Raw genomic sequence first — 56,449 nt, forward strand, 5'->3', positions numbered from 1 at the left:
CGGCACCGCGTTCGTGGCCGCGTTCAACGCCGCCTTCGACTCCCTCGCCGTCGGCTCGGAGCTGCGCTGATGGTCAACCGGCCCCGCGTATCGTCGCGGCGAGCAGTTGGGTGAGGACGTCGCGCCGACCGGGCTTCGGCGCGCCGGGCAGCGGGTCGTACCCCGCCCGCTCGATCGCCCGCAGCGCCGCGCGCCCGCCCGCGAGGTAGCCGCTCACCGCCAGCCGGGCCCAGCCGCGCAGCGTCGACACCAGCGGGGCGCCCGCGTCCAGCCACGCGCGGGCCCGGACGCTCTCGAACGCGATCAGGTCGCGCAGCTGCCGGCTCGCCGTACTCCGGCCGAGGTCGCTCGTCGTCACGCCGAACCGGTCCAGATCCGCCTTGGGCAGGTAGATCCGGTCCCGCCGGAAGTCCTCGGCGACGTCCTGGAGATGCTCGACGACCTGGAGCGCCGTGCAGATCCGGTCGGACAGTTCGAGCCGCTCCGGCGTGGCGGCGCCGAACACGTGCAGGACCAGCTCACCGACCGGGTCGGCCGACAGCCGGCAGTAGTCGACGAGCTGGTCGAAGGTCGGGTACCGGGACACCACCTGGTCGATCCGGTTGGCCTCCACGAGGCGCACGAGCGGGTCGACCGGGAGCCGGCAGGCCGCGATGGTGGGCGCGAGCGCGGCGAGGACCGGATGCCGGGCCGGCGCCCCGGCGTGCACCGCGCGCAGCTCCGCTTCGAACCGGTCGAGCGCGGCGATGACGTCCGCGCCGGTGGCCTCCCGGTGCGGCTCGTCGCCGAGGTCGTCGACGTAGCGGGCGTACGCGTACAGGGCGTGCAGGTGCCGGCGGGTGGCCGCCGGCAGGATCCGCAGCGCGACCGGGAAGTTCTCGCCCGCGCGCGCCTGTTCCGGCGTCCGGCCGCCGGCCTGTCCGGCCGGCCGGGGCGGCATCCTCCTCACCCGTTCACCGACCCGTTGACCGGGGCGCGGGCGGCCAGCGGGCGGCCCGGCCAGGGGTGCGGCTCGGCGCTCTGCGGCCGCGCCAGCGCGTCGAGTACGGCGGCGGCGACGCCTTCCGGGTCGAGCCGGTACCGGCTGAGCAGCTCGTCGCGGCTGCCGTGCGGCACGAACCGGGTCGGCAGCCCGAGAGCGCGCACCGGCGTGGGCACCTCCCGGTCGGACAGGAACTGCGCGATCGCCGCGCCGACCCCGCCGCTGCGCACGCCGTCTTCGACCGTCACGACGAGCCGGTGGGCGCGGGCGAGGGTGGCGAGCGCCGGGTTGATCGGGCGTACCCAGCGCGGGTCGAGCACGGTGCACTCCTCGCCCGCGGCGGCCAGCAGGTCGGCGGCGGCCATCGCGGTGCCGGCCAGCGCGCCGACTCCGACCAGCAGCGTCCGCGGCCGGCTGGGCAGGCGGAGCAGGTCGAGGCCGCGGACCCGGCGTACCGGCGGGATGTCGGCGGCCACGTCCGCCTTCGGGAAGCGCACGACGGTCGGGCCGCCGTGCCCGACCGCCTCGCGAAGCTCCTCGCGCAGCGTCGTAGCGTCGCGGGGCGCGGCGATGCGCAGGCCCGGAACGACCCCGAGGACGGCCAGGTCCCACATCCCGTGGTGGCTCGGGCCGTCGGGCCCGGTGATGCCGCTTCGGTCCAGGACGAACGTGACCGGCAGCCGGTGCAGCGCCACGTCGAGCAGCACCTGGTCGAAGGCGCGGTTGAGAAACGTCGCGTAGATCGCCACGACCGGATGCTTGCCGCCGAGCGCCAGGCCGGCGGCGGCGGTGACCGCGTGCTGTTCGGCGATGCCGGTGTCCACCAGCCGCTCGGGGAACGCCTGCCCGAAGGCGGTGAGGCCGGTCGGCGCGGTCATGGCCGCCGACACCGCGATCAGGTCCTCGCGTTCGCCGCCGAGGGCCAGCAGTTCGCTGCCGAAAAGGTCGGTCCAGGTCCGGCCGGGTGACCGGGCCGGGTGGCCGGTCTCCGGGTCGATGACCGGCACGGTGTGCATCCGGTCCACCTCGTCGGCTTCGGCGGGTGGATAGCCCAGCCCCTTGCGGGTCACGCAGTGCACCACGACGGTGCGGCCGCTGTCACGGGCGCGCGCGAGCGCCGCCTCGAGCGCGGGCAGGTCGTGGCCGTCGACCGGGCCGAGGTACCCGAGGCCGAGCGCGCCGAACAGGTCACCGAGCGTCCGGTCGCCGCCGCGCAGCCGCGCGAGGTGCGCGGCCACGCCGCCGGCGGTCGGCCCGTACGAGCGGCCGTTGTCGTTGAGGACGACCACGACACGCCCCGGCGAGACGGCCAGGTTGTTGAGCGCCTCCCAGGTCAGCCCGCCGGTGACCGCGCCGTCGCCGACGACGGCCACCACCGCCCGGTCGCAGCCGTCGAGGGCGTACGCGCGCGCCAGGCCGTCGGCGTACGACAGCGCCGTCGACGCGTGCGAGTTCTCCGTCAGGTCGTGCGGTGACTCCGCGCGGCTCGGGTAGCCGGACAGCCCGCCCGCGCGGCGGAGCGTGCCGAACCGGTCCCGGCGCCCGGTGAGGATCTTGTGCGTGTACGCCTGGTGACCGGTGTCGAAGATGATCCGGTCGTGCGGGGACCGGAACGTCCGGTGGATCGCGATCGTCAGCTCCACCGCGCCGAGGTTCGGGCCGAGGTGCCCGCCGGCGCGGCAGACCGACTCCACCAGGAACGCCCGGATCTCGGCCGCGAGCGCGGTGAGCTGGTCATGGTCGAGGTCCGCGAGGTCGGCCGGTTCGGCGATCAGGTCGAGAATCGGCATCGTCGCCTCCGCATCTCCGATCGCCGTCGTCGCGGTATCTGGTGACGGCTCGCTTCGGTCTTCGCCACGCGCCCGGCGCACCCGCATGGCCGCCGCGCTACCCCGGACCGCGTGGCGTCAAACAGGCCGGTGGCGCGGACGGGTGGTTACGCCGGCAGGAGCGGATAATGACCCGACAATGGATGACCGTGGGCAACGACGCTGGTTCGGTGTCGCCTGGTCGTCGGCGGACCCCCGCTGGTGCGGATCCCGCGCGGCCATGCGGCCGGCGCGCTGGTGGCCGGACGCGCTCGCCGCTGCCGGGTTCGCCGGGCTCACCGTCGCGCTTGTGCACGTACCCGCGCTGTTGCGCCTGGACCTCGCGGTACGCGACTGGGTGGACGCGCACCGGCCGGCGCCGGTCCGCTGGCTGGTTCTCGTCCTGGACCTCCTCGGACAGGGCGGCCCGGTCATGGTCTTCACCCTGCTGGTCGGGTTCGCGCTGGCGTGGCGGCACCGCAGCGTGCGCCCGATCGGCCCGGCCGGACTCGCCCCGATCCTCACCACCGCGTCGATCGTGCCGCTGAAGATCTACACCGAGCGGGGCAGCCCGCACTACGGTCCGGTGGCGCTGTTCAGCGGCCCGGGGTACGTCGAGTACCCGTCCGGTCACGTCAACAACGGGATGGTCTATTACGGCACGCTCGCGCTGCTGCTGGCGCCGTACCTGGCCGCGGGGACGCGGACCGCGCTGCGGTGGGTGCCGCCGGTGCTCGTCGCGATCGGTACGACGTACATTGCCTACCACTGGCTCACCGACTCCGTTGCCGGCTTCCTGCTGGGGTTCGTGCTGATCCGGTTGAGCCTGCGGATCCCGTGGGGGAGCATCCCGGTGCCGGCGACGCTCGACCGTCGGCCGGCCCGCCCGCCCCGGCCGGCCGAGGAGGTCCGGCAGACCGGACGGTTTGGCGCCGACGGGCCCGGGTAGCGCGCAGCGGTGCCGCGCCGGCTGCCGGCGCTCGTCGCGTTGACCGCGGCGCCCGCCGGGGTGGAGGCCCTCGCGCTGCGCGCCGGCGGGTTCGCGCCGGCGCTGGCGCCGCAGGCCAGCGCCCCGGCGCCGGTCGGCGTCTTCCACGACCTGCGGTGGATCGTCGTCTATCACGACTCCTGGCCGGCCTTCGCCGTGGAGGTGGCCGCCGGCATCGTGGTGCGCGCCCTGCTCACCACGGCGATCGTGGCCGCCGCGTGGCCGGCGGACCGGCCGTCGCCGTCGCTGCCCGGCCTGCTGCGGGTCAACCTGTTGTTCACCGTCCTCGCGGTCGTGGCGCTCGCGCCGTGGGCCGCGGTGACCGCGGCGGCGTCGGTGACGTCTTTGTCGTGGCTGCTCGTGGGCGTGGCGCCGCCGCTGGTGCTCCTCACCCTGGTGCTGCAGTGCGGCGGTGTCACCGGCGGGTGGTGGCGGGGGTTGCCGCCGCTGCCGGCGCTGGCCTGGGGCGTGGCCGGGTTCGCGCTGTTCACTGTGGACGCGGTGATCGCAGGCGTCACGCCGGGGTGGTGGACCGTGCCGGTGTCAGCCGTGCTCGGCGCGCTGAACGCCGTCCTGTGGTACGGCCTGGTCGCCGCCGCGGTGGCGGCGCGCCCGCGGTTGGCGCGGGTGCCGGTCGCTCCCGCCGCGATGGTGCTGACGGTCGGCAGCATCGCCGCGATGAGCGTGTTCGCGCCGCTGGGGTCGGCGGCGGCCGCGCGCCCGCCGCCGCCGTTGACCGCGCACGGTCTGCGCGCACCCGACCAGGCGCTGATGTACGTCGCCGGCTACGACTCGGTCTACGACGGCCGGCCGCGGCGGGCCGGGCTGCCGCTGGTGCGGTACTCGTACCGGGGCCTGGACGGCAACGGCCGGCCGTTGCCGTACGACGCCGCGAGCACCCACCAGTCGCTGGCGCTGAGCGCCCGGCGGGTCGCGGCGCAGGTCGCCGCCGTGCACGCGCGGACCGGCCGGCCGGTGGCGCTGATCGCGCAGAGCGAGGGGACCCTGGTGGTCCGCACGTACCTGGAGACCTTCCCGCACCCGGCGGTCGACGCGGCCGTGCAGCTCGACGCGCTGCCGCAACCGTCGCGCGGGTACTACCCGCCGCCGGGAGCCGGGTCGGGCTGGGGTGTGGCGACCGGATGGGAGCTACGGGCGATCATCGCCGTCGTACGGGCGACGAGCGGCGCGCGGCTGAGCCCGGACGAGCCGCTCCTCCGCTCGCTGCTCGACGACGGCCCGCTCTACCGCGACCGGATGCTCTGCCCGGTGCCCGGCGTACGGATGATCGCCTTCGTGTCCACCGACAGCGCGGTCGTCGATCCGCCGGCCGGCCCGTCCGGCATCCCCGTCATACGGGTGACCGGCCTGCACGGCACCCTGTACGGCCGGGCGGACGTGCAGCGCACCGTGGTGGCCTTCCTCGACGGCGCGACGCCGGGCGGCGCGCGCGTGGGCTACTACCCGCTGGCCCAGCGCGCCGCGGCGGCCTGGCAGGCGCCGGCCCTGCGGCCGGAGCTCAACCCGGTCTGGCGGTCCGGCCGCCATGCCGGCGGGCCGGGTCGGACCGGTCAGCCCGGCTGTCGTGGCTGAGCGGACCGGTCAGCCCGGCTGTCGTGGCTGAGCGGACCGGGCGCGGGCCTCGCGGCCGCTGCGGTCGCGCCTTTCCGACCGGCTCCTGCCGGCGAGCACGATCCCGCTGACCATCGCGAGTACGGCGAAGACCTGCACGCCGACGTGCGGCCAGCCGGTGGAGACCTTCTCGTGGAACGCCGTCACGCCGATGGCGACACTGACGAACGGGTCGGTGATGGTGATGGCGGTGAGCGGCACGGCGATGCGGCCGCTCTCGAACGCGTTCTGGTTGAGGGTGATCGCGCAGCCGCCGACCACGGCCAGCGCGTAGAACTGCCAGGTGGTGAACACCGACAGCGGGTCGGTGGCGACCTTCGCCGACACGGTTTTGAGCAGGGAGGCCCCGGTGGCGAAGAGCAGGCCGGTGGCGACGCCGAGGAGGGCGCCCCGGGCGGGACCTTGCACCCGCCAGGCGGCGATGAGGCATCCCGCCAGCGCCGGCACGGTCCACAGCGCGACGCCCAGCCAGCCGGCCAGCGACGGTTGGGGTACGCCGTCCCGCGGCTGCGCGGCCACCAGGAACGCGACCAGGCCGACGCCGCCGAGCGCCACCACGCCGAAGTCCCGGGTGTGTACCCGCCGCCGGTTCAGGACGGCCGCCAGCGGAATGGCCAGGAACAGTCCGCTGATCAGGATCGGCTCGACGAGCGCGAGCGCGCCGAAGTTGAGCGCGAGCGCCTGCAGGCCGGTGCCGCCGGCCTCCGGGACCCACCCCAGCAGCCACCTCGGTCGGTGCGCCAGCCGTACGATCAGGCGCGGGTCGAGCGGCCGGGATGTCTTCTCCTGCTTGACCGCGCTCTGCTCCAGGGCGGACGCGATGGCGAAACAGATGGCCGAGCCGAACGCGGCGGGTACGGCGACGATGTCCACGACACGCTCAGGACCGGCTGGTGACCGGCGGGGGATCGGTCGACGGCCGCGCGCCGCCGTGCCCGGCGGGCCGGGAGTGGATGTAGAGCTGGCGCCGGTCGCCCGGCGCGATGGCGTGGCGCTGTGGCGCCGGTAGCTCGTACCGGACCGCCCGGTGGTGCTCGGCGTAGAGCCGCTGCGGGTCGTACACCCGGGAGAATTTCCACAGCATGCGGGCGAAGTTCGTCTGGCCGCGCAGCAGGTGCCCGGCGACCAGGCCGGCGGTCCTGGCCAGCGCCGCGACACCGAGGTGCTTGCGGTTGATGACCGCCTGGGTACGTACCAGCTCGCGGTAGAACTCGCGCAGTGGAAGCCGGGTGGGAACCACGGCGTGCTGGATGTCGAACAGCCGGTAGTCCAGCGTGGTCAGGCGACGGGACAAGCGGGTGAACGCCTCCGCGAGCTCCGGTCCGCTGTGCGTCTGCAGGTCCACGATCCGTACGGCGTGGCCGGCGTTGCGTACCGCGGCCGCGACCCGCTCCAGCCCGAGCGGCTCCAACCTCAGGAACAGTTCCGAGTACATCAACCCGCTGGGGTGGACCAGCAGAACCCGCATCCGTCGTCTCCTCCCGCGTCGGCGGGCCGCCGGCTACCCGCCGGGCGCGGCTTCACACCGCGCCTGTCCGGTGGCGTGGCGGGTAGGGGTGCCCCCGTGACCGCCGTCGGCCGGTTGGACCGCTACCAGCGCAAGCACACCTGGCTGGGGTTCCCGCTGGCGGTCATCTACAAGTTCTTCGACGACCGCGGCCCCTACCTGGCGGCGTTGGTGACCTACTACGGGTTCGTGTCGCTGTTCCCGCTGCTGCTGCTGTTTCTGAGCGCGCTCGGGTTCTTTCTGCAGTCCCATCCGGACCTGCAGCACCGGCTCGTCCAGTCCGCCCTCAAGGACCTCCCGGTCATCGGGTCGGAACTGCGGAACAACGTGGGCGGCTTCCGGGGCAGCGGCACGCGGCTGGCCTTCAGCGTGCTCGGCACCCTCTACGGCGCGCTGGGCGCGATGCAGGCCGCGCAGGCGGGGTTCAACCGCATCTACGGCGTACCGCGCAACGAGCAGCCCAACCCGCTACTGTCCCGGCTGCGCAGCCTGGGGCTGTTGCTGCTGCTCGGCAGCGCGGTGGTCCTGTCGACGGCGGTCGCGACGCTCGTGTCGACCGCAGGCACGGTGATCCGGCTGGGGCCCGGCGTGCGGATCGTCGGCTACCTCCTGTCGTTCGGGATCAACGCCGGGCTGTTCACCACGGCCATGCAGCTGCTGACGGCGCGGAAGCTGCGGACCCGCCACGTGATCGTCGGCGGGTTGATCGCCGCCGCCGCCTGGCTGGCGTTGCAGACCGTGGGTGCGAGCTACCTCGCCCGCCGGCTCAGCCACGCCAGCGCGCTCTACGGCGCGTTCGGCCTGGTCCTGGCCGCTCTCGCGTGGATCTACCTGCAGGCGTTCGTGCTGATGCTGGCGGCCGAGATCAACATGGTGGCCGACCACCGGTTGTGGCCGCGGGCGCTGCTCACCCCGTTCACCGACGACGTCGACCTGACCGAGGCCGACCGGCGGGTGTACGCGATGTACGTGGCCGCGCAGCGGTTCAAGGGCTTCGAGACGGTGGCCGTGGATCTCTCCCGGCCACCGTCGTAGCCGGGTTGTCCTGCCGCGCGGTCACTTGCCGCGGGGGGAGCGTTCCTCGCCGGGCCGGTCCTGCTCGGCGCGGGTCTCGCCGGGAACCTCCTCCTCGATGTGCTCCTTGCGGACCTCACCGCGGACGGTCTGCTCCTCGACGACCTTCTCCTTGCCCAGGCGTACCCGCTCCACGGGTGTGCTCTCCTTGCTGACGACCGGGCGCTCCTCGTGCAGGATCACCTCCTGCTCGGACTCGGTGAACTCGGGACCGGTCGCCGCCGTCGCCCGCTCGGCCTCGCTGATCGGCTCCCGTTCGACGCGCAGCACCTCGCGCTCCACCGGTACCGTGACCTGCTCCTCTTCGGTGGTCACGTACTTGCGCAGCCGGACCCGACCGGCCTCCACCCGTTCGGTGCCGACCCGCAGGTGCTCCTCTGAACGGGTCATCGCCTCCCCGCCGCGCTCCCGGTCGCGCTCGGTCCGCTCCCGGACGCCGGTGCCGGGGGCCGCCCCGGTGGCGGCGGCCTCGCCCTCGTGCTGCGAGTGCCAGCCCAGGTTGCCGTAGTAGGCGCACAGCTCCTGCTCCTTGTCAGGGCTGAGTTCGCCGGCCTCGGGCTCGATCTTCGGGGCCTCCTTGACCTGGTCCTTCTCGTAGGGCACGTGCAGCGTCTCGCCCGTGATCTCCGCGTCGTCCAGCGGAACGAACGACTCCTTCAGCCCGAACAGCCCGGTCCGTACGGACACCCATTCCGGCTCGCGGGTGTCGACGTCCACGAAGATCTGACCGAAGGACCCGATCTTGTCGTCATTGCGGTCGTACACGTCGTGTCCGGCCACGCGCTGAAGCTCTTCCGTGCGCAACATCGCCTTTGCGTCCTTCCGTGGCGGCTGTGCAGTTTTGCTCACGTTCGGCTACCCATACGGGTTGCGGGCTCACCACATGCGGGCGCCCATTCCTGCCGGGCGCCGCGAGGCGGCGGATCCGCCCGCACGGCCCTATCATCGGTTCATGGCGATGACAGCAGGCGACGACGATTCCGGCCGTGGCACCCACCTGTCGCCGGCCGTGGCGCTGTTCCGCGGCCTGGGCGATCCGGCCCGGCTCGCGATCGTGCACGAACTGGCGCGGGGCGAGCGGCGCATCGTCGACCTCACCAGGGCGCTGGGGCTGGCCCAGTCGACCGTGTCGGCCCACGTGGCGTGCCTGCGCGGGTGCGGCCTGGTCGACGGCCGGCCGGTGGGCCGGCAGATGCTCTACCGGCTGAGCCGCCCCGAGCTGCTGGCCGTGCTGGCAGCGGCCGAGCAGCTGCTGGCCGCCACCGGGAACGCGGTGGCCCTGTGCCCGGCCGGCGGCGACCGTGATCGCCCGGCCGGCGGCGACCGTGATCGCCCGGCGGCGGTGTCCAGGTGAACGGCGACCAGAGCCATCGGCACGGGCACGGCCATGGCCATGGCCACGGCTTGCCGGCCGGCGGGCCGCGCCGACCCCTGGCGATCGTGCTGGCGATCTCGACGGCGATCCTGGCCGTCGAGGTCGTCGGCGCGCTGCTGTCGGGATCGCTGGCGCTGCTCGCCGACGCCGGCCACCTGCTCACCGACGTCGCCGGGCTGGCGCTGGCGCTCGTCGCGGCCGTGCTCGCCGGTCGGCCGGCCACGGACACCCGCACCTGGGGGTACCGGCGGGCGGAGGTGCTCGCCGCCGCGGCCCAGGCCGCCGTCCTGCTTGCCGTCGGCGGCTTCGTGCTCGCCGAAGGGGTCCGCCGCCTGCTCGAGCCACCGGCGGTGGCGTCCGGGCTGATGGTGGTGTTCGGCGCGATCGGCCTGGCCGGCAACGCGGTGTCCATCGCGGTGCTGTCGCGGGTGCGGGGCGGCAACCTCAACATCCGTGCCGCGCTGCTGGAGGTCGTCAACGACGCGCTGGGCGCCGGGGCGGTGCTCGCCGCCGCCGTGGTGATCGCGTACACCGGCTGGACCCGCGCCGACGCGGTCGCCTCCCTGCTGATCGGCGCGATGATCGTGCCCCGCACCTGGCGGCTGCTGCGCGAAACCGTGGACGTGCTGATGGAGGCGACGCCGAAGGGCGTGGACCTGGCCGCCGTACGGGCCCACATCCTCGCGCTCGCGGGCGTACGCGAGGTGCACGACCTGCACGCGTCGTCGGTGGCCAGCGACCTGCCGGTGCTCACCGCACACGTCGTTGTCGACGACGGGTGCTTCCGCGACGGGCAGCTACCGGTCCTGCTCGACCGGCTCCAGCAGTGCCTGGCGGGTCACTTCGACGTCGCGCACAGCACGTTCCAGTTCGAGCCGGCCGGGCACGCCACGCACGAACACCCCACCCACCGCTGACCGCGTCCGGGGGCGACGCGGTGGTGAGGCAGGCTGGAGGGTATGGCGCACCCCGAGCCGCTGCCCGGCTTCCTCGGGCACGTCGCGCCGCTGCTGGACCGCTACGGTTACCTCGCGATCGCCTGGCTGGTGGGGGTGGAGAGCTTCGGCGTACCGGCCCCCGGTCAAACGATCATCATCGCGGCCGCCGTCTACGCCGGCGCCGGGCGCCTCAACATCGTGGCCGTCGCGACGGTCGCGTTCGTCGTCGCCGTCCTCGGTGACAACATCGGATACGCCATCGGCCGCATCGGCGGCCACCGCCTCGTGCACCGGTACGGCCGGTACGTCCGGCTGACGCCTGAGCGGCTGGACCGGGCCGAGCGGTTCTTCGCCCGCCGGGGCGGCCTGATCGTCGTCATCGCGCGCTTCATCGACGGCCTGCGCCAGTTCAACGGCGTCATCGCCGGCATCAACGAGATGGGGTGGAAGCGGTTCCTGGCCTGCAACGCGCTCGGCGCCGCGCTGTGGGTCGGTCTGTGGTCGGCCGTGGGCTACACGGCCGGCGTCCACGCCGCCGCGGTTTACCACACGATCCACCGGTACCACTGGTACGCCATCGGCGCCCTGATCGCGCTGGTCGGCGGCGTCGCGGCGCTGCACGTGATCAAGCGGAGACGACGCCGGCGGCCGGCGCCCGACCCCGGCGACCGCTCCGCCGTCGACGAGCGCTCATGACGCGTGCTCACCGCCCGGACGGAACGGTGTCGTCGCCGTACGCGCCGAGTCTGCCGCCTGCTGCCGGTTGCCGTCCGGGCGGCTCGTGCTGGCCAGCCAGATGCCGCCGGCCATGGCGACGGCGGCGGCCGACTGCACGGCCAGCCGTACCGGGTCGGTCGACAGCGTCTCGTGGAACGCGGTGACCCCGACGACCACGCCGGTCACCGGATCCATGATCGTGATCGCGGTGAGCGGCACGGCGAGCCGGCCGCTCTGGAAGGCGTTCTGGTTGAGCAGGATCGCGCTGAACCCCACGGCGACGAGCCCGTAGAACTGACCCTGGGCGAGCACGCTGAGCGGTTCGTGAGCCAGCTCCGAGGTCAGCGTCTTCAGCAGGGACGCGCCGATGCCGTACAGCAGGCCGGTCGCGATGCCGAGCACCGCGCCCCGGGTGGAGTTGCGGGTCTGCCAGCCCACGGCGAGGCAGACCGCCAGGACGGGGCCCGCCCAGAGCGCGACGCCGAGCCAGCCGGCGACCGACGGCTCGTCCAGCCCCGGTTGCGGCCGGGCGGCCACCAGGAAGGCGGCCAGGCCCGCGCCACCGAGCGCGACGACGCCGAAATCCCGCGTGTGGACCGGCCGCCGGTTGAGGGTGGCCTCCAGCGGAATGGCCAGGAACAGGCCGCTGACGAGCAGCGGCTCGACGAGGGCGAGCGGCCCGAAGTTGAGCGCCACCGCCTGCAGGCCGGTCCCGATCGCCTCCGGAATCCAGGCCGCCAGCCACATCGGTTCGCGCACCAGCCGCAGCAGCAGCCGCGGATCCAGCGGCTTCGCCTGCTTCTGCTGCTTGGCCGCCCGCTGCTCCAGCGCGGAGGCCACCGCGAAAGACGCGGCCGAGCCGAGCGCCGCGAGGAGCGCGACCAGGTTCATGGGCCAGCCAGCCCCCGCATCGCCGCCGTCACCGCTGGCGCGCCGTTGCCGTGGGCGCGCCGGCCGTGGGCGCCGTCGCCGTGGGCGCGGTGGCCGTGGGCGCCGTTGCCGTGGCCGTGGGCGCCGGGGTCGGGCGCGCCGTGGTCGGATCCGCGCCGCGCGCGATCGACGCGATCACGGCCGCCGGGTCGGATTCGAACAGCGCCAGCCCGGCGGACCGCTGACGTCCGGCCCGTACGCCGTCCGCGAGCTCCGCCAGCGCGGCGCCCAGCTCGTCGCGGCGGCGCACCAGCCGCACCACGCCGGCCTCCGCCATCGCGACCGCGTTGGCCTTGCCGTGCCCGGGAATCGGGCGGTACGTGAGCACCGGCAGCCCGCTCGCCATGGCCTCCAGCGCGGTCAGGCCCCCGGCGTTCTCCACGAGCACGTCGACGGCCCGCATGAGCGCCGGCATGTCGGAGACCCAACCGAAGACGTACCCGGTGCGTGCGCGGCGCATCCGGCGGTACAGGGCAGCGTTGCGCCCGCAGACGGTCACCGGTACGGCCTCGCCCGTCGCGGCGATCTCCCGCGCCGCCGCCGCCACCTGACCCACGCCCCACGAGCCGGCGACGAGCAGGGCGAGGCGTTCGCCGGTCGGCAGGCCGAAGTGGTCGCGCGCCCGGCGCCGGTCGGCGGCCGACGGAGGCCGGCACCGGGGTGAGACCACCCGGCCGGCCACCCGGACGTCCCGCGCACCGAGCGCGACCGCCTGGGCGCGGCTGGTCTTGTGGGCCGCGCAGTGGACGTCGACGCCCGGCGAGACCCAGATCGGGTGGACGGCGAAGTCGGTCAGGTACGTCACCACGGGCGTGGTCAGCAGCCCCTCCCGGCGCAGCGGGCCGAGCACCTGGCTGACGATCGGGTAGACCGATACGACCACGCCGGTGTCCGGGGGAAGGGAGCACAGCATGCGGCCGCGTACCGGGCGTAGCAGACCGCGGGTGGCCGGTGCGGCCTCCGAGAACCGGCAGCCGATCGTGAACAGGCCGTCGTACAGCCAGGGCAGCCGGATCAGCAGCCCGTGGTACGTCCCGCGCAGCAGCCGGCCGAGCCCCCACGGCATGACGTCGGCCAGGTCGGCGCAGTCGACGCGGCAGCCCAGGCCGCGTAGCCGGTCGGCCAGCTCCCGGGTCACGCCGTCGTGCCCGGCGCCGGCGCTGGCTGAGATCACGACGACGCGAGGTCCCGGTGCGCCGCCGGTCGGGTCATGCTCGAGTGTCGACACGCAAGCGGCTCTACCACCACGCGCCCGGACTAACCACGCTCGTCCGGTGCGATCAGCCTCTTCCTTGCGCGTCGCTGGCCCGTCGCGCGCGCAGCAGCGTTACCCACCGGGCACCACGGCGGGAGGGAGTCAATCGTCGACATGATTGGGCGGCCGTAATCGGGGAATCGCCGGGCGCATGCGGATCTCGGGGCGCGTCGCGCTCGTCACCGGCGCGTCGTCGGGCATCGGCCGGGCGAGCGCGCTGCGGTTGGCCGACGCCGGAGCACGGCTGCTGCTGCACGGCCGCGACCGGGACCGGCTCGCGGCGCTGGCCGAACGTACGGGCGGCATCCCGCTGGTGGGTGACCTGGCCGGCGCGGGCGAGGCGGACCGGCTGGCCGCCGAGGCGCTCCGGCTCGTCGAGGCGGTCGACATCGTCGTCTGCAACGCCGGCATCGGCTGGGCCGGCCCGTTCGAGGCCATGGGCGCCGGCGACATCGAACGGCTGGTCGCGGTCAACCTTGTCGCGCCGATGCGGCTCACCCGGGCGCTGCTGCCCGGGATGCTGGCGCGGGCCTGCGGGTACCTGATGTACGTCACCTCGATCGCCGGGCGTACGGGCGTGGCGGGTGAGGCGGTGTACGCGGCCACGAAGGCCGGCCTGGACACGTTCGCCGAGAGTCTGCGGCTGGAGGCGCGCGGCACCGGCGTGGGCGTCGGCGTGTTCGTGCCCGGCGTCGTCGCCACCGAGTTCTTCGCGCGGCGGGGCCGGCCGTACGAGCGCGCCCTTCCCCAGCCACTGCCCGCCGACCGGGTCGCCGACCTGCTGGTCGACCAGATCGCCGCCGGCGGGGCCGAGCGGTACGCACCCGGCTGGCTGCGCCTGCCCGTGGCGGTGCGCGCCACCATGCCCGGACTGTACCGGCAGCTCGCCGCCTGGTTCGGCTGAGGAGCCAGCGGTGGGTTATCGACGTTATCGCCGCCTCGTAACGTCGATAACCCAACGCCGGGCCGTCACGTGGCGCTGTCCAGTGCGCCCAGGACCGTCTCGGCGTGCCGGTGGGCCCACTGGCCGAGGGCGTAGATCGGTACGAGCAGGTCCCGGCCGGGTGGGGTCAGCTCGTACTCCACGCGCGGTGGCGCCTCGGCGTACCGGCGGCGCTGCACCAGGCCGTAGCCTTCCATGCGCCGCAGCGTCTGGGTCAGAACCTTGTGGCTGATGCCGCCGATGCGGCCGCGCAGCTCGCCCGGGCGCAAGGGCCCGGCGCGAAGTGTGTAGACCACCACCGGCAGCCAGCCGCTCGCGAACAGGTCCACCGCCAGGCGGGCCGGACAGTCGGCGACGAAGTCACCGTAGGAGGCGAAAGGGTCCTGGTCGTCTGCCATGACCACAGTTTCCCCCGCGCGATACGAACCGCGGAGTGCGTAACGGCCCACCTAACGTGCTGTTCGACGTTGTCGACGACGGGAGGAACGAGATGCGGATCGGAATCCTCGGCGCGGGACAGATGGCCGAAGCTCTCGGTGCGGGCTGGGTCCGAGCCGGCCACGACGTGATGGTCGGGGGACGCTCTCCGGACAGAGTGGACCCACTGGCCGCGGGTATCGGGGCACAGTGCGGAGGGCTCCGCGAGGCGGCGGAGTTCGGCGTGGTGACCCTGCTGGCGGTACCCGCTGCCGGCGTCCCCGAGGCGCTGCGCCACGCCGGTGCGCTCGACGGCGCGTTGGCCGGGCGCCCGCTGATCGACTGTACGAATGCGTTCGCCGCCGGAGCGTTCGACGACCCACCGGGCTCCGTGGTCCTGGCCGTCGACGGATTCGCCGAACGCGTCGCCCAACTGGCCGTCGGCGCACAGGTGGTCAAGGCGTTCAACGTGTGCGCCGCCGAGGTGTGGCGCGCGGGTGGCCCGGCTGACGGCGGGCGGAAGCTCGCCGTGCCGGTGTGCGGCGACGACCCGCACGCCGTGGCCGCGGTTGCCGGTCTGGTGGCCGACCTCGGCTTCCAGCCCCTCGCCGCCGGCGGGCTGGCCCGGGCCCGGTACCTGGAGGCCACCGCGGTGTTCGCCATCGGTCTGTGGTTCGGCGGCCACGACGCGCGGGCGATGCTTCCGCCACTGGCGGCGGCCGTCGGTTGATGCGGGGGTGTCGCCGGCTCACCCGCCGCGCACCGCCCGCAGCGACTGCCGCAGCGACGACATCGTGGCCAGGACGGCCGTGGGCTCGTACCCGCAGTGCGCCATGCAGTTGGCGCAGCGCGGGTCGCGGCCCCGGCCGTACCGCTGCCAGTCGGTGGTCTCCACCAGTTCCCGGTAGGTGCGGGCGTATCCGTCGGCCATCAGGTAGCAGGGCCGCTGCCAGCCGAACAGCGAGTACGACGGGATGGCCCACGCCGTACACGGGAAGTCCACCTTGCCCTCCAGGAAGTCCAGGAACAGCGGCGAGTGGCTCAGCCGCCAGCGCCGGCGGCGCCCGGCGTCGAAGGCTTTGCGGAACAGTTCCCTGGTCTCGGCCACTCCGAGGAAGTGCTCCTGGTCGGGCGCCTTCTCGTACGCGTACGCCGGCGAGATCATCATCTCGTCGACGCCGAGCTCGTCGTTGAGGTAGTCGAGGACCTCGATGACCGTCTTCGGGGTGTCGGTGTTGTAGAAGGTGGTGTTGGTCGTGACGCGGAAGCCGCGCCGCTGCGCCTCGCGCACGGCCGCCACCGCGGCGTCGAACACGCCCTCCTTGCACACCGAGGCGTCGTGGCGCTCGCGCAGCCCATCGATGTGGACGGTGAACGCGAAGTACGGCGACGGCCGGAACTTGTCGATCTTCTTCGGCAGCAGGAGCGCGTTGGTGCAGAGAAACACGTACTTCCGGCGCCGCACCAGCTCCGTGACGAGGGTGTCGATCTGCGGGTGCATGAGCGGTTCCCCGCCGGCGATCGACACCATCGGCGCGCCGCACTCGTCGATCGCCGCGAGCGCCTGGTCGACCGGCATGCGGCGCTTGAGTACGTCGGCCGGGTGCTCGATCTTGCCGCAACCGGCACAGGCGAGGTTGCAGGCGAACAGCGGCTCCAGCTCCACCAGCAGGGGAAATTTTTCGCGTCGGCGCAGCTTCTGGCTGAGCAGGTACTGGCCGATCCGCACGCGCTGTCGCAGCGGAATGCTCATAGCCGCACCTCCTTGGGAAGGGTGAACCGGACGTCTTCGACGGTGTCCGAGCGCTCGTGCACCGCCTGGGGTCCGAGCCCGCGTAACGCCCCGACGACCTCGTCGACGAGGGCGGGTGGTGCCGAGGCGCCGGCCGTCACCCCCACCGTGCGCGCGCCGGCCAGCCATCGCAGGTCGACCCCGGCCGCGTCGTCGACCAGGTACGCCGCGGCGCCGGCCCGTTCGGCGACCTCGACCAGCCGGCGGGAGTTCGACGAGTTCGCCGAGCCGACCACGAGCACGACGTCGGCGTCGGCGGCGACCTCGTGCAGCGCGCGCTGCCGGTTGGTGGTGGCGTAGCAGATGTCGTCGGAGGGCGGCGCGGCCAGGTCGGGGAACCGCGCGCGCAGCACCGCGACGATCTCGGAGACGTCGTCGACGGCGAGCGTCGTCTGGACCAGGTACGACACCCGCCGCGGGTCGTCGACCTCGACCCGGCGGGCGTCGTCGACGCTCTCGACGAGCCGGATCCGGTCGGGCGCCTCGCCGAGGGTGCCGTCGGTCTCCTCATGGCCGGCGTGCCCGATCAGCAGGATGTTGGCGCCGTGCTGCGCGCCCCGGCGGGCCTCGCTGTGCACCTTCGCCACCAGTGGGCAGGTGGCGTCTATGGTGGACAGTCGGCGGGTGGTGGCGGCAGCCCGTACGGCGGGCGCGACGCCGTGCGCGGAGAAGACCGTGACGGCGCCCTCGGGTACCTCGTCGACGTCGTCGACGAACACCGCCCCGCGCGCGGTCAGCTCCGCGACCACGTGCGTGTTGTGCACGATCTGTTTGCGGACGTACACGGGTGGCCCGTGCAGTTCGAGCGCCCGTTCGACGATGGCGATCGCGCGCTCCACCCCGGCGCAGAAGGATCGGGGCGAGGCCAGCAGCACCCGGCGTACCGTCGTGGCCGCGGCCCACTCCGCCAGGGCGCCGGCCACCAGGGGCAGCGCCCGCAGCGCCACCCGTACCTGGCCGAGCGTGCCGGGCCGCAACAGCGGTCCGGTGTCGGCGACGACGCGTACGCACGCGGCGGGCCGCTGCCCCCGGTCGGCCAGCAGCCATGCCGACTCCAGGTCGGCGACGAGCGCGCCGGTGCCGGCGAGACGTTCGCGTCCGGCGCCGGTGACCAGCCGGCCGGTGCTCACCACGGCCCCGGTGCGTACGGTCAGCCCCCGGCGGCGCAGCGCCGCCACGAGCAGGGTCGGCGGTGCGAGCGCCGCCGGGCCGCCGTCGGTATTAGGGTCTGCGCGCAGCTCGGTCGCGACGACGATGTCGCCGGGCCGCAAGGCGGGGTCCAGGCCACCGCCGATGCCCGCCACGGCCAGCGCGTCGGCGGCCGCCACGGTGGGGGAGCGGGCCGCCCGTTCGGCCCGCTGCCGGCCCACACCGACGTGCCAGACCGTACCGGCGGCGGCGGGCAGGCCGCGGCGCAGCCCGGTCGCCTCCGCGCGCATCGGCGCGCACAGCAGCAGCCCCGCGGCCGGGCCGCCACGGTCCGGTGGCCGCCTCATGCCGGCTCGTTTCCGGCGGCTGCCGGGGACACGGGTGCGGGTGCGTCGCCGGCGTCGCGCAGGATCCGGCCCAGCGCGCTGATCGGGAAGACGATCCGGTAGAGGTGGTAGTTGATGTAGAAGTCGCCGGGGAACCCGGTGCCGGTGTGGTACGGCTCGTCCCAGCCGCCGTCGGGGCGCTGCGTGGCGACCAGCCAGTCCAGTGCCCGGCGCGCCGCCGCCGAGCGGTACCGGCCGGCCGCGTGCAGCGCCAGCAGCGCCCAGGCGGTCTGCGAGGCTGTCGACGCGCCGCGACCGCGCCAGGAGGAGTCGACGTAGGAGCGCAGGTCCTCGCCCCAGCCGCCGTCGTCGTTCTGGTGGCGCAGCAGCCACGTGACCGCCCGCTCGATCACCGCGTGCTCCGGTGGCAGCCCCGCCGCGACGAGCGCCGGCACGACGCAGCCGGTGCCGTACACGTGGTTGGCGCCCCAGCGGCCGAACCACGACCCGTCGGGCTCCTGCGCGCGCAGCAGCCAGGCCACGCCGCGCCGGGTGACGCCCGCGTCGGCCAGCCCCTGGGCGCACAGCGACTCCACGATGTGCGCGGTGACGTCGGCGCTGGGCGGGTCGATGACCTCCCCGAAGTCGCAGAACGGGAGGTCGGCCACGACCGCGCGGGTGTTGTCGGCGTCGAAGGCGCCCCACCCGCCGTCGCGCGACTGCATGCCGACCAGCCACCGGGTGGCCCGCCGCAGCGCCGGGTCGCTGTCGCAGCCGGTACGCCGCAGCGCGAGGATCACCTCGGCGGTGTCGTCGGTGTCGGGGTAGCCGTCGTTGTCGAACTCGAACGCCCAGCCGCTGGCCGGGACGTGGGGGCGGCGGACCGCCCAGTCGCCGCGCGTCGTGATCTCCTGACCGAGCAACCAGCGCCCGGCCCGTACGAGCGCGGGATGGTCGGCCGGCAGCCCCGCGTCGGCGAGCGCGGTCACCGCGAGCGCGGTGTCCCACACCGGCGACTGGCAGGCCTCCAGCCGGCGGACCGGACCGTCGCGGGTCTCCTCCGCGACGGTGAAGCGCTCCAGCCCGGCCAGCCCGGCCCGCAGCACCGGGTGGTCGAGCGGGTACTCCAGCAGGTTCAGGGCGATCAGCGAGTACACCCACGGCGGCTGGATCCCGCCCCAGGAGCCGTCGGCCTCCTGGCGCGCCACGATCCACTCGGCGGCGCGCCGCAGCGCGTGCCGGCGGACGGGCGCGACGGCGATCCGCTCGTAGCCGCGGGCGGTCAGGTCGAGGCGGTGCAGCCAGCCGGCTCGGCTGGTGAGCGGCGGGGCGGCCGGCGGGCGCAGCCCGGTGTGCAGTTCGGGCAGGTCGACGCCGAGCGGCCGGACCGGTCGCAGCGCCCGTACGATCGACAGCGGCACGATCGTCTGCCGGGCCCAGCAGGCGAAGTCGTAGACGTTGAACGGCATCCAGTGGGGCAGCAGGACGAGCTCCGGCGGGATGGCGGGCAGCTCGGTCCACCGCCACTCGCCGAACATGGCCAGCCAGATGCGGGTGAAGACCCGGCTGCGCTCGACGCCACCGCCGGCCCGGACGAAGCGGGCGGCGGCGGCCATGTGCGGGGCGTCGGCCGGGTCGCCGGCCAGCCGCAGGGCGACGTACGCCTCGATGGTGGTCGACAGGTCGCCGGGTCCACCGTGGAAGGTCGCCCAGGTGCCGTCGTCGCGCTGCTGGGAACGGATCCAGCGGGCGGTCCGCTCGGTGCGGCGGGGGTCGCGGATGCCGAGGAACTGGCGCAGCAGCAGGTCCTCGGCATCCATCGTGACGTTGGTGGCCAGCTCGCCCTTCCACCAGCCGGCCGGGTCCTGGCGTTCGAGCAGGTGCGCCGTGGCGCGGTCCAGGCAGGAGCGGACCCGGTCGTACCCGTCGTCGGTGCCGGGGATCCGTGGGAGGAGCTCCGTCATCAGTGATCACGTCCTGTCACGAAGTACGACAGATCGACAAGTTCGGACCGTACGGCGGCGGGCAGGTCCAGGCCGGACAGCTCGTCAAGGGCCCGGCCGAGCTGGCGGTCGGCCTCCTTGCCGGTCCAGTCCCGCGAGCCGGCCTCGTCCAGCAGCCGGGCGGCCAGCTCCAGGTCCGACTCCCGCAGCTGCCGGATCGGGGCGTACAGCATCCGGAACGCGTCGCCGGCCGCCGTGCCGGAGGTGAGCGCGTGCACGATCGGCACCGACTTCTTGCGCGCCCGCAGGTCGGAAAGGATCGGCTTGCCGGTGCGCCCCGGGTCGCCCCAGATCCCCAGCAGGTCGTCGACGAGCTGGAACGCGACGCCGAGGTGGCTGCCGAAGCGGGACAGCCCGGCGGTCAGCGCGGGCGGCGCGCCGCACAGCAGAGCCCCGAGCGCGCACGCGCACGACAGCAGCGCGCCGGTCTTGTCGGCCGACATCGCGAGGCACTCGTCCAGTCCGACGTCGTCGCGGCGTTCGAAGTCCAGGTCGGCGGCCTGCCCGGCGACGAGCCGGCGCACGTCCGCGCCGAGCCGCGCGACCGCCCGGACGGCGCCCGGCTGGTCCGCTTCGGCGAGCGACTCGTGGGCGAGGCTGAGCAGGGCGTCACCGGCCAGGATCGCGGCGGCGGGCCCGAAGACCGCCCAGGCGGTGGGGCGGTGGCGGCGTACCCCGTCGTGGTCCATCACGTCGTCGTGCAGCAACGAGAAGTTGTGCGCCAGCTCCACGGCGACGGCGGCCGGTACGCCGGGCCCGGGCGGCTCGCCGGCGGCCCGGGCCGACAGCAGGGCGAGCGCCGGCCGCAGTCCCTTGCCGACGGCGGTGGCCGGCGCGCCGTCGGCGTCGCAGTAACCCAGGTGGTAGGCGGCGACGAGCCGGTTGTGGGGGTCAAGGCGGTCGAGCAGCTTCTTGATCCGTGGCTCGACCAGGGTGGTGACCTGGTCGAAGCAGGCAACGGGCGCCGTCGTCATGGTGTGGCCTCCAGGTCTCGGGTCGGGGACGCGAGGTGGGCCAGCACGACGTCAGCGGCGTGTTCGCCGCTGCGTACCGCTCCTTCCATCGTGTCCGGCCATCCGGTGTCGGTCCATGCGCCGGCCAGCGCCAGGCCGGGGAGCCGCGTCCGCGCGGCCGGCCGAAACGTCCGGCAGCCCGGCGACTGGCGGAAGGTCGCGCGGGGTTCGCGCGTGACGAAGGCTTCCCGCAGCGACGCCCGCCGGGCCGCCGGGAACAGCCCGGCGACGGCCTCGGTGTACGCGGCGATGAGCTGCCCGGTCGGTACGCCGATGACGTCGTCGGCAGCCGACACCGAGATCACCAGGTACTGGTCGCCACGGACGCCCTCGGGCGTACGGTCGAAGACCCACTGCACGGGCGAGTTGACGGCCGCGGCGAACGCCAGCCGGGTCACCGGCGCGCCGTACCGCAGGTGCACGTTGACGATCGGGGACCTGCCGAGCCGGTGCCACTCGCCGTGACCGGCGGCCGCCTCGGCGGGTACCAGGTGGGCGGCGGCCTCGTGGGGCACCGCGAGGACGACGGCGTCGGCGGACAGGTCGGCGCGGCCGGCGTCGGTGGTCGCGCTCCGCGCCGTGCTGATCCGGAAGCCGGCGCCGTCCGGCCGGACCGCGTCGACCCTGCTGCCGGTGACGACCCGTACGCCCAGCCGCGCCAGCAGCCGGTGGGCGGGGTCGCCGTGCAGCTGCGACAGCGCGACCGACGGCCGGCCGATGTCGCCCGAGTCGGCGGCGTCGAGCAGCCCGGTGCGGAACACCCGGGCCGCGAGGGCCAGGGAGGCGTCGTCCGCGGGCGTGTTCAGCGCCGCGATCGTGATCAGGTCCCACAGGCGGCGTACCGCGCCGGGCCCCTGGCCGTGCTCGGCGAGCCAGCTGCCGAAGCTGCGGCGGTCGGTGCGCGGGTCGTCGGGGTCCACCGCGCGCAGCGCGCCGGCCGCCGCGACCGCGGCGAGCCGCTCCCGTCGGCTGAGGAAGCGGTAGCCGACCAGCGCGGGGAGCAGGTGGGCCGGCGCGGGCAGGCCGCGCGCGCGGGACAGCAGGTGTGGCCGCTGGCCGGGGGACAGCACCGGGACGGCGAAGCGCGGCTGGATCCGGGTCAGCTCGCCGGTGCCCAGGCGGTCGAGCAGCGCGCGGTAGCGGGCGTAGCAGCGCAGGAACACGTGCTGCCCGGTGTCGACGACCAGGTCGCCGTGGCGGAACGAGTACGTGGCCCCGCCCAGCTCACGGCGGCGCTCCAGGAGCGTGACCCGCGCTCCGGCGTCGGCGAGCCGGACCGCGGCGGCGATGCCGGCGAGGCCACCGCCGACGACGCATACGTCCATCGTGGATGGAAGGGGCGCGCCCGTCACGCCGACCGCCGTACGAGCGCGCGGGCGGCGACCCACGCCTTCTCGCGCGTCGGTAGGGACAGCCGGGCCCGGGTGACCGCCATCGGGTCGCGGGCGATGCGGGCCAGCAGCCGGTGGTAGATGCCGGCCATCGCGGCGGTGCACGCGGCGCTTCGGGCGTCCAGCATCGGCAGCAGCCGCAGGCCCGTGTCGTACCAGCGCTCGGCGCGGTCGGCTTCGAAGCGTACGAGGGCGGTGAACGCCTCCGGCGGGTCGGCGAACCCGTGCTCGTCGAGCTCCAGCGAGCAGCCGAACCGGTCGAGGTCCTCTTTGGGCAGGTACAGCCGGCCGTTGCCGCGATCCTCCCGCAGGTCGCGCAGGATGTTGGTGAGCTGGAGCGCGATACCGAGCGAGTCGGCCAGCCCGGCCGCCCGTACCGGGTCGTCGGTGCCGAAGACGCCCAGGGACAGGCGACCGATCGACCCGGCGACGCACCGGCAGTACCAGAGCAGGTCGTCGAAGGTGGCGTACGCGGTGCCGCGCACGTCGGCGGCGCAGCCGTCGATCAGTTCGTCGAACGCGGACAGCGGGATCGGCAGCCGGTGGGCGGCGTCCGCGAGCGCCAGCAGTACGGGATCGTCGCCGGCGCCGTCGCCCAGCCGGTGCAGGGCCTCGCGGGTCCGCCCCAGCCGGTCCAGCTTGTCGTCGGTGGGCAGGTCACCGTCGCCGATGTCGTCGATGCGCCGGGCCGTCGCGTAGACCGCCGACAACGCCCGCCGTTTGGTGGGTGGCAGCAGCCGGATGCCGTAGGAGAAGTTGCGCGCCTCCCGGCGGGTGATCTCCTCGCACCGCTGGTACGCGGCGTCCACGATGGTGACCGGATTCAATCCGCGCTCCTTACGGTAGCGGCCAGCCGGTGGGGTCGGGGCGCGGCGCGCGGTACGTGCGGCACCCCGGGAACGTCCACTGAGGCGCGCACCTCGGTGGGTGCGCGCCTGCGGGAAGGCGCGGTGAGAGTCCGGGACATCACTCTTCTCGTACGAGCGTTCAGCGCGGGACGTGACGTGGTGGCGCAGCGTCGGTCCACGACGTGACGGCGCTGGGTCCGGCCGTCCTTGCCGACATGGTGCGCGCGCTACCCACGATCCCGCGTTCGTAACAGCGACGGATGCCGATCAGATGGATGGGCGGTGCTCCCGCGTCACCGGTTCGCGCTCGCGCGCCGACGCCCGCCGGACCCGTCGGGCCATGGCGGCCAGCGCGGCGCGGGTGGGGTAGGACTCCTGCGAGCCGTAGCCGCCGACGGCGCAGGACGAGGCCGCGACGGCGATCATCGCGGCGGCCGGTGGCGGCAGGCCGTGCAGCACCGCGACGCCGAGCGCGCCGGTGAAGGCGTCGCCGGCGCCCGTGGCGTCGACGACCGGGATGTCGTCGGGAGCGGTCACGACGCGGGTGCCGGTCGCATCGGCCACCACGCAGCCCCCGTGGGACATCCGCACGTACGCCGCGCCGACCCCGCGCTCGCGTAGCCGGGCGGCCGCGACGGCCGCGTCGTCGGCGGATCGCACGGCCACGCCGGTGAGCTGGCCGGCCTCGTCGGCGTTGGGGGTGACGTGGTCGACCAGCGGCAGCAGGTCGTCGGTCAGCCGGTCGGCCGGGGAGGGGTCGAGGACGGTCGGCACCCCCGCCTGCCGGGCGGCGGCCAGCGCCGGCCGGATCCACCCGGCCGCGACCTCGAGGTCGGCGACGAGCACCCGGGGGGCGCCGGTCTCCCGTACCGCGGCCACCAGCCGCGCGGCGCCCGGTTCGGCGGGCGCGTCGTTCGCCCCGGGTACGAGCACGATGATCTTGTCGCCGTCCGGCGGGACCACGATCGTCGACAGCGCGGTCGGGCCGGCGGCGACCTGGACGCCGGTGACGTCGACGCTGGCGGCGCGCGGGCCGGCCAGCGCCTGCCCGGCCAGGTCGTCGTCGCCGACGCAGCCGAACAGTCGGGCGTGGACCCCCAGCCGCGCGGCGAGCACCGCGACGTTGGCCGCCTTGCCACCGGAGGTACGCAGCAGGTCGGTGCCGAGGTGGGTACGGCCCGGCCGGGGCGGCTGCGGCACCCGCATCTCGAAGTCGGCGTTGATGCTGCCGACGGCGAGCACGGTACCGTCGTCGCGAGCAGCGGCTGCCATGGTCGGCTGTTACCCGCCGCCGGTCCCGGTACGCGTACGCTGCCCGCCGTCGTGGTCCTGGCCTCGCTGCTGGCCCCATGACGGGGTCACCGCCGGTTGGCTGCTGGGCGGTGCCTGTGTGCTGGGCGGTGCCTGGGTGCTCGGCGACGGCTGCGATCCGGACGGGGTAGGGGAGGACGGTTCCGGCCCGGCGCTGGCCGACGGTTCGACGCCCGGTGCCGGGCGCGAGCTGGCTGGGAGCGAGCTGGCCGGGCGCGGGCTGGCCGGGCGCGAGCTGGCCGGGAGCGTGAGCGTGGCCGACGGGGCGGGCCCGGGTACGCCGCTGCCGGCCGGTCCGCCGGTCGCCTTTTGTGGGGCTGCGTCGGCCGCTCCGACGGTACGCACGAGAAGACTCTCCTGCTGGCAACCGACCCCCGCCAGGGCGAACCCGGTGGGCGCGTGGCCGCCGTCGACGTAGGTGCCGGCCAGGGAGACCCTCGCCGCCGCTCCGGCCGCAAGGGTCCTGTCGCCCTGCAGCGTCACCGCGGTGCCGGCATGAGTCCAGCGGACGCCCGCCGCAGTGGTCAACCGTTGCCCGGCCGGCAGGGCGAAGGTCAGAGACCATCCCTCCAACGCGTCGTCGCCGGTGTTGGTCACGGTCAGCACGGCGGTGAAGGATCCGTCGCCGTGCTCGCGTGCGGCGTACCGGGTAGCGCAGCCGGAGGTGCCGTCGCCACGGGCGCTGGCACCGCTGCCGACGACAGCACCCAGTGACCAGCCGGTCGAAAAATGTACCGCGACCACTGCCGCGAGCGCCGCGGTGACGGCCGTCGCCGCGGCGGCCGACATCCGGATTCCCGGCGGTCGCGACGCCCGCCATGGCTGGCGCGGCTCCTCCGGAGAACCCGCCACGCGCCTGCCAGGACCCGCGAGGGCTCGGACGTCAAGCCGACCGGCTTCGGTGACCGCACGGAGGCGGCCGGTGGCGGACGGACCGGCCGGCGCGGCTCGCCGCGGGGTGATGCCGCCGACCGGGGCCGGACATTCCGGCTCCGGTTCGGTGCTGATCGTCCCGCCGAGCACCTTCGCGACGTGGCGGGCGGTCGGGCGATCGTCGGGTGCGTCGTCGAGGCAGCGGCGGCACAGCTCGGTGATCGCATCCGGCAGCCCGTCGATCGGCGGCAGCGGAGCCGGTATCAGGCGGTCGAGGCGGGCCAGGGCGATGTCGGTCGGCGAGCCTTCCGGCCACGGCGGGTGCCCGGTGAGGCACTCGTACAGCAGCAGGCCGAGGGCGTAGACGTCGCTGGCCGGGACGACCGGGTCGCCGCGTAGCTGTTCGGGCGCCATGTAGAGCGGCGTGCCCAGCATGATGCCACCGGTGTCGGTCTGCGCCTGGCCGATCGCCGCCGCGATGCCGAAGTCGACCACCCTGACCCCGGTCGCGGTCAGCATGACGTTGCCCGGCTTGACGTCGCGGTGCACCATGCCCCGCTCATGCGCCGCCGCCAGGCCCTCGGCGACCTGTGCGCAGACGGTCGCGGCGGTGCTCCAGCGCAGCGCGCCGTCCCGGCGCAGACGCTCCTGCAGGGTCTCGCCGTCGACGAACTCCATCACGATGTACGGGTTGCCGTTACGGAGCCCGCGGCGCGACTGGCCGAAGTCGTAGACGGCGGCCACATGCGGGTGGGTCAGCCGGGCGGCCGCGAGCGCCTCCGCCCGCGCCCGGGCGCAGGCCCGGGGGTCGGCGGCCAGGTCGGCGGCCAGCATCTTCACCGCGACGGCCCGCTCGAGGACCTGGTCGTAGCCTCGCCACACCTCGGCCATCCCGCCGGTGCCGATCCGCTCGTCCAGCCGGTAGCGGCCGTCCAGAGTCGGCAAACCTGTCACCCCCGATGCGACGATTTCCATGACCTGACTCGGACCGTGGCTGACCACCTGGCGCTCGCTTGTGATGTACCGGCGGTGGCGGCGACGCTACGGACAACCCGCGGCGATCCAGTCCATCGCCTGTTCGCTCCCGGCGAAGATCGGAAAGACCGGCTGCAGCCGCATGGTCTGCAGGACCGCGATGATGAACTGCGACGGGGCGGCCAGGCAGAGATGCCCGCCTTTCGACCTGGCCGTCTGGTGGGCGCGCACGAGAATTCCGAGCGCGGTCGAGTCGATCAACCGTACGTTCGCCAGGTCGATCACCACGTGCCGATGGCCCGCGCAGGTTTGTGTCACCACCGCGCGTAACCGGGCGGCGGTCAGGAGATCGAGGTCGCCACTCAGTTCGACGATGGCCGCGTCGCCCAGCGCTTTCACCGACGCAGACCAGGGAAGCGGTGGGACCTGTGCCGTCGCCGCTGCGTCGTCGGGCGTCGACGACTCGACCGCGGTGCACTGCGGGCAGCGATGGGGCCCGATCGCCAGGGGCGAACCGGTCCACCCGTGCCTGCTCACCAGCGTCCACACCACGTCCCAATGACGCAACCTGCTGCTGATCGCGGGAAGCCGGTGGCCGCAGCTGTCGCAGACGAGGTCGATGCCTTCGCGGTCGCGAGTCGGCAACGCGGTCATGACGCCGCCTGCGCGGGGCCCGCGACGCCGCCGGCCGGCGACTGGCGTACGGCGTTCGGCGGTACGAGCTCGACGAGGGCGCGGGCGCGTCGGTCGGCGGGGCGCATGGGGCGGTGATTCTCCTGTCCAACGAGGTACGGGCAGCGCCGGGCGGACCGGCCGGACGTCTCGCCGTCGATGACCGGACGCGGCCCGGCACCCTGGTCGGGCGGGCATGTCCGGCGGACGGCGTGACGCGTACCTGCCTGCTGCTGTTGATAGCCATGGAGAGCGGTGGACCGCGTCGGCTGCTGGACGCTCACGGGGCTACGTGATCGCCCGGAGCCGGTCTTGTCGCCACCGCGGCCGGCTGCTCCGGTCGGTCGAGGCCGGGTTCGCTCGGCAGCGTGGTTGTGAGCTGCAGAACGTGGTCCAGGCGGGCGATCTCCAGGATTCGGCGCACGCGCGGTGAAGGGTTGCGCAGGGCGAGTAGACCCCCCGACGGCCAGGTTCGGCGGTGCGCGTCGAGCAGCACGTCGATCGCGGCGGCATCGATGAACGGGCAGTCGGTGAGGTCGATGACCAGGCGACGGGGCCGCCGCGCGATCGCGCGGTCGACGACCGCGGCGAACGCACGCACCGCCGACGCCTCGAGCGGCCCGTTGACGGTCAGCTCGATGGTTGCCGACTCCGCGGACTCCACCGTCGGATCACCTGGCGACATGTGCTTCGCGCACCTCCCCCTTCGCTCGCTCCGATCCGGCTCCCAATGTCGACCAGCCGTATAGCGGCGGATCCGCGAAATCATGACGAATTCATGACAGGCCCGCCGTGACGGTCACTCGGATGTGCCCCGGGATGAGGCCCGGAAGACGGGGCCGCGATGATGGCGCCATGGCGGCCGTTCTTGTGATCGAAGATGACGACCGGATTCGACTGTCCCTGGCGCTCGCGCTCGAGGACGAGGGGTACGCGGTACGCGAAGCGCCGACCGCGGAGGAGGGGCTGATCGCGCAGCGCCGGGAACCGGCGGACACGGTCCTGGTGGACCTCATGCTGCCCGGCATCGACGGCTTCGAGTGCATCCGGGAGCTGCGCCGGGACGGCGACGTCCCGATCATCGCGATCAGCGCCCGCAGTGACACGCACGATATCGTCGCGGCGCTCGAGGCCGGCGCCGACGATTACGTGGTCAAGCCGGTCGAGGTCAAGGAGCTGTCGGCCCGGATGCGGGCGGTGCGCCGGCGGACCCGCACGGCTGCCTCGCCCGTGTCCGCGCTCGTCTTCGGGGAGTTGGAGATCCGGCCGGAGGCAGGTGAGGTGCTGAGGCACGGGGAGCCGGTAGCGGTGACGCGGACCGAGTTCCGGCTGCTGTGCGAGCTGGCCGACCACGCCGGTCGGGTGCTGTCTCGCCAGCAGTTGCTCGAGCGGGTGTGGGAGTACAGCATCGGCGACGAGCGCCTCGTCGACGTGCACGTGGGTCGGCTGCGGCAGAAGATCGAGGACAATCCGGCCGCACCGCGGCACCTGGTCACGGTGCGTGGCCTGGGCTACAAGTTGCAGCGATGAGACGACCCAGCCTTCGTACCCGGCTCATGGCGGGGTTCGCCGCCAGCGCGCTGCTGCTGTCGACCTCGGTCGCGCTGCTGTCGTACGAGCTGACCCGCCGTTCGCTGCTGGCCGAGCGGGAACGCACCGCGATCCGCGTCACCTACTTCGACGCCACCGTCGTGCAGTCGGGCTTGGCCAGCGAACGCCCCGACATCGTCGACGTCCTGCGGTCCCTCGACACCGGGGCGATCCGGCGCCCGGTCCTGCGCCGGGACGGAACGTGGTACGCCCGCAACGCCGACGCGGGCGTGACCTCGGCGGTGCCGGAGAGCCTGCGCCAGCTGGCCGAGCAGGGTCGCCCGGGCGTGCAGCGGGTACGCGTCGACGGGCACTCCGCCCTGGCCGTGGCGGTGCCGCTGGGCGGTTCCACGGTGTTCTACGAGGTGCACTCCCTGCAGGAGCTGGAGAAGACGTTCCGGACGCTGGCGCTGGTGCTGGCCCTGGTGGGCGGGGCCACCGCCGTCGCCGGAGCGGGCGCGGGCTGGTACGTCACCCGGTACGTGCTGCGGCCGCTGACCTCGGTGGCCACCGCGGCGCAGGAGATCGCGGGCGGCGACCTGACCGCCCGGCTCGACCCTGCCACCGAACCGGAGCTGGCGCGACTGGCGTCATCGTTCAACGGGATGGTCGACCAACTGTCCCGGCGCCTCGAGCGGGACCGCAGGTTCGCCGCCGACGTCAGCCACGAGCTGCGCTCGCCGCTGCAGACGCTGGCCGCCGCGGCCAGCGTGCTCGCCAAGCGGCGGGCCCAGCTCGATATGCGCAGCGCCACCGCGGTGGCGCTGGTCACCGACGAGGTGGCCCGGTTCCAGGCGCTGGTCACCGATCTGCTCGAACTCGCCCGAGGTGACCAGCCGCCCGAGCGCACGGCGGTCGACCTCGCCGATCTCGCCCGCCAGGTGTGCCGATCGCGCGGCCTGCCGGCTGACGTCGTCCGCGTTGACGGCGCGGCCGACCCGACGTGGCGGGTGGACCGGCGGCGGTTCGAGCAGGTGCTGGCCAACCTGATCGACAACGCCGACCGGCACGGCGGCGGCGCGGTCGCCGTCCGGGTCGGCCACGCCGCCGGCGTGCGCTACCTCGAGGTCGACGATGAGGGCCCTGGCGTCAGCGCGGAGGACCGGGAAGCGATCTTTTACCGGTTCTTCCGTGGGCGCCCGGCCAACGCGCGCGGCGACAGCGACGGGACCGGCCTCGGGCTGGCGCTCGTCGCCGAGCACGTCACCGCGCACGGTGGCCACGTCCTGGTCACTGACCGGCCTGGCGGAGGCGCCCGGTTCCGCGTCGAGCTTCCGGAGCGTGCGTCGTGAGCCGCCTGGCACGCACCGTGCTGGTCGCGACGCTCGCCGCCGCGGCGCTGGCCGGCTGCGGCGTTCCGGCGGAGCGGTCCGCGCGTGAGATCTCGCCTCCGCCCGGCCCGTATCAGGCGGTGGTGTCGAGCGCGCCGGCCGCCGCGCCGGGCGCCGTGTCGGAGAAGCTGTACCTGGTCAAGGGCGACAAGCTGGTCGCCGTCTCGCGTCAGGTACGTGTCCAGCCGTCCGTCGACGCCCAGGTGCGCGACCTGCTCGCCGGACCCACCGACAGCGAACGTGACGCCGGCATGACCAGCGCGCTCGCCGGCGCGAACGTCATCTCCGGGATTCACCTCGCCAGCGGCGCGGCGGTCGTCGAGATCGGCCCCGCGCTGCAGGGCGCCGGCCGCAACGACGAAGTCCTGGCGTTCGCCCAGGTCGTGTGCACGCTTGCCAGCCGCCCGGACGTCAACGGGGTCGCGTTCACCCGGGACGGGCACCGTATCGGCATCCCCCGTGCGGACGGCTCGCTGACCCAGGGTCCGCTCGCCGTGTCCGACTACGTGAGCCTGATCGCGGGCGGGTGACCCCGGTCCCGGTCCCGGTCGGGTCGGACCGGAGCGGGTGCGGGCCGGGTCAGCGGTGCGCCGCCCCGAGGGCGGTGAGGAACGTGTCGGCCCAGCGGTCGACGTCGTGCGCGCGAAGGTGGCGGCGCATGGCGCGCATCCTGCGGGCGCGCTCGGCGGGGCCGGCGTGCACCGCGTGGACGATCGTCTCCTTGAGCGCGTCGACGTCGTAGGGGTTGACCAGGTACGCCTGGGGCAGTTCGTCGGCCGCGCCGGCGAATTCGCTGAGCACGAGTGCGCCGTCGTCGGCCAGCCGGGTGGCTACGTACTCCTTGGCGACGAGGTTCATGCCGTCGCGCAGCGGTGTCACCACCATGACGTCGGCGGCCAGGTAGAGCGCGACGAGTTCGCGCCGGGGAAGGGACTGGTAGAGGTAGTGCACGGCCGGCTGGCCGACCCGGCCGTGGTCGCCGTTGATGCGCCCGACGATGCCGTTGACGCGGTCACGTAGGTCCCGGTAGTGCGCGATGCGTTCGCGGGTGGGGGTGGCGACCTGGACCAGCACCGATCCGGGGCTGCTCAGCTGGCCGCCTTCCAGCAGCTCGCCGAGGGCGAGGAGCCGGTGCTCGATGCCTTTGGTGTAGTCGAGCCGGTCCACGCCGAGCAGGACGGTGTCGGGATCGCCCAGCTCCGCGCGGATCTCCTTGGCCCGGGTCTGCACCGTCGGGTCATCGGCGAGCGCCTCGAACTCGGCCACTCCAATGGAGATGGGGAACGCTCCGACCGTGACGGTCCGGCCGTCGTACCCGACGCGGTTTCCGGCCGGCTGCAGCCCGAGGAGCCGGCGGGCCAGCCGCAGGAAGTTGCGGGCGCCGCCGGGGCGCTGGAAGCCGACCAGGTCGGCGCCGAGCAGCCCCTGCATGATCTCGGTGCGCAGCGGCATCCGCATGAACAGCTCGATCGGCGGGAACGGGATGTGCAGGAAGAAGCCGATGCGCAGGTCCGGTCGAAGCGCGCGGAGCATCCCCGGTACGAGTTGCAACTGGTAGTCGTGGACCCAAACGACCGCGCCGGGCGCCGCGAGATCGGCGGCGGCGCGGGCGAAGCGTTCGTTGACCTCCCGGTACGCCGCCCGCCAGTCCCGGCGGAACACCGACTGCTCGACCGCGTCGTGGTACAGCGGCCAGATCGTGGCGTTGGACTGGCCCTCGTAGTAGCCGGCGACCTCGTCGGCGTCGAGCGGTACGGGGTGCAGGCGCATCCCGTCCACCGTGAGCGGGTCGGGTGCGCTGCCGACGTCACCGGGCCAGCCGATCCAGGCGCCGCGCCGCTCGGCGACGACCGGCTGCAGCGCCGTCACCAGACCCCCGGGACTGGGCCGCCATCCACAGCTGCCGTCGGCATCGGTCACCCGGTCCACCGGCAGCCGGTTGGCCACCACGACCAGGTCGTACTGTTCGCCCATCCGCACTCACCCCCGCTCGTGGCGGCGGTCGGGCCGCGCGGTCTGCTCCGTACACACCTGCCGATCGGGCATGCCACCTCCGGTAACGGTCGTGTCGTCGCGCTGTTCTCCGGCCTATTCGGGCACGGCCACCGCAGCAACGCGTTCGGCGGCGGTGGGCGCGACCAGGGCCGGTTGGGGCGCGACCAGGGCCGGTTGGGGCGCGACCGCAGGCGTACGGTGCAGGGCGCCTGCCAGCTCGGCGTTCTCCAGGATCCGGCGCACCTGCGGCGATGGGCACCGAAGGGTGAGCAGACCACCCGTACGCGTGATTCGACGATGCGTGTCGACGAGCAACCAGACCGCGGAGGCGTCCGCGAAGGTGCAGTCGGTGAGGTCGATCACCAGGTGGTGCGCCCGCTGTTCGACCACGCAGTCCAGCGACACGGCCAGACCCCGTACCGCCACCGCGTCCAGCTCACCGTTCACGGTGACTTCGACCGTCGGTCCGTCACCGGATCGCGTTGTCGGCCCCCGCATCGTTATGCCCATCGGTCCCCCTTCCGGCTCTGCGCCTCTGGCCGAACACCAATCTCGATCAGGCATGTGGCAGCGGACCCTCGAAAATATGACGAATCAGTGACAGATCGTCACCGGCCTCCCGGTGGTCGGTCCGGCTCATCCGCGGGACGCGGTCGCGTCGGCGCTGCCGGCGGCGGTCCGCAGCACGTCGCGGTGGGTCAGCCAGCCGTCGACCAGGTCGCCGTCGCCGCGCTGCACCGGCAGGCCGGCGCCGCCGTGGCGGACCAGCTCGCCGAGCGCCTCTTCCAGCCCCTGACCGGAGTGCAGGATCGGCACCGTGCGGGCCAGGTCGGCGGCGGATATGGGGGCCGCGCCGCGCAGGGCCGCTTCGACGTCGACCGCCCGGACCACGCCGCGCAGCTGGCCGGCGCCATCGACGACGGGCAGGGCGGCGTACTCCGTGGCGGCGAACCGCTGGGCGAGTTGTTGCAGGTCCGCGTCGGGTGCGAGGGGCTCCGGCAGTGCGACGGCGGCCGCCGCGACCGTCAGCTCGTCGAGGCGGGCGGCCGCGCGCGGGCGTTCGATGTCGATGCCGCGGCGCAGCAGCTTGCGGGTGTAGATGGTGTCGCGGGAGATCAGCCGGGACGCGCCGGCCGCGAGGGCGATGGCGACCATCAGCGGCAGGATGATCGTGTACTCACCGGTCAGCTCGAACATCGTCACGACGGCGGTGATGGGGGCCCGGGCCGAGCCGGCGAAGACGGCGCCCATCCCGACGAGCGCGTACGCGCCGGCCGGGGCGGTGGCGTGGGGCAGCAGGTGGTGGACGGCCGTGCCGAAGGCGGCTCCGGTCATGGCGCCGATGAACAGGGACGGGCCGAACACCCCGCCGGAGCCGCCGATGCCCATGGTGAGGCTGGTGGCGAGCATCTTGGCGACCAGCAGCACGAGTAGGAACCACAGCGCGTACCGGCCGGCCACCGCCCGGCCGAGCACGGGGTAGCCGACTCCGTACATCTCCGGGACGGCGAGCAGCAGACCGCCGAGCAGCACGCCGCCGACGGCGGGGCGCAGCCACTCCGGGCCGCGCCACACCCGGTCGCAGACGTCTTCGATGACGTACAGGACGCGGCTGAACCCGACGCCGACGCCGGCCGCGAGCAGGCCCAGCAGGGCGTAGAGGCCGTACTCGCCGGGGGAGGCGACGCGGAACGGCGGCAGGACCAGGAACGGGTGGTCGCCGAGCAGCGCGCGGCCGATCACGCTCGCGGTGACCGACGACAGCACGACCGCGCCGAACGACTCGACCGCGAAGTTGGCCAGGATGAGTTCGAGGGCGAAGAAGACCCCGGCGATCGGCGTGTTGAAGGTGGCGGAGATCGCGCCAGCCGCCCCGCAGGCCACCAGCAGTCGCAGCCGCTCCTCCGGCAGCCGGACCAGTTGGCCGAGGGTGGAGCCGAGCGCGGAGCCGACCTGCACGATCGGCCCTTCCCGGCCGACTGAGCCGCCGCCGCCGATGCAGATGGCGCTGGCCAGCGACTTGACCGCGGCGACCCGGGGCCGGATGCGGCCGCCGCGCTCGGCCACCGCGTACATCACCTCGGGCACCCCGTGGCCGCGGGCCTCCCGCGCGAACAAGTGGATCAGCGGCCCGTACAGCAGGCCGGCCACGACCGGCGCGGCGACGACGAACCAGCGGCCGAGGCCGGGCAGGTGCGGGTTGGCGGTGCCGGGGGCGGCGGCGTAGTCGGCGTGGCCGGAGAACAGCCGGGTGGCGGAGACCACCAGCCACCGGAAGGCGACCGCGCCCAGGCCGGCGCCGGCACCCACAGCCACGGCGAGGACGAGCATCCCGGCCGAAGTGCCGCGTACCTGGTCCCACCAGCGCGTGGCCAGGCCGGTCGGCCGGATCGCGGACGGGGTCGACGGCGCCGTTGCGGGGTCGCGTCGCGGTCGCGGCGGGTGCGTCCGGCGGGCGCCGAGCGCGCGCCAGCGGGTCATCGGGGGGTGTGGTCGGGTGGCGGTACGGCTGCCGGTGCCGGCGGTGGACGACGGTTGCCGCTTCGCCCTGTTGATCTCGACCACTCCTTCGGTGCGCTGTCCGTCGATGTACAGGCGTGCGCCCGCGCCGGCGGGCAGCCGTACTGCACCGGACAATCATTGCATAATGCCTATGACTGGCTGGCGGCGGGAAAGGCGCGATCACCATTGATTGCGCTACCGGAAACAGTTGCCATCTGCAAATCAACGTTTGAAGCTCGCCGACGGGGTAACCCGGGGCGCATGTCTGCCATCGCATCGGAAGTGTTGATCAGCCGGCTCGCCGACTGGGGCGTGGACACGGTCTTCGGGATCCCCGGTGACGGCATCAACGGCATCATGGAGGGCCTGCGCCGCAACGCCGACCGGGTGAAGTTCGTCCTGGTCCACCACGAGGAGGCGGCCGCGTTCATGGCGACCGCGTACGCCAAGGCCACCGGCCGGATCGGGGTGTGCCTGGCCACCAGCGGCCCGGGCGGCATCCATCTGGCCAACGGCCTGTACGACGCGAAGCTCGACCACGCGCCGGTGCTCGCGATCACCGGCATGCAGGAGACGAGCGTCCTCGGCACCGGCTACCAGCAGGAGGTCCACCTCGACCGGCTCTACGAGGACGTATCGGTCTACGACCAGATGGTCGTCAACCCCGCCCAGCTCCCGGCGCTGGTCGACATCGCCATCCGCACCGCGTACGCCCGCCGCGGCGTGGCGCACCTGACGGTGCCCAACGACATCCAGGTCGCCGAGGCCGGCGAGCAGCCCTACCAGCTCGTCGCGCCGGCCAAGCCGCCGGCGACCGCGCCGGTCTACCTGCCGCCGCCGGTACGCCCCCGCGACTCCGACGTTCGGGTCGCCGCGGACGTGCTCAACGCCGGCGGCCGTACCGCGATCCTGGCCGGGATCGGCGCGCGCGGCGCGGGCCGGCTGGTCGAGCAGCTCGCCGTGGCCCTCGACGCCCCGATCATCAAGACGCTGTCCGGCAAGATGGTCGTCGGTGACGACTCGCCGTACACCACCGGCGGGATCGGCCTGCTCGGCACCGGGCCCAGCGAGGAGCTGGTCGAGGAGATCGACACGCTGGTCATGCTGGGTACGAACTTCCCGTACACCAAGCACCTGCCCGAGCCGGGCAAGGTCAAGGTCGTCCAGGTGGAGATCGAGCCGACCCGCGCCGGGCTGCGCCTGCCCACCGAGGTGCCGCTCATCGGTGACGTCGGCGCCACCCTCGAAGCCCTGTTACCGCTCGTCACGCCGCGCGCCGAACGCCCGTTGCTGGAGCGCTACCAGGCGAAGATGCGCGACTGGCGGGAGAAGATGGCCGCGCTGGAGAACCCGGAGCGCGATCCGATCGCCCCGCAGTACCTCGCCTCGCTGCTGGACCGGCTCGCCACCGACGACGCGATCCTCACCTGCGACTCCGGCACCATCGCCACCTGGGCGGCCCGGCACTGGCACATCCGTGGCGGCCGGGAGTTCTACCTGTCGGGCAACCTCGCGACGATGGCGCCGGCGCTGCCGTACGCGATCGCCGTCCAGCACGCGTACCCCGACCGTCAGGTCATCGCCTACCCCGGTGACGGCGGGTTCGCGATGCTGATGGCCGAGTTCCACACCGCGGCCCGGTACCACCTGCCGATCAAGGTGGTGATCAACAACAACAACTCGCTGGGCCAGATCCTGTGGGAGCAGATGGTGCTCGGCTACCCCGAGCACGGGGTGCGCTTCGGCAACCCGCATCCGGACTACGCCGCGTGGGCGCGCGGCTGTGGCGGTTTCGGCGTGCACGTGACCAAGGCCGGCGACCTGGAGACGGCGCTGCGGGAGGCGTTCGCCCGCCCCGGACCGGCGCTGGTCGACGTGGCGGTGGACCCGAACGAGCCGCCGATGCCGGGCAAGGTGAAGTACGAGCAGGCCAAGCACTTCGCCGAGGCGTTCCTGCGCGGCCAGCCGCACAAGGCGTCGATCGCCACCACCCTCTTCAAAGACAAGATCGCGCAGCTGAAGGAGTCCTGAGATGGGAGTCGTCGCGCTGCCCGTTCCGACCGCCCGACGCGTGGGCCAGGGGTCCCTCGTCGACGCCGCCGGCCTCGCCGCCGACCTGCGCAAGCGGATCCGTGGCGGGGTGCGCTTCGACGACGGGACCCGGGCGCTGTACGCCACCGACGCGTCGAACTACCGCCAGGTGCCCATCGGCGTGGTCGTGCCGCGCACCCTCGACGACGTGGTCGCCTGTGTGGAGACCTGCCGGGAGTACGGCGCCCCGGTGCTCTCCCGCGGCGGCGGCACCAGCCTCGCGGGGGAGTGCTGCAACGTCGCCGTCGTCATGGACTTCTCCAAGCACGTCAACGAGGTGGAGTCGATCGACGAGGAGGCCCGGACGGCGATCGTGCAGCCGGGGCTGGTCCTCGACGAGCTGAACCGGGTCACCCGCCCGCACGGCCGGCTGGTGTTCGGGCCGAAGCCGGCCACCCACAGCCACTGCACGATCGGCGGCATGATTGGTAACAACTCGTGCGGGTCGACCGCGCAGTGGTCGGGCACCACCGCCGCCAACATCGAGCGGCTGGAGATTCTCACGTACGACGGGACGCGGATGTGGGTGGGCCCGACCTCGGACGACGAGTACGCCCGGATCCTGCGCGGCGGGGGACGGCGCGCCGACATCTACCGGCGGCTGCGGGAGCTGCGCGACCGGTACGCCGACGAGATCCGCCGCCGTTTCCCGGACATCCCCCGGCGCATCTCCGGCTACAACCTGGTCGAGCTGCTCGACGAGAAGGGCTTCAACGTGGCCCGGGCGCTCGTCGGGACCGAGGCGACGTGCGTGACCGTGCTGCGCGCGGAGGTCCGGCTGCTGCCCGCGCCGGCCGCGCGGGCGCTGCTGCTGCTCGGCTTCCCCGACATCGCCTCGGCCGCCGACAAGGTGCCCGAGCTCAACAAGCACGACCCCTTCGTCCTCGAGGGCATGGACGCCAAGCTCATCCGCTACGAGAAGATGGAGGGGATGCACCCGGAGGCGCTCAAGCACTTCGTAGGGCGGGGCGCCTGGCTGATGGCCGAGTTCGGCGGTGACAGCCTGGACGAGGCGCTCGAGCGGGCCCGGGAGGTCGCCGACAAGCTCGGCCACGACGACGCGCACGTCATCACCGACGGCAAGCAGCGCGACCAGATCTGGGGCGTGCGCGAGTCCGGTCTCGGCGCGACCGCCCGCACCCCGGGCGGCGGCCCGGACACCTGGCCGGGCTGGGAGGACTCCGCCGTCGCTCCGGACCGCCTCGGCGACTATCTGCGCGACTTCAGCGATCTCCTCAACGAGTTCGGCTACGGCGCCGCCAGCCTCTACGGGCACTTCGGCCAGGGCTGCCTGCACACCTCGATCCCGTTCGACCTCGTCACCGCCGAGGGTGTACGGGACTTCCGCCGCTTCGTCGAGCGCGCCGCCCACCTGTGCGTGTCCTACGACGGGTCGCTGTCCGGCGAGCACGGCGACGGCCAGGCGCGCGGCGAACTGCTCGACATCATGTACGGCGACGAGATCGTGCGCGCGTTCGAGGAGTTCAAGGCGATCTTCGACCCGGACAACCGGATGAACCCGGGCAAGGTCGTCCACGCCAACCCGCTCGACGGCCAGCTGCGGCTCGGTGCGAACTACGCGCCCGCCGAGCCCGCCACGTACTTCGGCTACGCCGCCGACGACGGCTCGTTCTCGCGGGCCGCGCTGCGCTGCGCCGGGGTCGGGGAGTGCCGCCGCCACCACCCCGACAACGCGGTGATGTGCCCCAGCTACCAGGTGACCGGCGACGAGGAGCACTCCACGCGCGGCCGGGCGCGGCTGCTGTTCGAGATGCTGCGCGGCGAGACGATCACCGACGGCTGGCGCAGCGAGGCGGTGGCCGACGCGCTCGACCTGTGCCTGGCCTGCAAAGGGTGCAAGCGGGACTGCCCGATGGAGGTGGACATGGCCACCTACAAGGCAGAGTTCCTGTCCCACCACTACGCCGGCCGGCTGCGCCCGCGTGACCACTACACGCTCGGCTGGCTGCCGCTCGCGGCTGCCGTCGCCTCGTACGTGCCCGGGATGGCCGACGCGGTGACCCACGCGCCGGTGCTGGGCCGGCTGGCCAAGCGCCTGGCCGGCGTCGACCCGCTGCGGGACTTCCCCCGCTTCGCCCGCGCCCGGTTCGTGCCGTGGTTCACCGGGCGCAGGCCGGGCGGTACCGGCGAACGGGGGACGGTGCTGCTGTGGCCGGACACGTTCACCAACCGGTTCGATCCGGGCATCGCGGCGGCGGCCGTCGGGGTGCTGGAGGCCGCCGGGTTCCGCGTGGTCGTGCCCAACGCCCCGGTCTGCTGCGGCCTGACGTGGATCTCCACCGGGCAGCTCGGCATCGCCAAGCGGGTGCTGGGACGTACCCTCGAGGTCCTCGCGCCGTACCTGCGCGACGGCGTGCCGGTCGTCGGCCTGGAGCCCAGCTGCACGGCGGTGCTCCGCTCCGACGCGCGCGACCTCCTCGGCTACAGCGCCGACCTCGAGCGGCTGACCAAGCAGACGAGGACCCTCGCCGAGCTGCTCGTCGAACGGGCGCCCGACTTCGCGCCGACGCTGGCGGGCGGCGATGGCAGCGGCGACGCGCGGCCGAAGGCGATCGTGCAGACCCACTGCCACCAGCACGCCGTCCTGGGCTTCGACACCGAGACCGAGCTGATGAAGCGCATCGGCCTCGACGCGGAGGTGCTCGACTCCGGCTGCTGCGGGCTCGCCGGCAACTTCGGCGTCACCCCGAACCACCGGGAGGTCTCCCTCGCCTGCGCCGAGCAGGCCCTGTTGCCGGCGGTGCGCAGCGCGGACCCGGACACCCTGGTCCTCGCCGACGGGTTCTCCTGCCGCACCCAGATCGACGACGCCCGTACCGGGCGGCACGCGGTCCACCTCGCCGAGGTGGTCAACGCCGCGCTGCGCGGGGTGGCGCCGGGCGCGTACCCGGAGCGGGACGTGGCGCTGCGACCGGGGGTCCGCCATGCGCGGTGCTGACGCGCCCGTCAAGTCGGTCACCGCGGCGGCCTACCGGATCCCCACGGACCAGCCGGAGGCCGACGGCACGGCGCGCTGGGATTCCACGACCATGGTGCTCGTACGGGCGGAGGCCGACGGGCACACGGGCACCGGCTGGACGTACGGCGCCGCGGCCGGCGCCGGGCTGGTCGGCGAGGTGCTCGCCGACGTGGTCACGGGCCGGTGCGCGCTCGACGTCCCGGGCTGTTACGACGCCATGGTCCGCCGGGCGCGCAACATCGGCCGCCCAGGTGTGGCCGCGACGGCCATCTCCGCGGTCGACGCGGCGCTGTGGGATCTGAAAGCCCGGCTGTTCGGGGTACGGCTGGCCCGGCTGCTCGGCGTCGTCCACGACGCGGTCCCGGTCTACGGCAGCGGCGGGTTCACCACGTACGACTCGGCCCGGCTGGCCGAACAGCTCGGGCACTGGGTGCACGAGCTGGGCATCCCGCGCGTCAAGATCAAGATCGGTGAGTCGTGGGGCGGCGAGGTCGACCGGGACCTCGCCCGGATGCGTCAGGCCCGCGAGGTCATCGGCCCGGACGCCGACCTGTACGTGGACGCCAACGGCGGGTACACCCGCAAGCAGGCGATCCGGGTCGCCCACGCCGCGGCCGACGCCGCCCCGGCCTGGTTCGAGGAGCCCGTCTCCAGCGACGATCTCGACGGGCTGCGGGAGGTCCGCGACGCCGTCGACGCCGACGTCGCGGCGGGGGAGTACGGCTATGACCTGACCTACTTCCGCCGGATGGCTGCTGCCGGCGCGGTCGACTGCCTCCAGGCGGATGCCACCCGCTGCGGCGGGATCACCGAGTGGCAGCGGGTGGCCGCGGTCGCGGCGGCCCACGGCCTGCAGATCTCGGGACACTGCGCGCCGTTGCTGCACCTGGACGTGGCCGCGACGACGGCGAACCTGCGTCACCTGGAGTGGTTCCACGACCATGTCCGCATAGAGTCGATGCTCTTCGACGGGGCGCCGGTGCCGACCGGGGGCGCGCTGCGGCCGGACCTGTCGGTGCCGGGCAACGGCCTCACGTTCCGGCAGGCCGACGCCGAGCCCTACCGCGTCGCCTGACGCCCCCTCGCCGATCTTGGACACGTAGCGGGGTCACAGGCCCGCCACGTGTCCAAGATCGGCGGAGTCGTCGCCGCGGTCCTGCCAGCCCAGCCACCACTCGTCCTCGGGCAGTTCGCCGGCGGCGAGGGCGAACGACCGCAGGCCCTGCACCAGTACGGCGTTGCCCTGGGCCGGCATGGCCGCCACGATCCGGCTCAGGTCCTCGCGGCGCCGCCGGGTGACCTCCTCGACCAGCGCGCGGCCGGCCGGAGTCAGGGCCAGGCGTACCACCCGGCGGTCACCGGTGGCACGGGTGCGCCGGATGAGCCCCTTGCGGACCAGGCGGTCGCACATCCGGGTACCGGTGGACGGGTTGACCCGAAGTTCGGAGGCGACGTCGGCGGCCCGCTGCGGACCCCGCTCGGCCAGCACGACCAGCGTCCGGAACTGCGGGAGCGTCACCTCGACGTCGAGCCCGGCCAGGGAACGCGCCGCGAGGGCGACGATCGCGCGGCTGGCCGTCAGCAGCGCCTCCACCACCTCGGAAGCGGCCGGCGCCGCCGCGCTGTCCACCGATCTGCTCTGCATTGCGCAATTATTGCAGCGGCTACGAGATCGCGCCCGCCGATCAGGTCGTCGAGGGCCCGACCCGACCCCGCAGCGCCCGCCACAACGGCAGACCGAACCGGCGGCCCCGCCGGACCTGCCGGGCGGCGGCGACCACCTCGTCGGCGACGAGGAACGGCACGATGCCCGAGATCACCGCCGACACCAGGCAGAGGGTACAGAAGGCGTGCACCACCAGCGCCTGGACGGCCAGCAGCGCGACCGCCGTGGCCGCCATGGCCGCCGCGACCACCCCGAGCAGCAGCACCAGCCAGGGCGCGTCACGCCAGCGGCGGCTGCTTCCGGACAGCTCCAGGACGACCTCGGCGAGGTAGGCGGCGGCGCCCAGGGCGGCGTCGTGCACCGGCAGCGCCCGCGACAGCGCGGAGGTCAGGACCTGCCGGCTGCCGTCGCCGAAGAGCGGGTCCCAGACGACATCGATCAGGTGGTACTGGTACATGGCCAGATACGTCGAGACGATCGCGCCGCTCACCCCGAGCAGTACCACCGGCGCGCGCCTGGTCCACGCCGAGGGGCCGTGGACGGTCCGCCACCACCACAGCCGCAGGTCCGTCACCGGCGTCCTCCTCTCCCATGTGGACCACCAGACATTGGCGTTTCCCGCTGGTGCGAGGGGTAAACCACAGGTCGACGTTTGAATGCGTCGCTGCGGGGTTAACCGGTGGCTACGTTGATCGACCCGGGTGGGAGGAAGGGTGCGTACCGAGGCGAAGGTCTTCGGCGTCATCGCCGCGTTCCTGGCGGTCGTCGCCGCCGGGTACGGGTGGTGGACCTGGTACACCTCCGGCCGGGTGGAGGCGGGCGGCACCACCACCCTGGGGCTGTCGGCCGCGCTGTGCGCGATGTGCGGGCTGTACTTCGCGTTCGTGTCCCGCCGCATCCCGCTGCGTCCGGAGGACCGCGGTGACGCCGACGTCGTCGAGGGCGCGGGCCGGCTGGGCTTCTTCGCGCCCGCCAGCTACTGGCCGTTCGGCATCGGCGTCGCGGCCGGCGCGGGAGCCCTCGGCATCGCGTACGGCCAGTGGTGGCTGCTGGTGGTCGGGCTGGTCGCGCTCCTGGGCGCGGCGGCCGGGCTGGTCTTCGAGTACTACGCCGGTGCGCCGCGTGCGAACTGAGCACGGCGCGTCGATGGGAGGTGGCATGGCGGGTGACCGCACCGGGCTCCTGCCGCGGGCGGGGGCCGCCCTCGACGGCCGGCTCCACGCCGCCGGGCTGGTCCGCCGGACGATGAACAAGGTCTTCCCGGACCACTGGTCGTTCATGCTCGGCGAGATCGCCCTGTACTCGTTCGTCATGCTGCTGCTGACCGGGACGTTCCTGACGCTGTACTTCGATCCGTCCGACACCGCGGTGCGTTACCACGGCCCCTACGTGCCGCTGCGGGACCTGCCGATGTCGGCGGCGTACGCGTCGACCCTGCGCATCTCCTTCGAGGTGCGCGGCGGCCTGCTGATCCGGCAGATGCACCACTGGGCGGCGGACCTGTTCCTGGCCGCGATCGTCGTCCACATGCTACGGATCTTCCTGACCGGCGCGTTCCGTAGGCCGCGCGAGCTCAACTGGGTGATCGGCCTGCTGCTGTTCTGGCTCGGCTTCGTGGAGGGCTTCTGCGGCTACTCCCTGCCCGACGACGGCCTGTCCGGCACCGGCCTGCGCATCGCGGAGGCGATCCTGCTGTCCATCCCGGTGGTCGGCAGTTGGCTCGCCACCACGCTGTTCGGCGGCGAGTTCCCCGGCCACCTCGTCCTCGGCCGGCTCTACATCGCGCACGTGCTGCTCATTCCGGGGCTGCTGGCCGCGCTGGTCGCCGCACACCTCGCCCTGATCGTGAAGCAGAAGCACACCCAGTGGCCCCGGCCGGGCCACACCGAGCGCAACGTGGTCGGCGAGCGCATGGTGCCCGGCTTCGCCGCCCGCTCGACCGGCCTGGCGCTGTCGGTGTTCGGCCTGATCGCGCTGCTCGGCGGGGTCTTCCAGATCAACCCGATCTGGGCCTTCGGCCCGTACGAGGCGGCCGTCGTGTCAGCGGGCAGCCAGCCCGACTGGTACGTCATGTTCCTCGACGGGGGCCTGCGGCTGTTCCCGCCGTGGGAGATCCGCACCGCCCACCACACCGTACCCGCGCCGTTCTGGCCCGGCGTGGTCCTGCCGGGCGTGCTCACCCTGCTGGCGTTGGCGTACCCGTTCGTGTCGGAGTGGCGCCAGCACGACCGGGCCCACCACAACCTGTTGCAGCGACCCCGGGACGTGCCCGACCGCACCGCCCTGGCGGCGATGGCCGTCACGTTCTACCTGGTGCTGACCGTCTCGGCGGCCAACGACATCATCGCCGAGACGTTCCACATCAGCCTCAACGCGATGGTCTGGGCCGGCCGGATCGGGCTGCTGCTGGCGCCGCCGCTGGCGTACTACCTGACCCGCCGGCTGTGCCTGTCGCTGCAGCAGCACGACCGCGAGGTGCTCGGGCACGGCATCGAGACCGGGGAGCTGGTACGCGGCCCCGACGGCGGCTACCAGGAGATCCACCAGCCGCTCGGCAGCCGCGACGGGCGGCCGCTGCCGTACGCCGGCTGGGCGGTACCCAAGCGCCCGAAGCGCATCGGGCTGCTGGCGCCGGCGGTCAAGGGCTTCTTCGTACCCGTCGAGACGCCGCGAACGCCGCTGCCCGGGCAGCGGACGGCGGCCGACCGCCGCCCGACCGCCGTGACGGCCGCGAGGCCGGGGGAGGAGCACGATGAGCAGTGACGTGGAGGCGGCGGCCCGCAGCGAGGTGGTCGCCGTCGACCCGGTCTGGGTGCCCGACCTACCCGGACCGGTTCGCAGCAGCCGGCCGGGAACCCGGGTCGGCCGGCTGCTGCGGACCACCGACGCCAAGCAGATCGGGCTGATGTACCTGGTCACCTCGTTCGGCTTCTTCGCCGTCGGTGGCGTGCTGGCCTTGCTGATGCGGGCCGAACTGGCCCGACCCGGCCTGCAGTTGCTGACCACCGAGCAGTACAACCAGCTGTTCACCATGCACGGCACGATCATGCTGCTGCTGTTCGCCACGCCGCTGGTGTTCGGCTTCGCCAACTACCTCGTGCCGCTGCAGATCGGCGCCCCGGACGTCGCCTTCCCCCGGCTCAACGCCCTGTCGTACTGGCTGTACCTGATCGGCGGCCTGATCGTCGTCTCCGGCTTCCTCACCCCGGACGGCGCGGCCGACTTCGGCTGGTTCGCGTACGCGCCGCTCAACAACGTCGCGAACTCGCCCGGCCCCGGCGGTGACCTGTGGGCGATGGGCCTGATCGTGTCGGGCATCGGCACCACGCTCGGCGCGATCAACATGGTCACGACCGTGCTGATGCTGCGCGCGCCGGGCATGACCATGTTCCGGATGCCGATCTTCACCTGGAACATCCTCATCACCGCGCTGCTGGTGATGATGGCGTTCCCGCCGCTGACCGCGGCGCTGTTCGCCCTGGAGGCCGACCGCAAGCTGGGCGCCCACGTGTTCGACCCCGGCGTCGGCGGTCCGATCCTGTGGCAGCACATGTTCTGGTTCTTCGGCCACCCCGAGGTGTACATCGTGGCACTGCCGTTCTTCGGCATCGTCACCGAGATCCTTCCGGTGTTCAGCCGCAAGCCGGTCTTCGGGTACAAGGGCCTCGTCGGCGCCACCATCGCCATCGCGTCGCTGTCCATGACGGTGTGGGCGCACCACATGTTCGCGACCGGCCAGGTGCTGCTGCCGTTCTTCTCCCTGCTGTCGTACCTGATCGCCGTGCCGACCGGAATCAAGTTCTTCAACTGGATCGGCACCATGTGGAAGGGGCAGCTCACCTTCGAGTCGCCCATGGTCTGGTCGCTCGGCTTCCTGGTCACCTTCCTGCTCGGCGGGCTCACCGGGGTGCTGCTGGCGTCCCCGCCGGTCGACTTCCACCTCACCGACACGTACTTCGTCGTGGCCCACATGCACTACGTGCTGTTCGGCACGATCGTGTTCGCCGCGTTCGGCGGACTCTACTTCTGGTTCCCGAAGATGACCGGGCGGTTGCTCGACGAGCGCCTGGCCAAGGTCCACTTCTGGCTGACGTTCATCGGCTTCCACACCACGTTCCTGGTGCAGCACTGGCTGGGCGCGATGGGCATGCCCCGCCGGTACGCTGACTACCTGCCCGGTGACGGCTTCACCGGGCTCAACACGATCTCGTCGGTCGGCGCGTTCATCCTCGGCGTGTCGATGCTGCCGCTGATCTACAATGTCTGGCGGTCCTACCGCTTCGGTGCGAAGGTGGCCGGCAACGACCCGTGGGGCCACGGGGGCTCGCTGGAGTGGGCCACCACCTGCCCGCCACCCCGGCACAACTTCACCCGCCTGCCCCGGATCCGCTCCAACCGGCCGGCCTGGGACGCCGTTCACGGCCGGTCCTGATGCCAGTTTCGTCCCATGTGACGCGGGTAACACTCTGTTGCCGAAGGCCCACGGATCGCGGCAGATGTCGTCCGTGCCGACCGTGGCCGGGGGGATGGTGACGATCATGATCGGGGACCGTGTGATCTCCGTTGCCGGTAGCGTCGTCGACGGGGTACTGCATCCGCTGGACGGCCTGCACAAGCTCGAGGACAACCTGGAGGCGCAGATCTGGGCGTGGCTGCTGCCCACGCTGCCCCGGCCCGGCTTGTCACGCTATGGCATCGACCAGACCCCAGCGGCCGGTCACTCCCCGGACGGCGAGGCGCCCGACGTGGCCGGGCAGGTGCGCGTCGACCGCGAACCCGTCGACTCGGGGTGACAGCCCCAGGACCGTACGCAAGAGAAGGAGCGGAGCGCCCGACGCCCACGCCTGCGGGGAGCAGGCGGTGGGGTAGCGCACGGGCACCCTCGTGACGCTCCGGTCGGCGCCCACGAAGACCTCCGGCAGGCGATGGTCGAAGTGCCGGGCCGCCTCCAGCAGCGCCACCGCGATCCGGTTCGCCTCGGCCCGCCGGCCGTACCGGGCCAGACCGGCCGCGATCAGCGCGTTGTCGTGCGGCCAGACGGTGCCGTTGTGGTACTCCACCGGGTTGAAGGCGGGCTGGCCCGCGGCGAGGGTACGCACCCCCCAGCCGGCGAACATGCGCTCACCGAGGAGGTGGCCGACGACCGCGTCGACCCGGTCGTCCGGGACGATCCCGCTCCACAGCAGGTGGCCGATGTTGGACGTCAGCGTCGGCACCAGCCGCTTGTCGCCGTCGAGGGCGAGCGCGTAGAAGCCCTGGTCGGGTAGCCAGTACACGTCGTTGAACCGTTCGTGGAGCCCGGCGGCGTCGCGGTCGAGCCGGTCGGCGAGCGTGTCGTCGCCCCAGCACTCACGGGCCAGCCGGGACATCCGGCGGCGGGCGTCGTAGGCGTAGCCCTGGAGTTCACAGGTGGCCCGCGGCGACGAGGCGAGCCGCCCGTCCGGGTACAGGATCGAGTTCCACGAGTCCTTCCAGCAGTGGTTGGCCAGGCCGGTGTCGGGATTGCGGGTGCGGTACTCGATGAACCCGTCGCCGTCGGAGTCGCCGTACACCTCCATCCAGCGCAGCGCCGCCCGGGCGGCGCCCTCCAGCTCGTGGACCAGCGCCGCGTCGCCGGTCCAGCGTTCGTACTCGTCCAGCAGGATCAGAAACAGCGGGGTGGCGTCGGCGGTGCCGTAGTACGGCGACTGCGGCTGCTGGTGGAAGTGCGCCAGCTCGCCGTGGCGCAGCTCGTGCAGGATCTTGCCCGGCTCGGCGTCGCGGAAGTCGTCGACGGCGGTGGCCTGGCGCGCGGCGAGCGCCCGCAAGGTGGTGCGGGCCAGCTCCGGCAGGTACGGCAGCGCCTGGTAGCTGGTGACGAGGCTGTCGCGGCCGAACAGCGCCATGTACCAGGGCAGGCCGGCGGCCGGTACCGACGAGCACGGGGTGACGTCCGGGTAGAACCGCAGCGCGGCAAGGTCGACGAGGCTGCGGTGGTACGCGTGCGCCAGGTCGGCCCAGTCGGTGTCCAGCCGCGGCGCGGCGGCCAGCCATTCGTCCAGGCTCTGGTCGATGTTGGGGTGCCGCTCGCGCTTGACCGCGGGCGCGTGATCGTTGGACGACAGCGAGACCTCGATCTCGGTCTGCCAGCGCTGCCCCGGCTCCAGCCGGATCTGGAAGGTCAGGACCTGGTCGGCGAGGAAGGCGCCCTCCGAGCGGATGACGGTGCCGCGGCGGAAGTCGCCGTGCGCGTACTCCATCGTCACCCGGTCGCGTTCGACGGAGGTCTTGTGCGTGCCCGTCTTGGGCAGCTTGTTCTTCACCTCGAACAGGTCGGCGAAGTCGGCGGCGAACAGCACGTCGAGCAGGAGCGCGAGCTCCTGGGCGGTGTGGTTGGTGACGGTCAGCCGCTCGGTGAGCCCGTTGCCGATGCGGCGCTGCCGCAGCACGGTCACGGGTGGACCGTCGAACGCGGACGCGGTGGGCTCGGTCAGGTAGAACACCGCCGTGTCGTACTCGGTGAGGTCGCCGGCCAGGGCGTGCGGCCGCCGGCCGTTGAGGCGCAGCTCCCAGCGGGAGAGGTGGCGGATGTCCCGGTAGAACAGGCCGTCGAGCGGTTGCCCGCCGGCTCCGACGTCGCCGCTGTCGTCGCTGACCATGAACGTGCTGCCGTCGAGGATGCTCACCTGCCGTGACGTCACGGGGCACCACGCTCCACGTCGCCGTCGTCGTGGCTGTTCCTTTCGTGGCCTGGCCAGCCCAGCCACCACCGGGGCTCCGGCGCCTCGCCGGCGGCCACGGCGAACGCGTGCAGCGCCCGCGCCACCTCCGGCGGCCATTCCTCGGCCGTCGCCGCGACGATGCGGGCGAGCTGGGCGCGCCGCTGCCGGGTCACCTCGTTCACCAGCGTCCGTCCGGCGGGCGTCAGCGTCAGGTGGACCGACCGGCGGTCGGAGCCGGAACGGTACCGCCGGATGAGGCCCTTGCGGGTGAGCCGGTCGCACATCCGGGTGCCGGTGGACGGGCTGACCGCGAGCTCCGCCGCGACGTCGACCAGCCGCTGCGGGCCGCGCGCCGCCAACACCACGAGGGTTCGGAACTGCGGCAGCGTGACCTCGGGTTTGATCTCGGCGAGCGAGCGCGCGGCCAGCCCCACCAGGACCCGGCTGGCGGCCAGGAGGGCCTCCACGATCGAGTCCATGGGCTCCACCGCTACCGCCGCCGACGCGTACATCGACCTAACGCCTCCACGGGCCATCGACCGGGAGCGGGCGAGCGGCCCGGCTACCGGTGTCGTCACACGCTCCGCTGCTTCCGCTGCATGTCGTGCTTCCGCCGCATCTCGCAGACGGTGACGCGTTACCCCCGGCCGGCCCGGCTAACCGGCCGGTCCGAAATTAATGCACAGTGCAAAGTTTAGATGGAGCGTGCGGGGGCAGCCCATCCAACGAACACCGATGCCGTCGCGAGGAGAGCACCGGAAGGCGACGCCTTGCGCAGCGACGACGGGATGGGGTTGTTGACGATGGACGTGGCCGGGACGCTCGCCGTGCGGGTCGACGCCGACGAGCGCAACGGGCTCGACGCGGAGCTGCACGACATCTTCCAGCGGATGGCCGACGTTCCCGAGGGCACCGCCGAACGGGACCGTCTGCGCACCCAGGCGATCGAGCGGGCGCTGCCGGTGGTCAACCGCCTGGCGCGCCGGTTCCGGGGCCGGGGGGAGCAGCTCGAAGACCTGGTACAGGCGGGCGCCCTCGCCCTCGTCAAAGCCGTCGACAGCTACGACCCGGGCCGGCGGGTGCCGTTCACCGGCTACCTGGTGCCGTGCGTCGTGGGTGCGCTCAAGCGGCACTTCAGGGACAAGGGCTGGGACATCCGGGTGCCGCGGCAGCTTCAGGAGCGGCACCTGAGGCTCGAGAACGCCACCGGCGCGCTGGCCCAGCGGCTCGGGCGGGCGCCCACCCCTGCGGAGCTGGCCGTGGAGGTCGGTATGAGCGCCGACGAGGTGGTGGCCGGGCTCGTGGCGCGGCAGGCCTACGACAGCTCCTCGCTCAACGAGCCGGCCGGCGTGGACAGCGGCGACGAGCGGCAGGATCTGCTCGGCGGGCCGGACCCCGACCTGGAGGAGGCAGCCGACCGGGTCAGCGTGGGGCCGCTGCTGCGGCAGCTGCCCGAGCGCGAGCGAATCATCGTCACCCGGCGGTACTTCGGCAACCAGACGCAGGCGCAGATCGCCGCCGAGCTCGGCATCTCGCAGATGCACGTGTCCCGGATCCTCGACCGGATCCTGAGGTGGCTGCGGCGGGCCCTGCTCGACGACGGTCGGCCCGGCTACCCGGGCGCGGAGGTCGACCGCCCGCTCGGCGTCTCCGTGTACGTGACCGGCTCCGCGGTACTGGTGACCGTGCGCGGCGCCGTCGACGCCCGCGCCGCCACGTACCTGCGGACCGCGCTGGTCGACGCCACCATGGCGCACCGGCCGCGGTACGTCATCGTGGACCTGCACGGCGTGCCGGACATGGCGATAGCCGGCGTCGCGGCGTTCCTGGCCGCCAGGTCGGCCTGCGGCCACGTCGGCGCCCGGCTGCGGCTGACCCGCGTCACCGCCCCGGTCGCGGGGACCCTCGGGCGGGCCGGCCTGGGATGGCTGGTCAACGGTGGACGGCCGTACCCGGCAGAGCCGGCACACCCCGAACATCCGGTCGCACCGACGCAGCCCTCGCCCGCAGCCGCTGCCGCTGCCGCGCCGCCCGCAGTCTCTGCCGCGCCGCCCGCAGCCGCTGCCGCGCCGCCCACGTGTCCCGCCGCGCCACAGGCAACGCCAACCCGGCCCCTTCGCGTACCGGCCCGGCCCGTCCGCGCCCGGCCCATCCGGGTGCGCGCCCGGGTCGCCCGCCCGCGCCGCCCCGCCGCGTGCCCGGTGGTGCGCAGGGCCGGCGCACCACCGGCTGAGGTCCGGGCGGCGCGACCGCCGCCGGCGGCCCTGGTTGTCCATGAACGACAAGTCAAGCGGCCAACGACGAGTCAAGCGGCCCGCACCGTGTCAGGTGGAGCCGACCGGGTAAGCCGCAACCAACGCCACGCACACCAGAAAGAAGCAAGGAGGTGGACGCAGTGGCTGAGAGTTCCCGTTTCACTGACATCGCCGCTCATCCTGACGTAGCGGAGATGCGGGAACGCTACGAAAGGATCACCGAGAGCGGGCAGGCCGTCGTCATCGACGGACTGGTTCTGCTGGCCGGGGCCTGGTTGGCCATTTCCCCGTGGGTCGTGCACTTCAACGCGGTCGCACGGGATGTGGCGGTCAACAACCTGATTCTCGGCGGGCTCGTGGCGATCATCGGGCTCGGCCTGACCATGACCCCGGCGCGCATGTACCGGCTGAGCTGGGCGGCCGCCGCGATAGGTGTGTGGACGATCGCGGCCCCGTGGGTCATCCGGCTGGGCTCGCCGGGCTTCGGTGTCTGGATCAACAATCTGGTCACCGGCGTCATCACGACCCTGCTGGGGGTCGGCGCTGCTGCCATGCTGGTGGCGAAGGGCTCACCTCGCCGTGGCGCCGCGCCCGCACGGTGACGGTTGATCGCACCAACCCGCACCGAAGGAGACGGCCGGCCGACCCGCCGGCCGTCTCGTTCGTGTCACGCCGCCATCGGCTCGGCGGTGACCATGTTGACCAGGTCCGCGAGGGCTTCGACGATGCGGTCGATGCCGGCGGTCGGCGGGCCGCCGGGCTCCGTCATGTACGTGTCGCGGCGGATCTCGACCATCAGCGCGGTCACCGCCGGCTGGGTCCCGTAGTGGCGCAAGGGCACGTAGCAGCCGGCGAAGGGCGTGTTCACCGCGATGCTCCCGCAGCGGGAGAACGCGTTCTCGGCGGCGGCGAGGAGCCTCGGCGGGGTGTGGGCCGGGTCCGTGCCCAGGCAGATCGCCGGCCGCTGGCCGTCGCCGTGCAGTTCGTACGGCAGCGCGACGGCGGGGTAGGAGTGGACGTCGATGATGACGGCGCGGCCGGTCGCCGCGAGGCGGTCGTCGACGAGATCGGTCATGGCGGACGCGTACGGCTCGTAGTGGGTGGACAGCAGGGTCTCGGCGTGGGCCGGGTCGTCGACGCGCAGGCGGCCGCCGTGCGACGTCCGGGTGTACACCGCGCCCATACCGACGGCCCGCATCTCCTCGCGCTCGTCCGGGAACCGTTCCGGGTCGACGACCAGGCGCGACGCCAGGTTCGTGAACGTCCACGGGGCCGGGTCGCAGCTGGCGGCGACCCGGTCGGCGATGAGGCCGGTGTGCGCGTCGGTCATATGGTCCAGCTCGGTCGTCAGCGCGGCGTCGTCGAGCAGGATGTGCGGGCGGGCGGCCGGGGTGATGTGCCGGGAGCTGTGCGGTACGTGCAGGATCACCGGGGAGTCGGGCGCTCCCGGCGCGATCTGGTACACGGCGTCGATTCCGTGGGGGTACAAAGTCTTCCCTTCGCTGTCCTATCAGACCTTGGCCCAGTCGCCGCAGTCCTCCGTCGTGAAGTACTGGCCGCCCTGCAGGGTGACCGTAGGCCGGCCGCCGTTGACAAGGTCGTTGGCCACGATGTTGCGGCCGTTGGCGTCCGAGGTGATCTTCCAGTAGCACTGGCCGGCGACCGGGTCCTTCGCCCGGTACGTGCCGGGCTGGACGTCGACGCCGACGGCCCACGTACCCTCGTGGATGGTGTTCTGGGCCTGCACCTTCTCCGCCTGCGTCACGGCGTCCTCGCGCTGCTTGACCGCGTCCTCGCGGGCCTTGACCTGGTCCTCGCGCTGCTTCACCGCGTCCTCGCGGGCCTGCATCTGGTCGGCGCGCGCCTGGTAGCCGTCGCGCTCCTGGCTCACAGCTTGCAGCCGCCCGGTGAGGTCGCGGACGGCGGCCCGGCTCTTCGCCTCGGCTCGGCGGTGGACCTCGCTGGTGTGCTGGTAGTACAAGGCCAGGCTCCAGCCGGCGACGAGCGTGACGGTGACCACGGCCGCCACCCAGGCGCGCGGCCGGCGCAGCGTGCTCGTCAGCCGCCTCGTCCTGCTGTCAGCGGGCGCAGATTCCGGCGTTTCCTCGACGGGTTCGGTCGGCAGTGGCTCGGCGGCGGATGGCTCTGTGCTCATGGGACCTCCATCTCGGGTAGTCGATGGTCCGGGGTAGACCGGAGGAGCCATCAGGGATCAACGATCGGTACGGGCCGAGCGGATCGCGTCCGCGAGGTTTGTCAACGTCGTGAGTAGCGCCGTCACGTCGGTGTGCAGCCGGCGTAGCTCGCCGGCGCCGGGTGCCGTGTCGTAGCAGTGGTGATGGGCGGCGCTCGACAGCGCGGCCCACACGAAGCCGATCCGGCGGGCCGTCGCGCGGTCGTAGCGCCGCAGCAGCAACTGCTTGGTACGCGCGGCGCCGCAGGCGGTGATCGGCGGAGAAACCTGGTGCCAGAAGGCATCGATCCCGCCTTCGAGGGCCAGGCGGATCAGGCAGGCGCAGGCCTTCGGCCACCACGCGGCGGCCACCGCGCTCGCGCCGAGCGCGCCGGCGCCGCGCAGCATCTGGTCGGCCGTGGCGAGGCAGCGGTCGGGGGCGGGAGCCGTCATGACAGCGCCCCCGTCAGCCCGCGGATGTCGGTGACGAGTCGCGGCAGGTCACCGGAGTACCCGCCGTGTACGCCGTGGCGGCAGGCCTGGTAGGCGTCCGCCGCGGCGCGGCCGTACCGCCGGTTCAGCTGGCCGAGCACGTCACCGCCCCGCCCGGCGTCGTCGAACAGCGCCAACGCGAGCGTCGTGGCCAACCGCCTGCGGGCCCGCTCGATCGCGTCTTCCACGTCGGCGTGCCGGTCACCGCGGGCGAGGCGTACCCGCCAGATGACGCGGTGACAGGCCGCCTCCAGGGCCGAGCGGCACAGCTCCGCGACGACGGGCGCGCGTACGTCGTCGGGAACCTCCGCCGACCGGGCCACCGCCATGGCATCGTCGAGGTAGCGGCCCACCGGGTCGAGACTCGGACGCAGGGTGACCACCGACTGTTCGGCGCGTACCACCTCCAGCACGTCAGCGTCGATCTCCAAGCGGCGTACGGCGTCCGGGAGCCGGGTGTCGTGGGTGAACACGACGACCTGACGCTCGTCGGCGAGTCCGGCGAGCACCCGGGCGAGTCCGTCCACCTTGGAGGGATCCATGCTCTGCACCGGGTCGTCGATGACGACGAACCGGAACGGGCTCTCGTCGGCGCAGCTGCGCGGCAGGAACGTCGCCAGGCCCAGGGCGTGCATCTCACCCTGGCTCATCACGCCGAGCGCGGTGCCGTTGTCGACGCCGTCCACGCTCACCGGGAACACGACCCGGCGCCTGTTGTTCGTCCCGGCCAGCGTCATCGCACCGAGCCGGATGTTGCTCTCCTGGCGCAGCTCCTGCCAGATCCTTTGCGAGTGCGCGGCGAACGGGGCGACCCGGTCGTCGCGGAGCTCCTCGCCGGCCCGCCGCAGCCAGGCACGGGCGCTCTTCAGGGTGTTCAGTGACCGCTCCTGGTCGGGTACCCGCCGCGCGGCGTCGACCCAGGCGCGGATGTCCGTCGCGACCTGGCGCCAGCCGCTGTCGCGCTGCCGCAGCCAGTCGGTCGCGGCCGTGTGTACGGCGTCGACCGCGGCTTCGACCGCCGGGTACCGGGTGTGCAGGTGTGCGGCCAGCTCGTTGGCGGTACGAGGCGCGGCGCGCAGCTCCGCCACGGCGGCCCGCAGCCCATCCAGGGGTACGCCCGGCGCGTCGCCGTCCGGGACGGTGACGCCGTCGACGAGAGCGCGGGCCCGGCGCGTCAGGTCGGCCAGCCGGGATACCGCCCGCTGGGCGGACAGCGTGGTGACGCGCAGGTCGGCGAGCGAGGCCTCGGCGGTCGGCCGCCAGGCCGCGTCGAGGGTACCGGCGCCGCAGACCGGGCACGGGCCGTCGCCGCCGTCCGCGTGGTGGTCGAGGGCCAGTCGCAGCAGTTCGGCGGTCCGTACCAGCGCCCGTGAACGGGAGCCGTCGTGGCGCTGTGCCTCGGCCGAGGCCGCGCCCAGCTCGTCGGCGAGCCGGGTGACCTCGTCCCGGCCGGGAATCGCCAGGCCGGCCAGCCGCCGGCACAGCGCGACCGTCTCGTCTGGTCCGCCGTCGAACGGTTCGGCCAGGATCGCGTCGAGCCGGTCCAGGTCGGGCTGGTTCGCGGTCAGCACGTCGGCGGCCCGGCGGGCCCGGTCGTCGTCGACCCCGGCGACCCGGTCGCGCAGAGGCCCGCGCCGCGCGCGTACCTCTTTGACCGATGTCTCGAACGGCTTCATCGCGTCGAGCAGCCGCCGGTCGGCGGTGGCCAGCGCGTCGAGGCCGAGGATCGCGTTGATCGCGTCGAACAGCTCGCTCGGCGTGCCGGAGACCAGCTTGCCCAGGTCGGCGGCGGTCAGGAACGGCCGGTACAGCGTCAGCGGCTCGGCCAGGCCGAGGCCGGCGAGGTCGGTGGCGTGCCCGTCGGCGCCGGTGACGGCCACCTCGGCGGTGGCGAGGTCGGCGTCGGCCGGCCAGGACCGCTCCACGCGTACCGGGGTCGCCTGCCCGTCGACACGCAGGTCCACGGCGATGCGGCAGGGGTGCGGCGAGTGGAGGTTGCGCCAGCCCGTACGCCAGACGCTGTTCTTGTCGGCCCAGCGGGCGCTGTCGCCGGTGAGGGCGAGTTCGACGGCTTCGGCGAAGCTGGACTTGCCGGAGCCGTTGCGGCCGACGACGAGCGTCAGGCCGGGCCCGGGGCGGATGGACAGGGTCCGTTCGGGGCCGACGCCCCGGAAGCCGGCCGCCGTGACCGACGACAGGTAGATGTGCTCGCGGGGCGCGTCAGGGTTCGTACGCTCGTCCGTCGGGCGCCGCCGGCCGAGGGCGGCAGTCAGGTTGTCGCTTCCGCAGAGGGCGGCGAGCACGGTATCGGCGACGCCGGTCGGTACGGCGTCGGCGGCCAGCCGCTCGAAGAGCAGGTCCAGCAGGGGGTCTTCGCGGTTCACTGGTGCCTCCGGTTCACGCTGCCGCGCTGACGCCGTGCCAGTCGCGGAGGAAGGCGTCGACAAGGTCGGCAGCCCGGCCGTGGAGGTCGAACTGCTCGCTCAGCCGGCGACGGGCCATGTGCGAGAGCGCGTCCGCGGCCTCGTTGAGGAGGTGACCGGCGTGCCCCTTGACGTGTGTGAAGGTCACGCCGGGCAGGGTGGGCAGCAGCTCGGCGAGCCGGACGAGCGTCGGCTGGGCGGTACGGGTACGTGGACGGAGGTCGTACCCGGCCGGCATGGCCGTCGTGTCGCCGGCCTGCCAGCGGTACAGGTAGGACAGCGCGTTGCGGCTGTCGACCAGCACCGTCAGGCGCTCGGGCGCGGTGACGAAGCCCGACAGCAGGTACTCCACGGCCCGCAGTTCATTGATGAGCACCCGGGAGGGGCCGGTCGGGTCCAACCTGTCGGTGACGCGGCCCCGCAGGCCGAAATGGCCGTCGCTGACCACGTACGCGATGCCGCCGACCCGGCCCTTCCAGCTCGCGTCGGTCGCCGCGACCAGGTCGGCGGCGGTACGCGACCAGCGGGCTACGGTGCCGCGCCCGCGGGCTGAGTCCGGGCTCATGCCTGCGCGGCACCCACCGACGGCAAGGTGGTCGTGCGCGGCGGCCATCGTCTCCGCCGCCTCGATCTGCTGCGTCGCCGAGGCGTACTCGTCGTAGCGCGCGGCGATCAGGGCGAGGTTGACCGCGTCGCTGATCTGCCGGCAGCGGGTGCAGCGGTTGAGCGTCAGGTGGGGGCGCAGCGCCTCGGCGCGCGTGCGGAGCGCCTCGGGCAGCAGGGGCAGGGCGGTGGTGAACTCGTCGAGACGCACGACATCTCCTGTGCAGGGGGACGGTTGGTCCGGGGCGGACGGTGCGTCCGCCCCGGCACGGTCGGGACGTCAGGTGAGCTGGACGGTGACGCCGCCGGAGAACGGCGAATCGTGCAGCTCGAGCGTGGCGAGGTTGGCGCTGGCCGGGATGTCGAAGACGACCACGCCGGTCACCTGGTTGCCGGGGTTGATCTGGTTGAACAGCGTGTCGGCGTGCTCGTTGGCGTAGACGGCGGCCTCCGAGTCGGCGGAGTACTGCGTCTTGTCGGCGCCGAACGCCTTCTGGCTGCTGTCGCTGAAGGACTGAGCCTGCGTGCCGATGTTCTTGACCTGCACGGTCACCAGGCAGAACTGGCCCTGGGCCTTCTTGTTGAGCAGGTCGCTCCCGACCTGAGGCACGCCGCACTTGACCTGCTGAACGGTGAACTCGAACTTGCCGTCGCGGGCGGGCTCGCCGACCTTCGCGGTCTTGGCGGCCGTCTTTCCGCCGTTGTTGCCCGAGTTGCCTGACCCTCCC

The 56,449-nt window shown here is 73.4% G+C and carries 51 protein-coding genes and 1 pseudogene (2 of these 52 cut by a window edge); 20 read left to right on the forward strand and 32 right to left on the reverse strand.

Annotated elements, in window-relative coordinates; all coding sequences use genetic code 11:
• Positions 1-70, forward strand: the final stretch of a protein-coding gene (locus HC031_RS15900; RefSeq protein ID WP_167926098.1) for a wax ester/triacylglycerol synthase domain-containing protein. 1,295 nt of this gene lie to the left of the window's left edge; the window shows 70 of its 1,365 coding nt (coding positions 1,296-1,365); its start codon lies beyond the left edge, outside the window; the stop codon is at positions 68-70.
• Between the two features lie 3 nt (positions 71-73).
• Here HC031_RS15900 and hpnC read toward each other — a convergent pair whose 3' ends face one another.
• Positions 74-940 (reverse strand): squalene synthase HpnC, encoded by an 867-nt coding sequence (gene hpnC, locus HC031_RS15905; protein WP_167926099.1) that lies wholly within the window; start codon positions 938-940, stop codon positions 74-76.
• Between the two features lie 5 nt (positions 941-945).
• A complete protein-coding gene (locus HC031_RS15910; protein ID WP_167926100.1) occupies positions 946-2,772 on the reverse strand; it encodes a 1-deoxy-D-xylulose-5-phosphate synthase in 1,827 nt (608 codons plus the stop codon).
• A gap of 178 nt (positions 2,773-2,950) precedes the next feature.
• Between HC031_RS15910 and HC031_RS15915 the strand changes: the two genes are divergently transcribed.
• Both HC031_RS15915 and HC031_RS15920 read left to right on the forward strand, forming a co-directional pair.
• On the forward strand, positions 2,951-3,739 hold the full coding sequence (locus HC031_RS15915) for a phosphatase PAP2 family protein (RefSeq protein WP_167926101.1): 789 nt from the start codon (positions 2,951-2,953) through the stop codon (positions 3,737-3,739).
• Between the two features lie 9 nt (positions 3,740-3,748).
• On the forward strand, positions 3,749-5,371 hold the full coding sequence (locus HC031_RS15920) for a hypothetical protein (RefSeq protein ID WP_167926102.1): 1,623 nt from the start codon (positions 3,749-3,751) through the stop codon (positions 5,369-5,371).
• 9 nt (positions 5,372-5,380) lie between these two features.
• On the opposite strand, the gene HC031_RS15925 is transcribed toward HC031_RS15920, so the two are convergent.
• A complete protein-coding gene (locus HC031_RS15925; RefSeq protein WP_167926103.1) occupies positions 5,381-6,283 on the reverse strand; it encodes a DMT family transporter in 903 nt (300 codons plus the stop codon).
• Between the two features lie 7 nt (positions 6,284-6,290).
• Positions 6,291-6,878 (reverse strand): hypothetical protein, encoded by a 588-nt coding sequence (locus HC031_RS15930; protein ID WP_205862807.1) that lies wholly within the window; start codon positions 6,876-6,878, stop codon positions 6,291-6,293.
• Between the two features lie 96 nt (positions 6,879-6,974).
• Between HC031_RS15930 and HC031_RS15935 the strand changes: the two genes are divergently transcribed.
• A complete protein-coding gene (locus HC031_RS15935; RefSeq protein WP_167926104.1) occupies positions 6,975-7,952 on the forward strand; it encodes a YhjD/YihY/BrkB family envelope integrity protein in 978 nt (325 codons plus the stop codon).
• A 21-nt stretch (positions 7,953-7,973) separates the two neighbouring features.
• Here HC031_RS15935 and HC031_RS15940 read toward each other — a convergent pair whose 3' ends face one another.
• A complete protein-coding gene (locus HC031_RS15940; RefSeq protein WP_167926105.1) occupies positions 7,974-8,798 on the reverse strand; it encodes a YsnF/AvaK domain-containing protein in 825 nt (274 codons plus the stop codon).
• Between the two features lie 145 nt (positions 8,799-8,943).
• On the opposite strand from HC031_RS15940, the gene HC031_RS15945 reads away from it, so the two are divergent.
• Genes HC031_RS15945 through HC031_RS15955 form a run of 3 tightly spaced genes read left to right on the forward strand, consistent with a single transcriptional unit; the run spans position 8,944 to position 11,000 of the window.
• Positions 8,944-9,345 (forward strand): ArsR/SmtB family transcription factor, encoded by a 402-nt coding sequence (locus tag HC031_RS15945; protein ID WP_205862808.1) that lies wholly within the window; start codon positions 8,944-8,946, stop codon positions 9,343-9,345.
• Positions 9,342-10,283 (forward strand): cation diffusion facilitator family transporter, encoded by a 942-nt coding sequence (locus HC031_RS15950; RefSeq protein ID WP_167926106.1) that lies wholly within the window; start codon positions 9,342-9,344, stop codon positions 10,281-10,283. The genes HC031_RS15945 and HC031_RS15950 overlap by 4 nt, the downstream gene beginning before the upstream one ends.
• A gap of 42 nt (positions 10,284-10,325) precedes the next feature.
• Positions 10,326-11,000: a DedA family protein gene (locus tag HC031_RS15955; protein WP_167926107.1), complete on the forward strand. Its 675-nt coding sequence runs from the start codon at positions 10,326-10,328 to the stop codon at positions 10,998-11,000.
• Here the strand turns inward: HC031_RS15955 and HC031_RS15960 are convergent.
• Positions 10,995-11,912, reverse strand: a complete 918-nt coding sequence (locus HC031_RS15960; RefSeq protein WP_167926108.1) for a DMT family transporter — start codon at positions 11,910-11,912, stop codon at positions 10,995-10,997. The two genes, HC031_RS15955 and HC031_RS15960, sit on opposite strands and share 6 nt — an antisense overlap.
• A 28-nt stretch (positions 11,913-11,940) precedes the next feature.
• Complete coding sequence (locus HC031_RS15965) at positions 11,941-13,179, reverse strand: MGDG synthase family glycosyltransferase (protein WP_167926109.1); 1,239 nt, start codon at positions 13,177-13,179, stop codon at positions 11,941-11,943.
• A gap of 178 nt (positions 13,180-13,357) precedes the next feature.
• Here HC031_RS15965 and HC031_RS15970 point away from each other — a divergent pair, with 178 nt between their 5' ends.
• On the forward strand, positions 13,358-14,110 hold the full coding sequence (locus tag HC031_RS15970) for an SDR family NAD(P)-dependent oxidoreductase (protein ID WP_167926110.1): 753 nt from the start codon (positions 13,358-13,360) through the stop codon (positions 14,108-14,110).
• Between the two features lie 65 nt (positions 14,111-14,175).
• Here the strand turns inward: HC031_RS15970 and HC031_RS15975 are convergent, their stop codons facing one another.
• Positions 14,176-14,547: a winged helix-turn-helix transcriptional regulator gene (locus tag HC031_RS15975; RefSeq protein WP_167926111.1), complete on the reverse strand. Its 372-nt coding sequence runs from the start codon at positions 14,545-14,547 to the stop codon at positions 14,176-14,178.
• A 92-nt stretch (positions 14,548-14,639) separates the two neighbouring features.
• Here HC031_RS15975 and HC031_RS15980 point away from each other — a divergent pair, with 92 nt between their 5' ends.
• Positions 14,640-15,296 carry an NADPH-dependent F420 reductase gene (locus HC031_RS15980; RefSeq protein ID WP_167926112.1) on the forward strand — a complete coding sequence of 219 codons (657 nt, stop codon included), beginning with the start codon at positions 14,640-14,642 and terminating at the stop codon, positions 15,294-15,296.
• Between the two features lie 18 nt (positions 15,297-15,314).
• Here HC031_RS15980 and hpnH read toward each other — a convergent pair whose 3' ends face one another.
• From hpnH to HC031_RS16030, 11 genes and pseudogenes are all read right to left on the reverse strand, one after another.
• Complete coding sequence (gene hpnH, locus HC031_RS15985) at positions 15,315-16,319, reverse strand: adenosyl-hopene transferase HpnH (RefSeq protein ID WP_167926113.1); 1,005 nt, start codon at positions 16,317-16,319, stop codon at positions 15,315-15,317.
• Positions 16,316-17,269, reverse strand: coding sequence for a 4-hydroxy-3-methylbut-2-enyl diphosphate reductase (locus tag HC031_RS34970; protein ID WP_240942588.1), 954 nt, complete (start codon positions 17,267-17,269; stop codon positions 16,316-16,318). Before HC031_RS34970 ends, hpnH begins: the two co-directional genes overlap by 4 nt.
• A gap of 90 nt (positions 17,270-17,359) precedes the next feature.
• Positions 17,360-17,854, reverse strand: a pseudogene (locus tag HC031_RS34975) (phosphorylase family protein); the annotation flags it as partial.
• The gene (shc, locus tag HC031_RS15995; RefSeq protein ID WP_167926114.1) at positions 17,851-19,797 is read right to left on the reverse strand and encodes a squalene--hopene cyclase; all 1,947 of its coding nucleotides are present in this window, start codon (positions 19,795-19,797) and stop codon (positions 17,851-17,853) included. The pseudogene HC031_RS34975 and the gene shc, both read right to left, overlap by 4 nt.
• Positions 19,797-20,810 (reverse strand): polyprenyl synthetase family protein, encoded by a 1,014-nt coding sequence (locus HC031_RS16000; protein ID WP_167926115.1) that lies wholly within the window; start codon positions 20,808-20,810, stop codon positions 19,797-19,799. The genes shc and HC031_RS16000 overlap by 1 nt, the downstream gene beginning before the upstream one ends.
• Positions 20,807-22,201: a hydroxysqualene dehydroxylase HpnE gene (hpnE, locus tag HC031_RS16005; protein ID WP_338090683.1), complete on the reverse strand. Its 1,395-nt coding sequence runs from the start codon at positions 22,199-22,201 to the stop codon at positions 20,807-20,809. Before hpnE ends, HC031_RS16000 begins: the two co-directional genes overlap by 4 nt.
• Complete coding sequence (gene hpnD, locus HC031_RS16010) at positions 22,198-23,067, reverse strand: presqualene diphosphate synthase HpnD (protein WP_167926116.1); 870 nt, start codon at positions 23,065-23,067, stop codon at positions 22,198-22,200. Before hpnD ends, hpnE begins: the two co-directional genes overlap by 4 nt.
• Positions 23,068-23,355: 288 nt before the next feature.
• Complete coding sequence (locus tag HC031_RS16015; protein WP_167926117.1) at positions 23,356-24,360, reverse strand: PfkB family carbohydrate kinase; 1,005 nt, start codon at positions 24,358-24,360, stop codon at positions 23,356-23,358.
• A 9-nt stretch (positions 24,361-24,369) separates the two neighbouring features.
• Positions 24,370-26,217 (reverse strand): serine/threonine-protein kinase, encoded by a 1,848-nt coding sequence (locus HC031_RS16020; protein WP_167926118.1) that lies wholly within the window; start codon positions 26,215-26,217, stop codon positions 24,370-24,372.
• Positions 26,218-26,313: 96 nt separating this feature from the next.
• Positions 26,314-26,901, reverse strand: a complete 588-nt coding sequence (locus HC031_RS16025) for an STAS domain-containing protein (protein WP_167926119.1) — start codon at positions 26,899-26,901, stop codon at positions 26,314-26,316.
• A gap of 298 nt (positions 26,902-27,199) precedes the next feature.
• Positions 27,200-27,604 (reverse strand): STAS domain-containing protein, encoded by a 405-nt coding sequence (locus HC031_RS16030; protein WP_167926120.1) that lies wholly within the window; start codon positions 27,602-27,604, stop codon positions 27,200-27,202.
• Positions 27,605-27,774: 170 nt separating this feature from the next.
• On the opposite strand from HC031_RS16030, the gene HC031_RS16035 reads away from it, so the two are divergent.
• The 3 genes from HC031_RS16035 to HC031_RS16045 are packed head-to-tail and all read left to right on the forward strand — an operon-like array spanning position 27,775 to position 30,370.
• A complete protein-coding gene (locus HC031_RS16035; RefSeq protein ID WP_167926121.1) occupies positions 27,775-28,449 on the forward strand; it encodes a response regulator transcription factor in 675 nt (224 codons plus the stop codon).
• Positions 28,446-29,801, forward strand: a complete 1,356-nt coding sequence (locus tag HC031_RS16040; protein WP_167926122.1) for a sensor histidine kinase — start codon at positions 28,446-28,448, stop codon at positions 29,799-29,801. Before HC031_RS16035 ends, HC031_RS16040 begins: the two co-directional genes overlap by 4 nt.
• Complete coding sequence (locus HC031_RS16045) at positions 29,798-30,370, forward strand: GerMN domain-containing protein (protein ID WP_167926123.1); 573 nt, start codon at positions 29,798-29,800, stop codon at positions 30,368-30,370. Before HC031_RS16040 ends, HC031_RS16045 begins: the two co-directional genes overlap by 4 nt.
• A gap of 49 nt (positions 30,371-30,419) precedes the next feature.
• Here HC031_RS16045 and HC031_RS16050 read toward each other — a convergent pair whose 3' ends face one another.
• The 3 genes from HC031_RS16050 to HC031_RS16060 all read right to left on the reverse strand — a co-directional run bounded on the left by HC031_RS16050 (position 30,420) and on the right by HC031_RS16060 (position 34,472).
• Positions 30,420-31,814, reverse strand: coding sequence for an alpha,alpha-trehalose-phosphate synthase (UDP-forming) (locus tag HC031_RS16050; protein ID WP_167926124.1), 1,395 nt, complete (start codon positions 31,812-31,814; stop codon positions 30,420-30,422).
• Between the two features lie 114 nt (positions 31,815-31,928).
• Positions 31,929-32,399 (reverse strand): STAS domain-containing protein, encoded by a 471-nt coding sequence (locus HC031_RS16055; RefSeq protein ID WP_338090684.1) that lies wholly within the window; start codon positions 32,397-32,399, stop codon positions 31,929-31,931.
• A 72-nt stretch (positions 32,400-32,471) separates the two neighbouring features.
• The gene (locus HC031_RS16060; RefSeq protein ID WP_240942570.1) at positions 32,472-34,472 is read right to left on the reverse strand and encodes a chloride channel protein; all 2,001 of its coding nucleotides are present in this window, start codon (positions 34,470-34,472) and stop codon (positions 32,472-32,474) included.
• Between the two features lie 126 nt (positions 34,473-34,598).
• On the opposite strand from HC031_RS16060, the gene HC031_RS16065 reads away from it, so the two are divergent.
• The 3 genes from HC031_RS16065 to HC031_RS16075 are packed head-to-tail and all read left to right on the forward strand — an operon-like array spanning position 34,599 to position 40,483.
• Complete coding sequence (locus tag HC031_RS16065; protein WP_167926125.1) at positions 34,599-36,368, forward strand: thiamine pyrophosphate-dependent enzyme; 1,770 nt, start codon at positions 34,599-34,601, stop codon at positions 36,366-36,368.
• Position 36,369: 1 nt separating this feature from the next.
• Entirely contained in the window at positions 36,370-39,387 is a 3,018-nt protein-coding gene (locus HC031_RS16070) for an FAD-binding and (Fe-S)-binding domain-containing protein (protein WP_167926126.1), read from the forward strand.
• On the forward strand, positions 39,374-40,483 hold the full coding sequence (locus HC031_RS16075) for an enolase C-terminal domain-like protein (protein ID WP_167926127.1): 1,110 nt from the start codon (positions 39,374-39,376) through the stop codon (positions 40,481-40,483). Before HC031_RS16070 ends, HC031_RS16075 begins: the two co-directional genes overlap by 14 nt.
• Positions 40,484-40,516: 33 nt before the next feature.
• Here HC031_RS16075 and HC031_RS16080 read toward each other — a convergent pair whose 3' ends face one another.
• Entirely contained in the window at positions 40,517-41,053 is a 537-nt protein-coding gene (locus HC031_RS16080; RefSeq protein ID WP_167926128.1) for a MarR family winged helix-turn-helix transcriptional regulator, read from the reverse strand.
• A gap of 40 nt (positions 41,054-41,093) precedes the next feature.
• Positions 41,094-41,648 carry a vitamin K epoxide reductase family protein gene (locus tag HC031_RS16085; RefSeq protein ID WP_167926129.1) on the reverse strand — a complete coding sequence of 185 codons (555 nt, stop codon included), beginning with the start codon at positions 41,646-41,648 and terminating at the stop codon, positions 41,094-41,096.
• Positions 41,649-41,787: 139 nt separating this feature from the next.
• Here HC031_RS16085 and ctaF point away from each other — a divergent pair, with 139 nt between their 5' ends.
• The 3 genes from ctaF to ctaD are packed head-to-tail and all read left to right on the forward strand — an operon-like array spanning position 41,788 to position 45,506.
• Positions 41,788-42,207 carry an aa3-type cytochrome oxidase subunit IV gene (gene ctaF / locus HC031_RS16090; protein ID WP_167926130.1) on the forward strand — a complete coding sequence of 140 codons (420 nt, stop codon included), beginning with the start codon at positions 41,788-41,790 and terminating at the stop codon, positions 42,205-42,207.
• A gap of 25 nt (positions 42,208-42,232) precedes the next feature.
• Positions 42,233-43,837, forward strand: coding sequence for a cytochrome bc1 complex cytochrome b subunit (gene qcrB, locus HC031_RS16095; RefSeq protein ID WP_167926131.1), 1,605 nt, complete (start codon positions 42,233-42,235; stop codon positions 43,835-43,837).
• Positions 43,827-45,506: an aa3-type cytochrome oxidase subunit I gene (gene ctaD / locus HC031_RS16100; RefSeq protein WP_167926132.1), complete on the forward strand. Its 1,680-nt coding sequence runs from the start codon at positions 43,827-43,829 to the stop codon at positions 45,504-45,506. The genes qcrB and ctaD overlap by 11 nt, the downstream gene beginning before the upstream one ends.
• Before the next feature lie 250 nt (positions 45,507-45,756).
• Here ctaD and HC031_RS16105 read toward each other — a convergent pair whose 3' ends face one another.
• Complete coding sequence (locus HC031_RS16105) at positions 45,757-47,754, reverse strand: amylo-alpha-1,6-glucosidase (protein WP_167926045.1); 1,998 nt, start codon at positions 47,752-47,754, stop codon at positions 45,757-45,759.
• Positions 47,751-48,254: a MarR family winged helix-turn-helix transcriptional regulator gene (locus tag HC031_RS16110; RefSeq protein WP_240942571.1), complete on the reverse strand. Its 504-nt coding sequence runs from the start codon at positions 48,252-48,254 to the stop codon at positions 47,751-47,753. Before HC031_RS16110 ends, HC031_RS16105 begins: the two co-directional genes overlap by 4 nt.
• A 291-nt stretch (positions 48,255-48,545) precedes the next feature.
• Here HC031_RS16110 and HC031_RS16115 point away from each other — a divergent pair, with 291 nt between their 5' ends.
• Together HC031_RS16115 and HC031_RS16120 are read left to right on the forward strand one after the other, a co-directional pair.
• On the forward strand, positions 48,546-50,219 hold the full coding sequence (locus HC031_RS16115; RefSeq protein WP_167926134.1) for a SigB/SigF/SigG family RNA polymerase sigma factor: 1,674 nt from the start codon (positions 48,546-48,548) through the stop codon (positions 50,217-50,219).
• Positions 50,220-50,224: 5 nt separating this feature from the next.
• Entirely contained in the window at positions 50,225-50,632 is a 408-nt protein-coding gene (locus HC031_RS16120; protein ID WP_167926135.1) for an SPW repeat protein, read from the forward strand.
• Between the two features lie 65 nt (positions 50,633-50,697).
• Here the strand turns inward: HC031_RS16120 and HC031_RS16125 are convergent, their stop codons facing one another.
• From HC031_RS16125 to HC031_RS16150, 6 genes are all read right to left on the reverse strand, one after another.
• Positions 50,698-51,495 (reverse strand): N-formylglutamate amidohydrolase, encoded by a 798-nt coding sequence (locus HC031_RS16125; RefSeq protein ID WP_338090685.1) that lies wholly within the window; start codon positions 51,493-51,495, stop codon positions 50,698-50,700.
• 45 nt (positions 51,496-51,540) lie between these two features.
• Positions 51,541-52,185 carry a hypothetical protein gene (locus HC031_RS16130; protein WP_167926136.1) on the reverse strand — a complete coding sequence of 215 codons (645 nt, stop codon included), beginning with the start codon at positions 52,183-52,185 and terminating at the stop codon, positions 51,541-51,543.
• A 57-nt stretch (positions 52,186-52,242) separates the two neighbouring features.
• The gene (locus tag HC031_RS16135) at positions 52,243-52,656 is read right to left on the reverse strand and encodes a hypothetical protein (RefSeq protein ID WP_167926137.1); all 414 of its coding nucleotides are present in this window, start codon (positions 52,654-52,656) and stop codon (positions 52,243-52,245) included.
• A complete protein-coding gene (locus HC031_RS16140; protein WP_167926138.1) occupies positions 52,653-55,079 on the reverse strand; it encodes an AAA family ATPase in 2,427 nt (808 codons plus the stop codon). The genes HC031_RS16135 and HC031_RS16140 overlap by 4 nt, the downstream gene beginning before the upstream one ends.
• Before the next feature lie 13 nt (positions 55,080-55,092).
• Complete coding sequence (locus tag HC031_RS16145; RefSeq protein WP_167926139.1) at positions 55,093-55,932, reverse strand: RNase H family protein; 840 nt, start codon at positions 55,930-55,932, stop codon at positions 55,093-55,095.
• Positions 55,933-56,001: 69 nt separating this feature from the next.
• Positions 56,002-56,449, reverse strand: partial view of a DUF4352 domain-containing protein gene (locus HC031_RS16150; protein WP_167926140.1) — the 3' portion only. The gene runs 80 nt beyond the window's last position; the window shows 448 of its 528 coding nt (coding positions 81-528); its start codon lies beyond the right edge, outside the window; its stop codon occupies positions 56,002-56,004.

This window comes from Planosporangium thailandense, from assembly GCF_011947195.1.
GTDB lineage: Bacteria > Actinomycetota > Actinomycetes > Mycobacteriales > Micromonosporaceae > Planosporangium > Planosporangium thailandense.

What these genes read in the sequence shown, in the direction of transcription:
- HC031_RS16055 (WP_338090684.1), bottom strand. Translation starts at nt 32,399, where the DNA reads ATGCCTGATCGAGATTGGTGTTCGGCCAGAGGCGCAGAGCCGGAAGGG.
- HC031_RS15915 (WP_167926101.1), top strand. Translation starts at nt 2,951, where the DNA reads ATGGATGACCGTGGGCAACGACGCTGGTTCGGTGTCGCCTGGTCGTCG.
- HC031_RS16070 (WP_167926126.1), top strand. Translation starts at nt 36,370, where the DNA reads ATGGGAGTCGTCGCGCTGCCCGTTCCGACCGCCCGACGCGTGGGCCAG.
- HC031_RS16030 (WP_167926120.1), bottom strand. Translation starts at nt 27,604, where the DNA reads ATGTCGCCAGGTGATCCGACGGTGGAGTCCGCGGAGTCGGCAACCATC.
- HC031_RS15970 (WP_167926110.1), top strand. Translation starts at nt 13,358, where the DNA reads ATGCGGATCTCGGGGCGCGTCGCGCTCGTCACCGGCGCGTCGTCGGGC.
- HC031_RS16000 (WP_167926115.1), bottom strand. Translation starts at nt 20,810, where the DNA reads ATGACGACGGCGCCCGTTGCCTGCTTCGACCAGGTCACCACCCTGGTC.
- HC031_RS15960 (WP_167926108.1), bottom strand. Translation starts at nt 11,912, where the DNA reads ATGAACCTGGTCGCGCTCCTCGCGGCGCTCGGCTCGGCCGCGTCTTTC.
- HC031_RS16065 (WP_167926125.1), top strand. Translation starts at nt 34,599, where the DNA reads ATGTCTGCCATCGCATCGGAAGTGTTGATCAGCCGGCTCGCCGACTGG.
- hpnC (WP_167926099.1), bottom strand. Translation starts at nt 940, where the DNA reads ATGCCGCCCCGGCCGGCCGGACAGGCCGGCGGCCGGACGCCGGAACAG.
- HC031_RS15940 (WP_167926105.1), bottom strand. Translation starts at nt 8,798, where the DNA reads ATGTTGCGCACGGAAGAGCTTCAGCGCGTGGCCGGACACGACGTGTAC.
- HC031_RS16040 (WP_167926122.1), top strand. Translation starts at nt 28,446, where the DNA reads ATGAGACGACCCAGCCTTCGTACCCGGCTCATGGCGGGGTTCGCCGCC.
- HC031_RS16130 (WP_167926136.1), bottom strand. Translation starts at nt 52,185, where the DNA reads ATGAGCACAGAGCCATCCGCCGCCGAGCCACTGCCGACCGAACCCGTC.
- HC031_RS15980 (WP_167926112.1), top strand. Translation starts at nt 14,640, where the DNA reads ATGCGGATCGGAATCCTCGGCGCGGGACAGATGGCCGAAGCTCTCGGT.
- HC031_RS16080 (WP_167926128.1), bottom strand. Translation starts at nt 41,053, where the DNA reads ATGCAGAGCAGATCGGTGGACAGCGCGGCGGCGCCGGCCGCTTCCGAG.
- HC031_RS16075 (WP_167926127.1), top strand. Translation starts at nt 39,374, where the DNA reads ATGCGCGGTGCTGACGCGCCCGTCAAGTCGGTCACCGCGGCGGCCTAC.
- hpnH (WP_167926113.1), bottom strand. Translation starts at nt 16,319, where the DNA reads ATGAGCATTCCGCTGCGACAGCGCGTGCGGATCGGCCAGTACCTGCTC.
- HC031_RS16120 (WP_167926135.1), top strand. Translation starts at nt 50,225, where the DNA reads ATGCGGGAACGCTACGAAAGGATCACCGAGAGCGGGCAGGCCGTCGTC.
- HC031_RS16050 (WP_167926124.1), bottom strand. Translation starts at nt 31,814, where the DNA reads ATGGGCGAACAGTACGACCTGGTCGTGGTGGCCAACCGGCTGCCGGTG.
- HC031_RS16025 (WP_167926119.1), bottom strand. Translation starts at nt 26,901, where the DNA reads ATGACCGCGTTGCCGACTCGCGACCGCGAAGGCATCGACCTCGTCTGC.
- HC031_RS15955 (WP_167926107.1), top strand. Translation starts at nt 10,326, where the DNA reads ATGGCGCACCCCGAGCCGCTGCCCGGCTTCCTCGGGCACGTCGCGCCG.
- qcrB (WP_167926131.1), top strand. Translation starts at nt 42,233, where the DNA reads ATGGCGGGTGACCGCACCGGGCTCCTGCCGCGGGCGGGGGCCGCCCTC.
- HC031_RS16035 (WP_167926121.1), top strand. Translation starts at nt 27,775, where the DNA reads ATGGCGGCCGTTCTTGTGATCGAAGATGACGACCGGATTCGACTGTCC.
- HC031_RS16015 (WP_167926117.1), bottom strand. Translation starts at nt 24,360, where the DNA reads ATGGCAGCCGCTGCTCGCGACGACGGTACCGTGCTCGCCGTCGGCAGC.
- HC031_RS15945 (WP_205862808.1), top strand. Translation starts at nt 8,944, where the DNA reads ATGGCGATGACAGCAGGCGACGACGATTCCGGCCGTGGCACCCACCTG.
- HC031_RS15910 (WP_167926100.1), bottom strand. Translation starts at nt 2,772, where the DNA reads ATGCCGATTCTCGACCTGATCGCCGAACCGGCCGACCTCGCGGACCTC.
- HC031_RS15930 (WP_205862807.1), bottom strand. Translation starts at nt 6,878, where the DNA reads ATGCGGGTTCTGCTGGTCCACCCCAGCGGGTTGATGTACTCGGAACTG.
- shc (WP_167926114.1), bottom strand. Translation starts at nt 19,797, where the DNA reads ATGACGGAGCTCCTCCCACGGATCCCCGGCACCGACGACGGGTACGAC.
- HC031_RS16135 (WP_167926137.1), bottom strand. Translation starts at nt 52,656, where the DNA reads ATGACGGCTCCCGCCCCCGACCGCTGCCTCGCCACGGCCGACCAGATG.
- ctaD (WP_167926132.1), top strand. Translation starts at nt 43,827, where the DNA reads ATGAGCAGTGACGTGGAGGCGGCGGCCCGCAGCGAGGTGGTCGCCGTC.
- HC031_RS16110 (WP_240942571.1), bottom strand. Translation starts at nt 48,254, where the DNA reads ATGGACTCGATCGTGGAGGCCCTCCTGGCCGCCAGCCGGGTCCTGGTG.
- HC031_RS15975 (WP_167926111.1), bottom strand. Translation starts at nt 14,547, where the DNA reads ATGGCAGACGACCAGGACCCTTTCGCCTCCTACGGTGACTTCGTCGCC.